The organism is Hymenobacter sp. 5516J-16 (genome assembly GCF_022919335.1).
Lineage (GTDB): Bacteria > Bacteroidota > Bacteroidia > Cytophagales > Hymenobacteraceae > Hymenobacter > Hymenobacter sublimis.
This window is the reverse complement of the sequence record NZ_CP095058.1, coordinates 1,978,503-2,034,764: the sequence shown is the minus strand read 5'-3', so window position 1 is coordinate 2,034,764 and position 56,262 is coordinate 1,978,503. Positions and strand designations below refer to the sequence as shown.

At 58.3% G+C, this 56,262-nt stretch carries 51 protein-coding genes, 1 tRNA gene and 8 pseudogenes (2 of these 60 running past the window's edge); 38 read left to right on the top strand and 22 right to left on the bottom strand.

Going from position 1 to position 56,262, the window contains the following annotated elements; genetic code table 11:
• The 7 genes and pseudogenes from MUN84_RS10080 to MUN84_RS10050 all read left to right on the top strand — a co-directional run.
• Positions 1–286, top strand: a pseudogene (locus MUN84_RS10080) (DUF1599 domain-containing protein); it begins 322 nt to the left of the window's first position.
• 111 nt (positions 287–397) lie between these two features.
• The gene (locus MUN84_RS10075) at positions 398–1,504 is read left to right on the top strand and encodes a BT_3928 family protein (protein WP_244698003.1); all 1,107 of its coding nucleotides are present in this window, start codon (positions 398–400) and stop codon (positions 1,502–1,504) included.
• 86 nt (positions 1,505–1,590) lie between these two features.
• Positions 1,591–2,649 (top strand): ABC transporter permease, encoded by a 1,059-nt coding sequence (locus tag MUN84_RS10070; RefSeq protein ID WP_244698002.1) that lies wholly within the window; start codon positions 1,591–1,593, stop codon positions 2,647–2,649.
• Between the two features lie 80 nt (positions 2,650–2,729).
• A complete protein-coding gene (locus MUN84_RS10065; protein WP_244698000.1) occupies positions 2,730–3,296 on the top strand; it encodes a shikimate kinase in 567 nt (188 codons plus the stop codon).
• 70 nt (positions 3,297–3,366) lie between these two features.
• Positions 3,367–4,041: a sterol desaturase family protein gene (locus MUN84_RS10060; protein ID WP_244697998.1), complete on the top strand. Its 675-nt coding sequence runs from the start codon at positions 3,367–3,369 to the stop codon at positions 4,039–4,041.
• A gap of 305 nt (positions 4,042–4,346) precedes the next feature.
• Positions 4,347–6,461 (top strand): hypothetical protein, encoded by a 2,115-nt coding sequence (locus MUN84_RS10055; RefSeq protein WP_244697996.1) that lies wholly within the window; start codon positions 4,347–4,349, stop codon positions 6,459–6,461.
• Positions 6,413–6,787, top strand: coding sequence for a T9SS type A sorting domain-containing protein (locus tag MUN84_RS10050; protein WP_244697988.1), 375 nt, complete (start codon positions 6,413–6,415; stop codon positions 6,785–6,787). The genes MUN84_RS10055 and MUN84_RS10050 overlap by 49 nt, the downstream gene beginning before the upstream one ends.
• Positions 6,788–6,872: 85 nt before the next feature.
• Here MUN84_RS10050 and MUN84_RS10045 read toward each other — a convergent pair whose 3' ends face one another.
• From MUN84_RS10045 to pheS, 4 genes are all read right to left on the bottom strand, one after another.
• The gene (locus tag MUN84_RS10045; RefSeq protein ID WP_188556951.1) at positions 6,873–7,049 is read right to left on the bottom strand and encodes a hypothetical protein; all 177 of its coding nucleotides are present in this window, start codon (positions 7,047–7,049) and stop codon (positions 6,873–6,875) included.
• 475 nt (positions 7,050–7,524) lie between these two features.
• Positions 7,525–7,598, bottom strand: a tRNA-Asn gene (locus MUN84_RS10040).
• A gap of 97 nt (positions 7,599–7,695) precedes the next feature.
• A complete protein-coding gene (locus MUN84_RS10035; protein ID WP_244697986.1) occupies positions 7,696–8,142 on the bottom strand; it encodes a hypothetical protein in 447 nt (148 codons plus the stop codon).
• A 182-nt stretch (positions 8,143–8,324) separates the two neighbouring features.
• On the bottom strand, positions 8,325–9,362 hold the full coding sequence (gene pheS, locus MUN84_RS10030; protein WP_244698815.1) for a phenylalanine--tRNA ligase subunit alpha: 1,038 nt from the start codon (positions 9,360–9,362) through the stop codon (positions 8,325–8,327).
• A gap of 276 nt (positions 9,363–9,638) precedes the next feature.
• On the opposite strand from pheS, the gene MUN84_RS10025 reads away from it, so the two are divergent.
• The 4 genes from MUN84_RS10025 (at position 9,639) to MUN84_RS10010 (ending at position 11,499) form a co-directional block, all read left to right on the top strand.
• Positions 9,639–9,893, top strand: a complete 255-nt coding sequence (locus tag MUN84_RS10025) for a hypothetical protein (RefSeq protein WP_244697985.1) — start codon at positions 9,639–9,641, stop codon at positions 9,891–9,893.
• Between the two features lie 14 nt (positions 9,894–9,907).
• Complete coding sequence (locus tag MUN84_RS10020; RefSeq protein WP_244697983.1) at positions 9,908–10,186, top strand: hypothetical protein; 279 nt, start codon at positions 9,908–9,910, stop codon at positions 10,184–10,186.
• A gap of 118 nt (positions 10,187–10,304) precedes the next feature.
• Positions 10,305–10,568 (top strand): hypothetical protein, encoded by a 264-nt coding sequence (locus MUN84_RS10015; RefSeq protein WP_244697981.1) that lies wholly within the window; start codon positions 10,305–10,307, stop codon positions 10,566–10,568.
• 274 nt (positions 10,569–10,842) lie between these two features.
• Entirely contained in the window at positions 10,843–11,499 is a 657-nt protein-coding gene (locus MUN84_RS10010) for a hypothetical protein (protein ID WP_244697979.1), read from the top strand.
• A 93-nt stretch (positions 11,500–11,592) separates the two neighbouring features.
• On the opposite strand, the pseudogene MUN84_RS10005 reads toward MUN84_RS10010, so the two are convergent.
• The 3 genes and pseudogenes from MUN84_RS10005 to MUN84_RS09995 form a co-directional block, all read right to left on the bottom strand.
• A pseudogene (locus MUN84_RS10005) lies at positions 11,593–12,878 on the bottom strand (M16 family metallopeptidase).
• Between the two features lie 125 nt (positions 12,879–13,003).
• The gene (locus tag MUN84_RS10000) at positions 13,004–15,316 is read right to left on the bottom strand and encodes a hypothetical protein (protein ID WP_410780086.1); all 2,313 of its coding nucleotides are present in this window, start codon (positions 15,314–15,316) and stop codon (positions 13,004–13,006) included.
• Positions 15,317–15,324: 8 nt separating this feature from the next.
• Positions 15,325–15,669 carry a hypothetical protein gene (locus MUN84_RS09995; protein ID WP_244697977.1) on the bottom strand — a complete coding sequence of 115 codons (345 nt, stop codon included), beginning with the start codon at positions 15,667–15,669 and terminating at the stop codon, positions 15,325–15,327.
• Positions 15,670–15,806: 137 nt separating this feature from the next.
• Here MUN84_RS09995 and MUN84_RS09990 point away from each other — a divergent pair.
• From MUN84_RS09990 to ytxJ, 4 genes and pseudogenes are all read left to right on the top strand, one after another.
• A pseudogene (locus MUN84_RS09990) lies at positions 15,807–17,785 on the top strand (thiamine pyrophosphate-dependent enzyme).
• 67 nt (positions 17,786–17,852) lie between these two features.
• Positions 17,853–18,173, top strand: coding sequence for a hypothetical protein (locus tag MUN84_RS09985; protein ID WP_244697975.1), 321 nt, complete (start codon positions 17,853–17,855; stop codon positions 18,171–18,173).
• 103 nt (positions 18,174–18,276) lie between these two features.
• Positions 18,277–18,609, top strand: a complete 333-nt coding sequence (locus tag MUN84_RS09980; RefSeq protein WP_244697973.1) for a hypothetical protein — start codon at positions 18,277–18,279, stop codon at positions 18,607–18,609.
• Between the two features lie 11 nt (positions 18,610–18,620).
• A complete protein-coding gene (ytxJ, locus tag MUN84_RS09975) occupies positions 18,621–18,962 on the top strand; it encodes a bacillithiol system redox-active protein YtxJ (RefSeq protein WP_244697971.1) in 342 nt (113 codons plus the stop codon).
• A 218-nt stretch (positions 18,963–19,180) separates the two neighbouring features.
• Here the strand turns inward: ytxJ and MUN84_RS09970 are convergent, their stop codons facing one another.
• Positions 19,181–19,585, bottom strand: a complete 405-nt coding sequence (locus MUN84_RS09970; protein ID WP_244697959.1) for an OsmC family protein — start codon at positions 19,583–19,585, stop codon at positions 19,181–19,183.
• A gap of 118 nt (positions 19,586–19,703) precedes the next feature.
• Between MUN84_RS09970 and MUN84_RS09965 the strand changes: the two genes are divergently transcribed.
• The 3 genes from MUN84_RS09965 (at position 19,704) to lipA (ending at position 21,542) form a co-directional block, all read left to right on the top strand.
• Complete coding sequence (locus MUN84_RS09965; RefSeq protein ID WP_244697957.1) at positions 19,704–19,868, top strand: hypothetical protein; 165 nt, start codon at positions 19,704–19,706, stop codon at positions 19,866–19,868.
• A gap of 14 nt (positions 19,869–19,882) precedes the next feature.
• Positions 19,883–20,362: a hypothetical protein gene (locus MUN84_RS09960; protein ID WP_244697955.1), complete on the top strand. Its 480-nt coding sequence runs from the start codon at positions 19,883–19,885 to the stop codon at positions 20,360–20,362.
• A 277-nt stretch (positions 20,363–20,639) separates the two neighbouring features.
• Complete coding sequence (gene lipA / locus MUN84_RS09955) at positions 20,640–21,542, top strand: lipoyl synthase (protein ID WP_375374050.1); 903 nt, start codon at positions 20,640–20,642, stop codon at positions 21,540–21,542.
• A 145-nt stretch (positions 21,543–21,687) separates the two neighbouring features.
• Here lipA and MUN84_RS09950 read toward each other — a convergent pair.
• A pseudogene (locus MUN84_RS09950) lies at positions 21,688–22,176 on the bottom strand (DUF4136 domain-containing protein); the annotation flags it as partial.
• Between the two features lie 424 nt (positions 22,177–22,600).
• On the opposite strand from MUN84_RS09950, the gene MUN84_RS09945 reads away from it, so the two are divergent.
• A complete protein-coding gene (locus MUN84_RS09945) occupies positions 22,601–22,795 on the top strand; it encodes a hypothetical protein (protein ID WP_244697938.1) in 195 nt (64 codons plus the stop codon).
• 109 nt (positions 22,796–22,904) lie between these two features.
• Here MUN84_RS09945 and gcvP read toward each other — a convergent pair.
• A pseudogene (gcvP, locus tag MUN84_RS09940) lies at positions 22,905–25,826 on the bottom strand (aminomethyl-transferring glycine dehydrogenase).
• Between the two features lie 198 nt (positions 25,827–26,024).
• Here gcvP and MUN84_RS09935 point away from each other — a divergent pair.
• Positions 26,025–27,245 (top strand): NAD(P)-dependent oxidoreductase, encoded by a 1,221-nt coding sequence (locus MUN84_RS09935; RefSeq protein WP_244697936.1) that lies wholly within the window; start codon positions 26,025–26,027, stop codon positions 27,243–27,245.
• A 235-nt stretch (positions 27,246–27,480) separates the two neighbouring features.
• Here MUN84_RS09935 and MUN84_RS09930 read toward each other — a convergent pair whose 3' ends face one another.
• The 4 genes from MUN84_RS09930 to MUN84_RS09915 all read right to left on the bottom strand — a co-directional run bounded on the left by MUN84_RS09930 (position 27,481) and on the right by MUN84_RS09915 (position 30,822).
• Positions 27,481–28,308: a DUF1206 domain-containing protein gene (locus MUN84_RS09930; protein ID WP_244697934.1), complete on the bottom strand. Its 828-nt coding sequence runs from the start codon at positions 28,306–28,308 to the stop codon at positions 27,481–27,483.
• Between the two features lie 12 nt (positions 28,309–28,320).
• Positions 28,321–28,815 (bottom strand): hypothetical protein, encoded by a 495-nt coding sequence (locus MUN84_RS09925; RefSeq protein WP_244697932.1) that lies wholly within the window; start codon positions 28,813–28,815, stop codon positions 28,321–28,323.
• 607 nt (positions 28,816–29,422) lie between these two features.
• Positions 29,423–30,028, bottom strand: a complete 606-nt coding sequence (locus MUN84_RS09920) for a hypothetical protein (protein WP_244697930.1) — start codon at positions 30,026–30,028, stop codon at positions 29,423–29,425.
• A gap of 32 nt (positions 30,029–30,060) precedes the next feature.
• Positions 30,061–30,822, bottom strand: coding sequence for a hypothetical protein (locus tag MUN84_RS09915; RefSeq protein WP_244697928.1), 762 nt, complete (start codon positions 30,820–30,822; stop codon positions 30,061–30,063).
• Positions 30,823–31,031: 209 nt separating this feature from the next.
• Here MUN84_RS09915 and MUN84_RS09910 point away from each other — a divergent pair, with 209 nt between their 5' ends.
• Positions 31,032–32,573 carry a hypothetical protein gene (locus MUN84_RS09910; RefSeq protein ID WP_244697926.1) on the top strand — a complete coding sequence of 514 codons (1,542 nt, stop codon included), beginning with the start codon at positions 31,032–31,034 and terminating at the stop codon, positions 32,571–32,573.
• 85 nt (positions 32,574–32,658) lie between these two features.
• Here MUN84_RS09910 and MUN84_RS09905 read toward each other — a convergent pair whose 3' ends face one another.
• A complete protein-coding gene (locus tag MUN84_RS09905; protein ID WP_244697917.1) occupies positions 32,659–33,021 on the bottom strand; it encodes a hypothetical protein in 363 nt (120 codons plus the stop codon).
• A 193-nt stretch (positions 33,022–33,214) separates the two neighbouring features.
• On the opposite strand from MUN84_RS09905, the gene MUN84_RS09900 reads away from it, so the two are divergent.
• Positions 33,215–33,559 (top strand): DUF6799 domain-containing protein, encoded by a 345-nt coding sequence (locus MUN84_RS09900; protein ID WP_244697915.1) that lies wholly within the window; start codon positions 33,215–33,217, stop codon positions 33,557–33,559.
• A gap of 109 nt (positions 33,560–33,668) precedes the next feature.
• Here MUN84_RS09900 and MUN84_RS09895 read toward each other — a convergent pair whose 3' ends face one another.
• Positions 33,669–35,777, bottom strand: coding sequence for a WG repeat-containing protein (locus tag MUN84_RS09895; RefSeq protein ID WP_244697914.1), 2,109 nt, complete (start codon positions 35,775–35,777; stop codon positions 33,669–33,671).
• A gap of 133 nt (positions 35,778–35,910) precedes the next feature.
• On the opposite strand from MUN84_RS09895, the gene MUN84_RS09890 reads away from it, so the two are divergent.
• Both MUN84_RS09890 and MUN84_RS09885 read left to right on the top strand, forming a co-directional pair.
• The gene (locus MUN84_RS09890) at positions 35,911–36,330 is read left to right on the top strand and encodes a hypothetical protein (protein ID WP_244697912.1); all 420 of its coding nucleotides are present in this window, start codon (positions 35,911–35,913) and stop codon (positions 36,328–36,330) included.
• 201 nt (positions 36,331–36,531) lie between these two features.
• On the top strand, positions 36,532–37,560 hold the full coding sequence (locus tag MUN84_RS09885) for a hypothetical protein (RefSeq protein ID WP_244697910.1): 1,029 nt from the start codon (positions 36,532–36,534) through the stop codon (positions 37,558–37,560).
• A 10-nt stretch (positions 37,561–37,570) separates the two neighbouring features.
• Here MUN84_RS09885 and MUN84_RS09880 read toward each other — a convergent pair whose 3' ends face one another.
• Positions 37,571–37,933, bottom strand: a complete 363-nt coding sequence (locus MUN84_RS09880) for a hypothetical protein (protein ID WP_244697908.1) — start codon at positions 37,931–37,933, stop codon at positions 37,571–37,573.
• A 609-nt stretch (positions 37,934–38,542) separates the two neighbouring features.
• Here MUN84_RS09880 and MUN84_RS09875 point away from each other — a divergent pair.
• The 3 genes and pseudogenes from MUN84_RS09875 to odhB all read left to right on the top strand — a co-directional run bounded on the left by MUN84_RS09875 (position 38,543) and on the right by odhB (position 44,608).
• A complete protein-coding gene (locus tag MUN84_RS09875) occupies positions 38,543–39,736 on the top strand; it encodes a major royal jelly family protein (protein WP_244697907.1) in 1,194 nt (397 codons plus the stop codon).
• Between the two features lie 205 nt (positions 39,737–39,941).
• Positions 39,942–42,787: pseudogene (locus MUN84_RS09870) on the top strand (2-oxoglutarate dehydrogenase E1 component).
• Positions 42,788–42,905: 118 nt separating this feature from the next.
• Positions 42,906–44,608 (top strand): annotated as a pseudogene (gene odhB / locus MUN84_RS09865) (2-oxoglutarate dehydrogenase complex dihydrolipoyllysine-residue succinyltransferase).
• Between the two features lie 203 nt (positions 44,609–44,811).
• On the opposite strand, the gene MUN84_RS09860 reads toward odhB, so the two are convergent.
• The 4 genes from MUN84_RS09860 to MUN84_RS09845 all read right to left on the bottom strand — a co-directional run bounded on the left by MUN84_RS09860 (position 44,812) and on the right by MUN84_RS09845 (position 46,697).
• Positions 44,812–45,177: a group III truncated hemoglobin gene (locus MUN84_RS09860; protein ID WP_244697905.1), complete on the bottom strand. Its 366-nt coding sequence runs from the start codon at positions 45,175–45,177 to the stop codon at positions 44,812–44,814.
• A 151-nt stretch (positions 45,178–45,328) separates the two neighbouring features.
• Positions 45,329–45,718, bottom strand: coding sequence for a group III truncated hemoglobin (locus MUN84_RS09855; protein ID WP_244697904.1), 390 nt, complete (start codon positions 45,716–45,718; stop codon positions 45,329–45,331).
• 114 nt (positions 45,719–45,832) lie between these two features.
• Entirely contained in the window at positions 45,833–46,084 is a 252-nt protein-coding gene (locus MUN84_RS09850) for an EamA family transporter (RefSeq protein ID WP_244697902.1), read from the bottom strand.
• Complete coding sequence (locus MUN84_RS09845) at positions 46,050–46,697, bottom strand: EamA family transporter (protein WP_244697900.1); 648 nt, start codon at positions 46,695–46,697, stop codon at positions 46,050–46,052. The genes MUN84_RS09850 and MUN84_RS09845 overlap by 35 nt, the downstream gene beginning before the upstream one ends.
• A 204-nt stretch (positions 46,698–46,901) precedes the next feature.
• Between MUN84_RS09845 and MUN84_RS09840 the strand changes: the two genes are divergently transcribed.
• The 10 genes and pseudogenes from MUN84_RS09840 (at position 46,902) to MUN84_RS09805 (ending at position 54,833) form a co-directional block, all read left to right on the top strand.
• Positions 46,902–48,566 (top strand): M1 family metallopeptidase, encoded by a 1,665-nt coding sequence (locus MUN84_RS09840; RefSeq protein ID WP_244697898.1) that lies wholly within the window; start codon positions 46,902–46,904, stop codon positions 48,564–48,566.
• A 444-nt stretch (positions 48,567–49,010) separates the two neighbouring features.
• Positions 49,011–49,646 (top strand): Crp/Fnr family transcriptional regulator, encoded by a 636-nt coding sequence (locus MUN84_RS09835; RefSeq protein WP_244697896.1) that lies wholly within the window; start codon positions 49,011–49,013, stop codon positions 49,644–49,646.
• The gene (locus MUN84_RS24535; protein WP_410780085.1) at positions 49,583–49,717 is read left to right on the top strand and encodes a helix-turn-helix domain-containing protein; all 135 of its coding nucleotides are present in this window, start codon (positions 49,583–49,585) and stop codon (positions 49,715–49,717) included. Before MUN84_RS09835 ends, MUN84_RS24535 begins: the two co-directional genes overlap by 64 nt.
• Before the next feature lie 502 nt (positions 49,718–50,219).
• Complete coding sequence (locus tag MUN84_RS09830; RefSeq protein WP_244697894.1) at positions 50,220–50,603, top strand: hypothetical protein; 384 nt, start codon at positions 50,220–50,222, stop codon at positions 50,601–50,603.
• 200 nt (positions 50,604–50,803) lie between these two features.
• On the top strand, positions 50,804–51,223 hold the full coding sequence (locus tag MUN84_RS09825) for a hypothetical protein (protein WP_244697892.1): 420 nt from the start codon (positions 50,804–50,806) through the stop codon (positions 51,221–51,223).
• A gap of 83 nt (positions 51,224–51,306) precedes the next feature.
• Entirely contained in the window at positions 51,307–51,993 is a 687-nt protein-coding gene (locus MUN84_RS09820) for a carboxypeptidase-like regulatory domain-containing protein (protein WP_244697887.1), read from the top strand.
• Positions 51,994–52,030: 37 nt separating this feature from the next.
• Entirely contained in the window at positions 52,031–52,468 is a 438-nt protein-coding gene (locus tag MUN84_RS09815) for a hypothetical protein (protein ID WP_244697879.1), read from the top strand.
• A gap of 200 nt (positions 52,469–52,668) precedes the next feature.
• Positions 52,669–54,073 (top strand): annotated as a pseudogene (gene lpdA / locus MUN84_RS09810) (dihydrolipoyl dehydrogenase).
• A 75-nt stretch (positions 54,074–54,148) separates the two neighbouring features.
• The gene (locus MUN84_RS24530; protein ID WP_410780084.1) at positions 54,149–54,394 is read left to right on the top strand and encodes a HEPN domain-containing protein; all 246 of its coding nucleotides are present in this window, start codon (positions 54,149–54,151) and stop codon (positions 54,392–54,394) included.
• Between the two features lie 121 nt (positions 54,395–54,515).
• On the top strand, positions 54,516–54,833 hold the full coding sequence (locus MUN84_RS09805; RefSeq protein WP_262920684.1) for a nucleotidyltransferase domain-containing protein: 318 nt from the start codon (positions 54,516–54,518) through the stop codon (positions 54,831–54,833).
• A gap of 200 nt (positions 54,834–55,033) precedes the next feature.
• Here MUN84_RS09805 and MUN84_RS09800 read toward each other — a convergent pair whose 3' ends face one another.
• Entirely contained in the window at positions 55,034–55,879 is an 846-nt protein-coding gene (locus MUN84_RS09800) for a DUF5694 domain-containing protein (protein WP_244697876.1), read from the bottom strand.
• A 300-nt stretch (positions 55,880–56,179) separates the two neighbouring features.
• Between MUN84_RS09800 and MUN84_RS09795 the strand changes: the two genes are divergently transcribed.
• Positions 56,180–56,262, top strand: the beginning of a protein-coding gene (locus MUN84_RS09795) for a hypothetical protein (protein WP_244697874.1). It continues 346 nt past the right edge of the window; 83 of the gene's 429 nt are visible here — the first part of the coding sequence; its start codon is at positions 56,180–56,182; the stop codon falls past the right edge of the window.

Genomic DNA, 56,262 nt, shown 5'->3' with positions numbered 1-56,262 from the left:
AAACCGCCGGCTGCTGTTCGCCAAAAACCACGATTACGGCGAGGCCTGGCGGCAGATGCGCATTGAAAGCATCACGGACATCATTCTGATGAAGCTGCACCGCACCAAGCAAATCGAGGATTTGGGCGGCCTCACCCGCGTTTCGGAAGGCGTAGAAGCCAACTACCGCGACATGCTGAACTACGCCGTGTTTGTGTTGATTAAAATGGGACTTGGGGACTCGGGTCTTAGGGTCTTGGTTCTCGTTCTGTTACTTTGTTCAGAGAAGCGTACCCTACTGTCATAACTCTGCGAGGAAAAACGGAACAGCGCAGGCTTGCCAGCAGTATGTGCCCTTGGCTGGTTGCTAACCTGGCTACATCTAAGACCCCAAGACCCTAAGTTTCCAAGACCCCACATGAAACAAGTTACCCGTATTTGCTGGCTGCTGCTGGGCGTTGTGTTTATCTTCTCGGGCCTCGTAAAGCTGAACGACCCCGTGGGCACTGCCCTCAAGCTGGAGGAGTACTTTGAGGTATTCTCCAAGGACTTCGGCTCTTTCTTCGAAATCTTTATTCCGCATTCCCGCACCCTGAGCATTGTGCTCAGCTCCCTGGAAGTGGTGCTGGGCGTGGCCGTGCTGCTGCGCTGGATGCTGCGCCAAACCCTGTGGGTGCTGCTGGCCCTGCTGGTGTTCTTCGGGTTCCTGACGTTCTACTCGGCGGCCTTTAATAAGGTAACCGACTGCGGCTGCTTCGGCGACTTCATCAAGCTCACGCCCTGGACTTCCTTCTTCAAGGACCTGTTCCTGCTCGTGCTCTGGGCCGTGGTGTTCTTCAACCAGCGCTACCTGCGCCGGGTATTTGCCAAAGGCACGCTGGGCGTGATGTACATCACCCTGGCCTCGGCCGTGGCCATTGGCATTGGGGTGCGGGCCCTGGGCCACTTGCCCTACTTCGACTTCCTACCCTACAAGGTGGGTAACGACATAGGCAAGCTCATGAAGCCCCAGGAGCAGGCCAAGTACCAGTACGTGATGGAGCGCAACGGCGAAACCAAAACCTTCACGGAATACCCCACCGACTCAACCTGGAAATACAAGAGCATGGAAGTGCTCAACCCGCTCACGTCAAAACCCGTCATCACCGACTTCTCCATCTTCGATGCCGAGGGCAAGGACCACACCCAGGACGTGCTGACCGGCAACAAGCTGCTGCTGATTGTGCAAAGCGCCAACACGGCCGACCGGGACCGGTTCAAGGATATCAGTAAGCTGATGGAGGACGCGGCCAAGTCGCGCAAGCAGATTCGGCCCCTCATCATTACCAGCAGCAGCCCGCAGGAGTTTGACGCCTTCCGCCACGACGTGAACCTGGCCGGCACCTACTACTTCGCCGACGCCACCGTGCTCAAGTCCATGATTCGCTCCAACCCCGGCTTTATTCTGCTGCAGGATGGGGTAGTGAAGGGCAAGTTTCATTACCACGATATTCCCGAAGCCAGCAAGCTAGAGGAACTGCTGTAAATCAGTTGCCAGTTGCCGGTTGTCAGTCACCAGATTATTCTGTTGCTCACTGACAACTGGCAATTGGCAACTAGCAACTGAAGAAGATGCTAGGTTTCATTTTAAGCCGATTGTGGCAGGGCGTGCTGGTGCTAGTGGGGGTAGCGCTGACGGTGTTTTTCCTGTTTCAGGTGCTGCCCGGCGACCCGGTAGCCCTGCTGGCCGGGCAGCGTAGCGACGCCGCGACCCGCGCCGCCATTGCCGCCGACTTGGGCCTGGACCAACCCCTACCCGCCCAATTGGCTGGCTACCTGAATGACGTGTCGCCGCTGGGCGTGCACCCGCGCGACTCGGCGGGAGTGGCCAAGTACGGCGGCCTACAGTTGCTGCCCCTCGGAAGTGAAAAGGCCTTGGTGCTGAAAACGCCTTACCTGCGCCGCTCCTTTCAAAGCAACAAGGAGGTGCTCAGCATTCTGCTTGACCACTTTACCGGCACGCTCTGGCTGGCCGTGGCGGCCACGTTGCTGGCGGCGGTGCTGGGCATTGGGCTGGGCATTGTAGCGGCCCTAAAACCGCACTCCTGGCTCGACCGGACCCTGCTTTCCACCTCGGTGCTGGGCATTTCGGTGCCATCCTTCGTGGCGGCCATCCTTATTGCCATGACGTTCGGGTTTTACTGGAGCAACTGGACAGGGCTGAACCTCACGGGCCAGCTCTACGAAACCGACGCCTTTTCTGGCCGCCACCTGACTCTGAAGAACTTGCTGCTCCCGGCTTTTGCCCTGGGCATCCGCCCCTTAGCCGTTATCGTGCAGCTAACCCGCTCCTCCATGCTGGAGGTCATGAGCCAGGACTACATCCGCACGGCGCGGGCCAAGGGTCTCTCCAGTTACCGCACCGTCATGGGCCACGCCGTAAAAAACGCCCTGAACCCGGTGATTACGGCCGTGTCGGGGTGGCTGGCTTCGCTCATGGCGGGTGCCTTTTTCATTGAGTACATCTTCAACTGGAAGGGCCTGGGCACCGTCACATTGCGGGCCGTAGAAAACCTGGATTTCCCCATTGTCATGGGCGCTACCATCTTTATTGCCGCGCTTTTCGTGGTGGTTAACATTGTAGTTGATGTGCTCTACGCCCTGCTAGACCCCCGCGTGAAGCTAGGATAGGTGCTGAGCCTTCTTCTATTACAGTCCGAGCAAGCATGCAACCCTACATGGCTTTGCTGATCAAGTAGTTTCTTTTCCTCATGACTCGCCCCAGCCCAGTTCGTTACGCCCTACCTGCCACTGCTAAGCGGCTGCATTTGATAGGGATGCCGGGGGCGGGCAAAACCACCCTGGGCCGGGCTTTGGCCGTAGCCTATGGCCTCCCTTTCCTGGATTTGGATGAGGAAATAGTGCAGCGGGAGCAGCGCAGCGTCTCTGAAATCTTCGCCCAGGAAGGCGAGGAGTATTTTCGCCAGCGGGAAGCCGACGTCCTGCGCGACGTGGTAGCTATTTACCCACGGCTGGTGCTGGCTACCGGTGGGGGCACGCCCTGCTTTCATCATAACCTGGAGGTACTACTGACCACCGGCCTAACGCTTTACCTGGCCGTGCCGGTAGAGGAACTGGTGCGGCGCCTGCAAGCTGTGGCGGCTAGCCGCCCCCTGCTGGCCGCTTTGCCCGACGCAGCCGGGCTGGAAACGCGCCTGCGCGAAACCTTAGCTGCCCGCCAGCGGTTTTACGACCGCGCCCCGATTTGCTGCGCGGCTCCTACCTGCTCCTTGGAGGCCGTGCAGCAGCTAATAGCGCGTTATTTCACTACTGCCTAAGGGGGTAGTAGTTGGCCTGGCATTTGCGCGGCCCTGTGTACTTTTGCGCCTTCATCATTCCTGTATTGGCATGAACACCTCTTCTGAAACCCTGGAAACCAGCACTACAGTAACGCCGGTTAAAACTCCCGAGGCCATCAAGCCGAAACACAAGGGCTCGGCCCGTCTGTTTGAAAATCCGGTTCTGGAGCGTCTCACGCACACGCACATTGCCGGTCCGCTCTCTATTTTCTTTGCCGTGGCGGGCGTGAGCCTCTACTACAGCCTCAGCGAGGGCCTGCTTACCGGGTTGTCGGCCTTTGGTCTTTTCCTGGGCGGATGGCTGCTCTTTACCTTGGCGGAGTATCTAATGCACCGCTTTGTGTACCACATGAGCACCAATACGCCCCGTAAGGCTAAGTTTCAGTATACCATGCACGGCGTCCACCACGAGTTTCCCAAGGACAAAACGCGCCTGGCCATGCCGCCCATCCTGACGGTGTTCGTGGCTTCGCTTCTGTTCTTTATTTTCCGCTTCACTTTCGGTAACGCGGGCTACGGCGTGCTGGCTGGCTTCGTATTTGGCTACGCCCTGTACCTGTTTGTGCACTACGCCATCCACGTGTATTCGCCCCCGAAAAACTTCCTCAAGTTCTGGTGGCACCACCACGCCCAGCACCACTACCGCCAGGATGAAATTGCCTTCGGAGTGAGCACTACCCTATGGGACCATATCGTCGGGACCATGCCCAAGAAGAGCACATAGGCAAGCATACTCCTGTTTTCCCGCTTTGAAAGAGCCTGGCCAAAACGTCAGGCTCTTTTTTTATGTCCAACCCTCTACTCAGCGTGAGTTATCCGTAGGCAAGCTCTACAATAAAAAATTGAATTAATGAAAGAAGTATCAAGAAATGGTGAGTAGATTATATAATTTAACTTCTAAATATGCTTATTCAGCTACTGATATAATTTATAATAGGAATGATTATATACATTTGAAAAATCATTGTGGGAAAATCCAGAAGGATTTTGTCAGAATGAGCCTTTCAGCCATATCCTTTACTGCTCTGTATGAAAGCACCCTCTACCCGAGTATTGCCTTTGCTTACCCTGTTGGCCTGCTGCGCGGGCGTAGCGCAGGCGCAGTACGTGTTCAAGGACAAGCCTACCGCCGACGGCACCTCCAACGGGCTGGCTCCTTACGTGCAGAACTTCAATGCGCTCGGCAACACAAACAGCGTGTTTGTCAACAACCAAACGCTACTGGGCGTGTACGCCGGCTTTACCCTGAACAAGCACGGGGCTCAGGAATTTCCGACCAGCATTCGGGCAACCCCCACCGCCATATTCTACGACCGGACCATTCCGCCCGACAATGGTTCCCAGGGCAAGACGGTAAACCCAGATGGCACGGCAGCTGGCGCGGGTTGGTACCACTTCGGCGCTGCAACCAACTCCCCCGACCGGGCCCTGGGTGGTATTGCCGCCACCAGCACCGACACCGGAGTGGGCTACATCGGCATTCGGCTGCAAAACTCGTCTGGTACGCTAATCAAGAACCTGGAAGTGGCCTACGCCATGGAGCAGTGGTACAACTCCGGCAAAATGGATGACGCCCGCGTACGGGTGTGGTACCGCAAGCTGCCGGCTACGGCCAGCGCTGCGGAAAAGGCAGCTTTGGTAAGCGGCACCTGGACGGAAATCGGTGACTTGATGGTGAATGCGCCCTCTACGGCGGCCGTTATTGCCAGCAGCGACGGCAACTCCGCCACCAACCGGCGGGTAGCGCGGGCCAAGCTTGTTGGGGGCGGTAGCTCGCCCTTCGGAGCCGGCCTAGCCAACGGCGAAGAGATTATGATTCGTTGGTCGTACGTGTTCAACTCGACTTCCAACGGCAACGGGCTAAGCCTGGACGACGTGACCATCACGCCCGAAACCAATATTTTCTATTCGGCCACTACTGGCAACCTGAACGACAAAAGCAGCTGGGGTGTGAATGCTGATGGCACCGGCACCCAGCCCGCTAACTTCAACCTGGATAACACAACCTTTTATGTGCGGGGCAATACGGCCGGAGTTAGCCGCCTGAGCAGCGGGGCGGCGCTGAGCCTGAAAGGCGCTAACACCAAGCTGGTAGTGGGGCGGCCCGGCGAACCGGCCGCGCTTTACCTGGGTGGCCACGACAACCTGAACGCTACGGTGGATGTTACGGCCGGCTCAGTACTGCAAATCGATAAACTGACCAGCGGCGGCATTACCCTGGGCGCGTTGGCTACCACCAGCACCGTGGAGTACAGCAACACGACTACCACGGGTCCGCAAACCGTGGATGGAGGCAGCTATGGTATTCTGAAGCTAACCGGCACCGGAGCCAAGCAACTAGGAAGCAACGTGTTGGTTAGCAACAAGGTAAGCTTCAGCAGCACCGGTCTGTCGGCCCTGGCTCTGCGCGACTTCGACCTGACCATTTTGAAAGAAGGCTCGGTGGAAATGCTGGCCGGCTCGGGGCTTTTTGTAACCAACGGCAAAGGCGGGCTGCGGCAAACCGTCACTAGCTCCGGCGCCGAAGTTAACTTCCCGGTGGCCGTTACCCCCGACCTGAACGATTACTCGCCGGTAGTACTCTCGCAAACGGCTGCTAACTCCGAGGATACTTATAAGGTGCGGGTTGCCAACAACGTGTACCGCTCCTACGATGCCAATGAAAACGGAGCTGAGCCGCTAACTATAGGCGTGGTCAAGAAAACCTGGTTTGTAAGCGAAGAAGTCCCTGGCAACTCCGACATAACCCTGCAGGCCTTCTGGACTACCAAGGACGAGGGCACCGACTTCCAGGCCAACAACGCCTTTATTGACCACTACACAACCGGTGCCAGCTGGGATGGAGTGCGCGATACGCCTTCCTTGATTGTGAGAGGCAACACGAAGGGTAGCAAAAAAGGCGGCATTAAAAAGTTTTCGCCCTTTGGCGTTACCTCCCAGAGCCGGGCGTACTACCCGTGCAGCTGGTGGCCTTCGGGGCCACTCGGGTTGGCGCTGCCGTGTCGTGCAACTGGCGAACGGCTGCGGAGCTACACAACAACGGATTTACTGTGGAGCGCAGTGCGAACGGGCAAGCCTTCAGCGCCATTGGAACGGTGGCTGGGCATGGCACTACCAGCCAGGGGCAGCAGTACCGCTTCCTAGATACGGCTCCGCTACCGGGCATCAGCTACTACCGCTTGCGCCAGCGTGATACGGACGGTACCGAGGCCCTGTCGCAGGTAGTGGTGGTAGCGGCAGCGGAAGTAGCGGCCCAGGTGGTGCCTAACCCCGGTACTACCCGCTTTCAGGTACTGCTACCCAGCGGCACGGCGGCTGGGGGCGCTGAAGTGCTGAACGTGCTGGGCGCCCGGGTAGCCGCTATTGCTCCCGACGGTAGCTTCGACCTAACCCACCAACCAGCCGGCATGTACGTAGTGCGCATTCGCACGGCTGAAGGCAGTCAGAGCATCCGCGTGGTGAAAGAATAACGAACTTCAAGCACCTAGAAAAACACGCAACGGCCGCCCCTAAGCAGGGGCGGCCGTTGCGTGTTTGTGGCAGGAAAAGGAACGGTTAACGCCGGCGGAAGCGGTTAACTACCAGCCAGAGCAGCAGCACAATTAGGAACACGCCAATCAGGCCCGTCCAGGCGCCGGCCTTGAAGATGGTGCCAATAGCATCGCAGCTGCTCAGTGAAAACGTGAACAGCACAAGAAAAGCCAGGGTGAGGGGAAAGCGGAAAGTAGTCATGGTGCAGGAGAGATAGTGGAACGCAAGCCACGATGAGAGGGCTCTTTCTGCATGTACTCTTTCGCCCCGGAAAAGGTTAGTATCCAGGGCGGTGAACAGCCTAGCTCTAGTTATTCTACGATGATTCGGCGTGAGAGGTAGCGAAACCCCCGGTCTGGACGTGCAGCAGGTGCGTGTATCAGGAAGTGTGCGGGCCAAGTCAAAGCTCTCCAACAAACCCGAGGCTGGTACGGTGGCCGCTCGTTGCCTGTAAGGCCAGCACCTGAAGATGTACTGGGCGTGGGCAGTCATCACGGTCTGAGATTTCGTCAACTCATCAACCGCCACCACCCTGGCAATTATGGCAGTCGTCAGGAAGCGGGCGTTTGTTAATCAAATGGGCGGAACAGTCTTTTAGCGTTGTCCCACGAGCTGTACTGCCAGCAAAGAAAAAACCCGGTAGCAGACTAAGTGTAAGTCTACTACCGGGTTTGTGCGCTCCCTCCTGGGCTCGAACCAGGGACCCTCTGATTAACAGTCAGATGCTCTAACCGGCTGAGCTAAGGAAGCGGTTATGGCGGCGTGTTTTTCGCCGTTGCTGGTGCAATATTAGAGCAAAGTTCTGGAACGTCCAAACATGTATTTCGAAAAAAATACAGAAAAACAATTAGTTCGTGATTGTCAGAGTATTGCCAGACAGCGCCGTGTTGTACTGACGCAGGGGGCGGGTAGCTGGGCCGCCCTGTACTTGCCCCTGAAAGCTAAACTGTGACTTGCAGCACGGATCGTAAAGCCGCAGAAATGGGTCGATTTTTACCCGTGCGCAGGTGTCCAGAGGTTGGTAGGGGCAATTACGGTCGAAGGCTAGGTAGCTGTTAGCATTCTGCCGAACAATGATGAGGCCGCGCACGCCTCCCTTGTGGTACACTGCTCCGTTATCAAAGCGCAGGTTGCTGTTTTCCTGATTGGTCAGAAACACAACCTCGTTTACGGCCGCTAGCGGAATTTGAGGTTGGGCGTCGTTGGTGGCGGAATTGCAGGCCGCCGACATCAGCCCGGTGGCCAGAATACTACAGGCAACAGCGCACGTGCGTCGGAAAGGAGCAAAGAACATAAGTGGAAGCGTAAAACAGCGGAGCGGGTAGAACGCACAACTTGCCCGCACTGATACACACAAGGCTTACGGTTGGTTGTATATCCAAGAGAAAGCTCTTGTTCAGCGTGGCTAAGGTAGGGATGCAAAAAGCTCCCACCTACAGCCGTAAATGGGAGCTTGCCTACTAGTGATTAGGCGCTTTACTGGGCGCTTTCAAACTGACGCAGAAAGCGAGTGTCGTTCTCCGTGAACAAGCGCAGATCCTTAATCTGGTACTTAAGCATGGTGATGCGCTCAATGCCCATACCCCAGGCGTAGCCAGAATAGCGTTCCGGATCAATGCCGGATTGCTCTAGCACGGCCGGGTCCACCATGCCGCACCCCCCAATTTCTACCCAGCCCGTACCCTTGCAGATGTTGCAGCCCTTGCCTTTGCAGATCAGGCAGGTAATGTCAATTTCCGCGCTGGGCTCCGTGAAGGGGAAGAAAGAGGGCCGAAACCGCACCTGCATGTCTTGGCCGAATAGCTCCTGCACAAAGTAATACACCGTCTGCTTGAGGTCGGCGAAGCTCACGTTTTCATCCACAAACAGGGCTTCCACTTGGTGGAACATCATGTGAGCCCGCGCCGAAATGGCCTCGTTGCGGTACACGCGGCCGGGCATAATGCTCCGAATTGGAGGCTTCTGGGTCTGCATCACACGCACCTGCACCGGGCTGGTGTGCGTGCGCAATACCCACTCCTGCTCGCCGGGCGTGCGGCGCACGAAGAACGTGTCCTGCATGTCGCGGGCGGGGTGGTTTTCCGGGAAGTTCAGGGCCGTGAAGTTGTGCCAGTCGTCCTCGATTTCTGGGCCTTCCTCCACGTTAAAGCCGATTCGGGCCAGAATACGCACGATTTCCTCGCGCACCAAGCTCAAGGGGTGGCGGGTACCGAGAGCATTGGGGGTGGTAGGCAGCGTGTAATCGAAGGTAGGATCGGCGGGGGCGTTGGCCGTAGCGGCCTCCAACTCCTGCTGGCGCTGCTCAAAGCGGGCCAGAGCCTGCTGCTTGAGCTGGTTAAGCTCCTGGCCCACGGCCCGGCGGTCTTCTTGTGGTACCGTTTTCAACTGGTCGAACAGGTCGGCTAGCTGGCCCTTGCGGCCGGTATAGGCAATGCGAAACTGGTCGAGCTGTTCCGCTGTAGAAAGGTCGTAGGCTTCAATTTCGGCCCGCAGCCGCGCGATGTTATCCTGCATCATGGGGCAAAGGTAACTTGATTGCAGCGAGATGCCTGCTGTTCGCTAGTTGATGAAAATTACTGACTGGTTATCAATAATATATGATTTATGCAACGCAAATTTCATGTAAGTTAACCACCTGCTCGGACCGGAGTAAAAAACTGGTATGGTTGCTGCAAATAGCCTGAACACAAGCGGCAACTGAGGCTGAACGTGGGGCGCCACCCGTTAGCCAGCTGGCTGCAAGCCCGGTTCGGCCGGGTGTGGTATTCACCTCCTGATCTGCCTTTCCCGATGAAACGTTACCTTCTCTCCGCTGCTGTGGCAGTGGCCTTCTTCAGTGCGTCCCAGGCGCAGGCACAAACCCAATCGAAAGTGAAAGCTGGCAAACTGGCCAACACCAGCGTGGCGCCTTCCGCCGCAGCTCCGGAGCCCGAGTGGCCGGCGCTGGAAACCTGGAGCGAGCCGGCCGCCCCAGCCAGCCCCAGCAATAGCTGGGAAGCTGCCGCTACCACCGATACGGACCCCATGATGCAGTCGTCGGGGTGATGGTAGCGCCCGGCATGAGCTCCTCACCCTACCGCGGCACCAGCACCGACTACCACGGCCGTCCTGTAGCCAAGCCCAAATCCAAGCGCCCCCGCTCCGTAGAAGTAGCTCAGGACGACCCGATGATGCGTTCCTCGGGCGTTATGATAGCCCCCGGAATGAACACGGCCCCCTACCGCGGCACCAGCACTGATTATAACGGCCGCCCCGTGCGCAAACCCGTAGCGAATACTACCGTGTCGGCCTCCGCGCAAGCTGATGTAAGTCAGGAGCCCATGGCAGCGGGTTGGTAAGCCCATGTTCTGTTGGTTCAGTACCGCGTACAGCCCGGACGGCATAGCCGTTGCCGGGCTGTTGCCGTATGAGGGAAAACACGCGGTAACTACTTGAACTTCTTACGGCTTCCTTCCTATGAGAACCTCACTGCTACCCTTTTTGCTGGTTGGCCTAGCTTGCCTATTTACGGAGGCACCTACCCAGGCGCAAACCAAACCAGCGACGCGCACCAAAGCCGCCTACCAGCGAACCTCTAGCTCCCGCCCAAGAGCCCGCGCCGGAGCTTACGCACGCTACGACCGCTCCGGCCGGCGTGATGAGGAAAACTTGAAGCTGGCTCCTGGCTTACGCCTGAACATGCCCAGCCCCCAACCACAGACTACATGGGCCGGCCACTAAAGAAAAAGCCTGCCAAACAGCCCGTCGGTGGTCCGACCACCATTTCAGCCGAGGGCGGCAAGAAAGCCGCCGGTCGGCCGTAAAAGTCACCGCCGACTGTAGCCCTACCACTATGGAGGTGCGGTAAGCTAGGGGCCCGTTGAATTTCTGAATTTCGGCTTTGGGATGGAACTTCTCGGGCAAGGCCGCGTTAGGCCAAAATGTGAGGCGGGGGTTTCGGGCCCGCGCGGGGTGCCGTACCTTTGCGGTAAGAATCTGCTTTATACCTTCTTTTATGACTCGTCAATTCCTCCCACTGTTGCTGATTGGTGGCGTACTGCTGGCAGCGCCAGCCGTAGCCCAGAAAAAATCATCGGGCGGCTGGGATACTGCCTCCGACGGTTGGGGTGCTCCGGCCAAAAAATCGGCCGCTCCTGCCAAGAAAACCACTGCTACTAAAGCGGCAGTAGCCCCTGCTGCTGAGCCTGCAGCCGCCACGCCCGCGCCTACCGCTACTGCGGCTCCTGCTTCGGGTAGCGGAGAATGGGGTGGTGCAGCCGGCGGCGCTGCTTCGGCCGCTCCCGCTGCTGAAAGCCAGCCGATTGGCGCCAGCCTGGCCCCCGGCTTTTCGGCCGCTCCCTCACGCCGCGTAACCACGGATTATCGGGGCCGCCCCATGAAGCCGTACGTGCGTCGGAGTGTGCGCTCTGCTGACCCAATGCCCACTGCGCCGGCCCCAGCTCCTATCATTCCAGTAGCAGAGCCCGAGCCCGCTCCTGTAGCAGCTACGCCGGCTCCGGCGGCGCCTAAAGCCAGCGGTGCAGGCGCCTCGGGTACTGCCAAAAGCGGTGGTGCTACTAGTACCACCAAGAAAACGGCTGCTCCAGTAAAGAAAGCCGCTCCCAAGAAGAAGGCCGATGACGGCTGGGGTAGTGGCGGTAGCGGCTGGTAAGTCTCTCCGTGAAGTACTTAGGTAACAGAACAGCCCGCTCGGTAATCCGAGCGGGCTGTTCTGTTATAAACTTAGTGCACTTACACTTACCGTCTAGTTTGCCAATTCTACCAATTCTGGCTCCGCCGGAAGAGTAGTAGCGGCAGATGCCGCCCGATAATACAAGGTGCTGCAGTTGTCGGGCCGCAGGACTTCCTGGGCTGCGGCCAGCACGTGCGTCGGCGTGACGGCCTGTACCTTGGCGCTTTCCTGGTTAACGAGGTCGGCGTTGCCGAGCAGCTTGCTAAACGCCAGATTCATGGCGCGGTTAAGCAACTCTATTTCGCTGAATACAATGCTGGCTTCGGCCTGATTTTTTACTTTCTCTAGCTCCGCGGTGGGTACTTCCGTGGCCCGAAGTTCTGCCAGCACAGCTTCTACCGCTGCATCGGCCTCCTCTAAAGTTACGCCGTTATTGAGCTTGCCACTCACTACCAGCAGGCCCGGCTCAAAGGAACCCATAACGGAGGCCGAAATAGAGTTGAACAGGGGAGTTTCTTTCACCAACTGCTGGTACAAGCGCGAGGACTTGCCCCGGCCTAGCAAGTCGCTGAGCAAGTCGGCGGCGTAGTAGCCCTCCTCGGCCCGGCCCGGAATGTGGTACACCTTATAGAGCGCCGACAAGGGTACTTCGGCAGTTACTTCTAGGTGGCGGGCCTCCGTTTGGCGCGGTTCCCGAGGAAGCTGCCGCTCATAGCGGGTACCGCCGGGGATGGGTCCAAACCACTTTTCAGCCAGGCGCTGAGCTTCAGCCACCGTCACGTCGCCGGCCACCACCAGAATGGCGTTGCTGGGCGAGTAGTGCTTGGCAAAAAAGTCGCGCACCTGCTGCATGGTCGCGTCTTCGATGTGGCTGACTTCCTTGCCGATGGTAGCCCACTGGTAGGGGTGGTGCTGGTAAGCCAGGGGCGCAGCTTTAGCCACACGTCGCCGTAGGGCTGGTTGAGGTAGTTCTGCTTAAACTCTTCCACCACCACTTTGCGCTGCACTTCCAAGCCATTTTCCGAGAAAGCCAGGTTGAGCATACGGTCCGACTCCAGCCAGAAACCGGTTTCCAGATTGGCGGCGGGCAGGGTGAGGTAGTAATTGGTAATGTCGGGAGAGGTGAAGGCGTTGTTTTCGCCGCCCACCAACTGCAGGGGCTCGTCGTAGCTGGGAATGTTCACGGAGCCCGAAAACATCAGGTGCTCAAACAAGTGCGCGAAGCCAGTGTGCGCGGGGTCCTCGTCGCGGGAGCCGACGTTGTAGAGCACGTTGAGCACAGCCATGGGCGTACTGTGGTCTTCGTGCACAATGCAGCGCAGGCCGTTTTCAAGGGTGAATTCTTCGAAGTGAATCATAGAAAGTCAGCGGGGAGGTAGTGCCCAGCGGGGCAATAAGATAAACAACCAGCCGCCCGAAATAGAAGTTTCGGGCGGCTGGCTGGGCAAGGTCGGAAGATGTACGCAGGCCGCCAAGCCGGGGGTTACAGCGTGGCCCGCAGGCCTAGCAGCAGGGTGCGAGCCGTGGGGTAGGCCCCGGCATCTAGGCCAGCCTGCTGGTTGTCGGCGCCAGCGGAGCTGACGTTGGGGTCGTAGCCCCGGTACTTGGTGAGCACCAGCAGGTTGTGGCTACCCAGCCACACGGATGCACTGCGTGCTTCTTTCTCCCAAAGCTTATAGCTGACCGTAACGGCCGACAGCCGCGCATGATTACCGGATTGCAAGGTGTAGGTGCTAGCAAGGGTCTGAAAGTAGGTGCCCGCCGCCGGAACCTCGGCGGCGGGAGTGGTAGGCGTCCAGCGTTGCCGCACCCGGCCCGAAGAATTCCGGTAGAGTCCTTCTGGCACGTCCAAACTCAATAGCGTAGTATTCAGCATTTGCTGCCCAAACATGCCATCGGCCTGCAGCTGCACGCCAAAGCGGCCCAGGGCAAAGTGCTGATTCAGGCTGAGTAGCTGCCGGGGCAGGCCGCTACCTAGGGGCGCCTGGTCGGCGAAGTTGCCCCGTCCGTCCCCGTTTATATCCTGGAAAGCAGGCTGGCCGGTGGCATCGGGCCCCAGGTAGCGCAGGCCGTTGAAGGTGCTGAGCGGTTGGCCGGAATAGGTGCGGTGATAAGCGAAGAAGTAGTCGAATACACTGGCATCAGTCTCTAACCGGTTACGGTTAAAAGCCGCCGCCAATTGGCTAGTGGCCTGAAGCCTACCGGCCTGCCAGCTGCTGCGTACCGTCAGCTCCAGGCCCGTGTTGCGCAGGCGGGCCAGATCAGTGGTGTTGGTAGGGGTAATGCCCTGGTGCCGGGTGCGGCGGGTGTATCCTTCCACGGTCACCGTCAGCCGGTTGTTGGGCAGGCCAGCCTCCAGGCCCGCGTCCAGGTGGGTGGTGTAGTCGGGGGTAAGCACGGTGATGCGCTGCGAGATAGTACCGTTTATAGGAATGAACTGATACGTGAAGTTGCGCCCTGTGAGGCCCCGGGCCGACGTGCGCCCCCCGCCCGTCCACAGCTTTAGGTGGAACCCCGTACCGGCCAGAAATTTTTCCTGCGAGGCGTGCCAGATAACTTGCCCGCCGGGGAGCCACTGCCACCGGTCCTGGACGACAAAGCTGCTGCTGGCGTCGCGGCGCAGGGTGCCCCGCACCTGGTAGCGCCCGGCAAAGGTATAGTCGGTTGTAAGCTGATAGAAGTTCAGCTGGTCCTCGGTGCTGCTGCTGCTACCGCCCAGCGTAACGCCGGGGGCCGTACCGGGTAGGTAGGATTGTTGCTCGGTAGTGGTCAGGCGGTCTTGGCGCTGGGCTTCCGCACTGGCTGCCACCACGTGCTGCTGCAACTGTCCGAAGCTGTGGGCGTAGCGCAGGGCCGGGCTGAGCACCAGTTGGCGGTAAGTGAAGGCGAGGTTGCCATTTTCGCCGGCCGGAATACCAGAAACAGCCATCTGGTAGGAGTGGCTGCGCAACGTGTTGCGCTCCAGCCCGGCGCGCACATCCAAGGTAAAACCAATGGGTAGCCGGTACTCGGCCCGGAGCTGAGCCAGCAGGCGGCGGTGCGTGGGCGTTTGGTAATTGCCCTCGGCCAACTGTGCCGGATTAAGCTCGAAAATGGAAGTAGTAGGCATATTGGGCGCAGTGGTGGGCAGGGCCAGCAGGGTAGCACTCGTGACTCCGTTGTTGGGTAGGCGCTGCTCCAGGTGCGCTAGGCTGCCGCTGGCTTCCAAGCGTAGGCGCTGCCCAAGTTGCTGGGTAACGGCTGCCCGGGTGGCGTAGCGGCGCAGGCGCGAGTTCAGCACTACGCCTTGTTGGTTCAGGTAATCGGTGGCCACGTAGTAACGGGTGGCACTGCTGCCGCCCGCCAGGCCCAGGTGGTGCTCCTGCACGGCGGCCGTGCGCAGTACTTCCCGCTGCCAGTCGGTACCGGTGCCCAGGGCGGCTATATCGGCGGCAGAATAGGGCGCGGGGTCACCGTAGCGCTGGGCAGTTTCGTTGCGGAGAACGGCATACTCCCGCGCATCCAGCAAATCGTAGCGGTAGCGGGTGCGTTGCACGCCGCCGTAGCCGGCGTACGTGAGGCGGGGCTTGCCTAGCTGGCCCCGGCGGGTAGTAATCAGGATAACGCCATTCACGGCCTGGGAGCCGTAGCGAGCGGTTTCGTAGGCCCCTTTCAGCACCTGTACGCTCTCTATATCCTCGGTAGGAATGCTCAGCAGCGGATTCGCGTCCAACTCCTGCGTTTCTGTCGCTACAAAGCCTATTGTGCCATTAGAAGTACTGGTGCCCGGCCGAAACGTATGTTGAAACACGGGCATGCCATCCACTACGTATAGGGGCTGGGCATTAGATGACAGGCTGGCCGCCCCCGAATGCGCACCGCCACTTGGGCCCCCGGCGCCCCGGAGTAGGGTGTGGCCTGTACTCCAGCTACTTGGCGCAGCTGTTCTTGCACAGGGAGGTAGGGGAGTAAGTTAGTTGATGGGGTAAGTTGAACGCCTGGTACTTTATCAATAAACCCATTTGGTTCGGTGGTAGCCGTAGGCAGCGCCGCTAAACTATCGATTTGTAATGCCACGCCCGCGCGGCGCGACGCCAGGGTATCGGGCTGCTGGGCCTGGGCAGCAATAGAAAGTGGGAGTAATAAACCGAGGGGTAATAGTCGGGGCATAGAGAATAGGTAGGGTGGAAAAAGGTCCCGAAGATAGATGCTCCACAACAGCCGATTTCACAAAGACCAGCCGATAATTTCCCTTCCCCGCCAAACCCGTACTTTTGGCCCTACCCACCACTACCTGCTACCTCCCGATGAACTTCGACCGCAAGGATTACTCCAACGATACGCTGCTGCATCTGTACCAGGGCCTGCTTAAGCCCCGGATGATTGAGGAAAAAATGCTCATTCTGCTGCGCCAGGGCAAAGTCAGCAAGTGGTTTTCGGGCATCGGGCAGGAGGCTATATCGGTAGGTAGCACCCTGGCCCTGGAGCCCGACGAGTACATCTTGCCCCTGCACCGCAACCTGGGCGTGTTCACGGGCCGCAACGTGCCCCTGGACCGGCTCTTTGCCCAGTGGCAGGGCAAAACCACGGGCTTCACCAAGGGCCGCGACCGGTCCTTTCATTTCGGTACCAACGAGCACCACATCGTGGGCATGATTTCGCACCTGGGGCCCCAGCTGGCCGTAGCGGGCGGCATTGCCTTGGCCGATAAGCTCGATGACAAGCCCAAAGTAACCATCACGTACAGCGGCGACGGTGGCGCTTCTGAGGGTGACTTCCACGAGGCCCTGAATGTGGCCGCCGTGTGGGAGCTGCCTGTCATCTTCATCATTGAAAACAACGGCTACGGCCTGAGCACCCCCAGTCGGGAGCAGTTCCGCTTCCGCTACTTCGTCGATAAGGGTCCCGCTTACGGTATGGAAGCCGTGCAAGTGGACGGCAACAACGTGCTAGAAGTGTACGATATGGTGCGCCGCCTAGCCGAGGACCTGCGCCAGAACCCGCGCCCCGTGTTGCTGGAGGCCCTTACCTTCCGCATGCGCGGCCACGAGGAAGCCAGCGGCACCAAGTACGTACCCCAGGAGCTCTTTGAGGAATGGGCCCAGAAAGACCCGGTAGAGAATTACGAGAAGTGGTTGCTGCAGGAGGGCATCCTGGATGAGGAAGCCCGCATGCGCTTCCGCGAGACCATCAAGCGCGAAATTGAGGAAGGCCTGCGTATCGCCGACGCTACCCCCATGCCTACTGCCGATCCTCAGCAGGAGTTGGCCGACATGTACCAGCCCTTCCAGGCCCCTGACCAAGCCCCGGCCGCCGATGCCGCTACCACCGACAAGCGCTATGTAGATGCTATTTCCGACGGGCTGCGCCAAAGCATGGAGCGCTACCCCGAGCTGGTGCTCATGGGCCAGGACATTGCCGACTACGGCGGCGTGTTTAAAGTCACGGAAGGCTTCGTGCAGCAGTTTGGCAAGGGCCGGGTGCGCAATACGCCCCTCTGCGAGTCGGCCATTGTGGGGGCCAGCCTGGGCCTGAGCATTAAGGGCAAAAAGGCCATGGTGGAAATGCAGTTTGCGGATTTCGTGACCTGCGGCTTCAACCAGATTGTGAATAACCTGGCCAAAAGCCACTACCGCTGGGACCAGAACGCCGACGTAGTGGTGCGCATGCCCACCGGCGCCGGCACCGCCGCCGGCCCCTTCCATTCCCAGAGCAACGAGGCTTGGTTTACCCACACGCCCGGCCTGAAAGTGGTATTCCCCAGTAACCCTGTCGATGCGAAAGGGCTGCTCTGTGCCGCCATCGAGGACCCCAACCCGGTCATGTTTTTCGAGCACAAGCTGCTCTACCGCAGCGTGTCGGCGCCCGTACCGGATGCCTATTACACTACACCCATCGGGAAAGCGGCCCTGGTGCGCGAGGGCGACGAGATGAGCATTATCACCTACGGGGCCGGCGTACACTGGGCTTCGGCCCTGGCCGATGAGGTAGGGCTTTCGGCCGACATCCTCGACCTACGCACCTTGCTGCCCTGGGACACAGAAGCCGTGCGCCAGACCGTGGAGAAAACTGGTCGGGTTATTATTCTACACGAGGATACGCTGGTAGGCGGCCTGGGCGGCGAAATAGCGGCCTGGATTGCCGAGCACTGCTTTACCCACCTCGACGCGCCCGTACACCGCGTGGCTTCCCTGGATACGGCCGTGCCCTTCGCCCGCCCCTGGAAAAGGTGTTCCTACCCCAGCAGCGCCTGCGCGAAACCGTGGCTAAGCTGCGCAGCTACTAGCCCGCTAAACCCGTAATTTGCGTCCTCTGTCCCGCTGACGAGAAGCTGATTTATACTAGAAATGAACATGTTTACTGCTTCTGGGCCGCGCGTACGGCTGGTGGTACTGGCGGCGTTGCTACTACTCACGGCCCCGGCCTGCCACCGCTACCGCCTGCCTAGCCCCACGGGGCCGCCCCAGCCCAAAGTCAAGAAGGCCAGCAACCCCGACAACCAGTCGGCCGACGGGCGGGCCTTGGATGTGGAAAAAGAAGCCGTGAAAACCAAAAAGAACAGCTACGACAAGCAGGGACTGCTCAAAAAGCCCAAGTATGAGCGCCGCCGCCTGAAGCATAAAGTAGGGCAGCGTAAAATCCTGGGCATCACCCTGCCCGATTTTATGCAGTAAAGGAAGCTTCCCTGGTTGCTGTGCCGTATGTGGGCTATCTTGGGGCACGTGCGCTGTCTGGCTGCCGGCTATTTTCCTACTCCTCACATTATCTTTCTACCCTATGCGCTACTTGTTCCTCACTACTTTCGCATTGGTCAGCCTGGTAAGTAACCGGGCGCTGGCGCAGCTGAAATCTACGAATCCGGCCCAGCAGCGCGTCGCCAACCGCCGCGCCCTGCGCGAAGCCGCCCAGTTCAAGGGCGAATACAAGGAGTCGCATCTGACGGTGACGAAGGCTGAGCTCAAGCACGCTGGCAGCGGACGGCAGGCGGCTACCAAACCCACCGATGGCCGGGCTAGTTATCAGTTTGACCGCACGGGTACGCCACGCGTGTCCGAACCATCCCGCGTGAGTTTTCGTCTTCGGAAGAAGAAAGAATCCAGTTCCCAATAACCACCCCGCATATGACCCCCTGGCAACCCCTCACGCAAGCCGAGCAGCTCACTGATATCGTCCGCGAATCATTTGAGCACCCCGTTCTGATCTTCAAACACAGCACCTCCTGCTCTATCAGCGCCGCGGCCAAAGGCAAGGTAGAGCGCCAGTGGGACGAGGCTGGCCTATCCGCCACTAAGCTGTACTACCTTGATTTGTTACGCTTCCGGCCCATTTCCAGCGAAATAGCCGAGAAATTCGGTGTCCGTCATGAGTCGCCCCAGCTGCTGCTGATCCAGAACGGCGAGTGCAGCTACGACGCCTCCCACATGGGTATCCGTCTGAGCGAGGTAGCGCAACTGGTGAAATAGTGAGAGAGTGAAACGGTGAGTGAAGTACTGTCATGGCGCGGAGCGCGGCCATCCGTCCTTTACAAGAAGCACTACCTCTAGAAAGATAACAAGCCCTTACCTCCGGGCTGGAAGTAAGGGCTTGTCTGGTTAGTGGGCAGGTCACAGAAGAGAGGACAGATGACCTCATCCCGCGTCATCGCCATGACAGCTCACTCGTTCACTATTTTACCGCCTCACTACTCATAAATAAACCGAACCTCCTGGCGGATTTCTGGGTTTAAACTCAGGGCTACCGGGCAGGTACGGGCGGCGTTTTCCAGAATGGTTTGCTCCTTCTCGGTGAGAGTGGCAGGCATGCGGAACGTAACGTCAATTTGCCCGATGCGGCGGGGCTCGGCCAGCATGTGCTTGGTTACGTCCCAGCTGGCGCCGGTCAGGTTTAGGCCGTGGCGCTCGGCCACGATGCCCATGATGGTCATCATGCAGGAGCCCAGGGCTGCGCTTACTAAGTCGGTGGGAGAAAAGGCCTCGCCCCGGCCGTGGTTATCCACGGGAGCGTCGGTCAGGATGATGTTGCCGGAGGCTACGTGGGTAGCTTCGGTGCGCAAATGGCCGGCGTAGCGGGCGGTGGCAGTGCTCATAGGAAATCGAAAATCAGGTACTTGTATGCGGGTAAATTTACGTACTTTCGATAGGGTTGCTGGTGGTTTGCAGCTGCTGGGCCCACAATTTTCCCACCGTTCTTTCCTTCCCCGAACCGTGCGCACTCCGTTCGTTTTTGGCTGCGGCCTACTGCTGGCAGCCATTGGGGCTGCCCCGGCGGCGCAGGCCCAGCAAACTCAGGTTACTTCTTCCAGCAACGACGAGCCGTCGTACCGTAAGGAGTTTACCTACGGTATCAATTTTAATACCCGGGTGGCCTGATTGGCGGCGCTTCCGTGCGCTCTACCCGCCTGCTCAACCAGGACTGGTCGCGCTTTTGGAGCCTAGAGGCCGTAGAGATAAAGCACCCCAAGGAGCAGAAAGTAGCAACCCGCTACGGCGGCTCGTTCGTGTATGGCAAAAGCAACTACCTGTTTGCCATTCGGCCTTCGGTGGGCCTGCAGCGGGTCATCTTCCGCAAGGCGCCGGAGTCAGGGGTGCAGGTGAATGCGCTGGTAGGAGCCGGCCCTAGCATTGGCCTGCTCATGCCCTACTACATCAGCTACGACTACGGTAATGGCCAAGGCAACCCCAACGCCTCCGATATCCGCAACGAGCAGTACAACCCCGATATTCACCGCAGCCCCCAGGAACTGGTCGTGGACCGAGCGCCGCTGTTTTCGGGGGCGGGTGAAACCAAACCGGCTCTGGGTGCTCATTTGCGCGGCGCCCTCAGTTTTGAGTATGGCCGTTACCGGGATGCCGTGGCGGGGTAGAGGTAGGGTTTCTGGTGGAGGCATATACCAAGGACCCGGCCATCATCCGGGTGGCGCAGGTGCCCGACAACGACCTGAACGACCAGTTTTTGCCTTCCGTTTATCTGACGCTGTATTTGGGCACCAGAAATTAAAAAGTGAAAAACAGCCCCGGAGCCATCCTTCGGGGGCTGTTGTGTTTTCCGGAGATGCCGCGAAACCACAAGGGGGCGGAATTGTCTTAGAAGCTGACTCTGTAGCAACCCATTCCCCTTACCTTTGCAGCATGGATGAACTGTTGCTGACCCTGCCCATCATTCAGCCCGTGGCGGCTGCTCCCGTAGCGCCCGCCAAACCGCGCAAACCCGATTGGTTGCGCGTAAAGCTGCCCGTGGGTCCCGCCTACGCCAATGTCCGCCGCTTGGTGGATGAACATAAGCTGCATACCATTTGCGAGAGTGGCAATTGCCCGAATATGGGCGAGTGCTGGGGCGCTGGTACGGCTACCTTCATGATTCTGGGTAACGTGTGCACGCGCTCCTGCTCGTTTTGCGCCGTGGCCACTGGCCGCCCCACCGAATACGACCTCGACGAGCCGCGCCGGGTAGCCGAAGCCATTCAGCTCATGGGCGTGAAGCACGCCGTAATTACCTCCGTCAACCGCGATGAGCTAAAGGACCGGGGTGCCAGCGTGTGGTACGAAACGGTGGTGCAAACCAAGCTGCTTTCGCCTACCACGACCATCGAGACCCTAATTCCGGACGTGAAAGCGAACTGGGCTGCTTTGGATACCATGATAGCCGGCGGCCAGGAAGTAGTGTCGCACAACATGGAAACCGTGGGTAGCCTTTACCGTCTCGTGCGTCCCCAAGCCAAGTACGACCGGAGCCTGGAGCAGATTCGCCGTACCAAGCAGGCCGGCAAGCGCACCAAATCCGGCATCATGCTGGGCCTGGGCGAAACCAAGGACGAGATGTACCAGGCCATGGACGACCTGGCCGCCAATGGCCTCGACATCCTGACGCTGGGCCAGTACTTGCAGCCGACTAAGCGCCACATTGAGGTAGCCGAGTTTATTCACCCTGACCTCTTTGCCCATTACCGGGAAGAAGGCTTGAAGCGCGGCCTGAAGTATGTGGAAAGCGGCCCGCTGGTGCGCTCCAGCTACCACGCCGAGCGCCACGTGAACGTGCCGATCTAGCAACTCGCCTAACTAGCATCAACAGAAAGGTCCCGCTCTACATCTGAGCGGGACCTTTCTGTTGATGAAAACCGAGTAAGAGCTCAATAAAAAACCTGCTCCGCATAGCGCGGAGCAGGTCTTTAGATATGATACTGCTAATAGATTAGCGGCTGGCTTGCTCAGCACCGGGAGGGTAAGTGCCCAGGATGCTGGTTACAATGCGCTGCACTTCGGTTTCAGAAATGGTCTGGTTGTCGACTTGGGCTTGGCCCTGACCGCGCCACGCCAACTCCTTGCGGCGGGCATCTACGAAGTCGAGAATTACGGTGCCAGCCTTGTAATCGATTACTCCCTGGTTGAAGCCACGGCCGTACCAGCCGCCCCAACCATAACCGTACGGGTAACCATAGGGGCCATAGCCGCCAGTGGTGCGCTGCTTGTCCTCTACGCGGGCACTGTAGGCAACGTACACATCAGGGTTCTTTTCAACCTGGGAGAGGCCTTTTTGGGCGAGTTGCTGCTCCACGGCGCTCCGGATGCGCTTGTCCAGAAACGACTCATAGCCTTTGGCTGGGCCGCCTTCCGTATCGGTGGGCTGCTGCGGATACCAGGCCCAGGTTTTGTAGGCGCGGAAGTTTACGGAATGATCAAAATCGTTGCTTACCCCAACACGAGCCGAGGTAGCACAGCCACTTACCCCAGAAGTAGGGTTAACCCTAGCACCGACAACGTCAGGGGCGGGCCAAGAATTTCGGAATACGGTTCATAGGAAGAAATCAGTAGGGATGATGGCCACCAGACGCGGATAAATCCGAAGTTCCTGGCTAGCTCTGCCAAATAAACAGCAGCACGCTTCAGGTCGTTCCCAGGAAATAGGATGCTTGCAGAATAATTCTGCGAAGAATCCGACTAGGAAAATTCCTTTCCGCCTTAAAATGTGCCTATCTTTTGCAGAGCTATTTCTCCACGTACTGACCTATGAAAAAACATCTACTTTGCTTGAGCAGCCTAGCCCTGCTCGCCTCTTGCAGCGCCACCAGCAATGAATCCCGCTCCAACCAAGCATCCACGGGCCCGTGGCCCACAACACAGTGGTAGAGTGCATCTTGTACGACGGCATGACGAAAGAATCCCAACAGCTCACTACCATCAGCTCCGGCAACGAAGTGCAGGTCATGGACACTGTGGATGCTCACTTTGTGAAAGTGCGGGTAACGGCGGCTGGCAAAACTCAGAACGGCTACATGTATCGCACCTGTTTCTCCAAGTAGGATTCTAACCTTAATCCCGCTAAACCCTCCGCTGCACACGTAACCACACATAAAAAGCCCCGGCTATGTGCTAGCCGGGCTTTTTATGTGTGGTTACGTGTGCAGGCGCTTAGTACGAAGGACCTTTATCGGTATCCACGAGCTGCTCCTCAGCATCCACGTACTGCTCTAGCGGGGTGCAGGAGCAGATCAGGTTCCGGTCGCCGTAGGCCGAGTCGATGCGCGACACGGCAGGCCAGAACTTGTAGGCGCGGGCGTGCTCGGTGGGGTAAACGGCCTCCTCACGGGTGTAAGGGCGAGTCCACTCGTGGGTCAGAACCGTGGCGGCGGTGTGGGGAGCGTGCTTGAGCACGTTGTCCTTGGCATCGGCGCGGCCTTCTTCCACGGCCGCAATTTCCTTACGGATGGAAATCATGGCCTCAATGAAGCGGTCCAACTCCTCCTTGCTTTCCGACTCCGTAGGCTCCACCATCAGGGTGCCCGCTACCGGGAACGACACGGTGGGAGCGTGGAAACCGTAGTCCATCAGGCGCTTGGCAATGTCTTCGACCTCAATGCCAGCCTTCTTGAACTGGCGGCAGTCGAGGATCATTTCGTGGGCGCAACGGCCGTTGGCGCCGGTGTAGAGCACGGGGTAGTGCGCTTCCAGCTTGGCCTTGATGTAGTTGGCGTTCAGAATGGCCGTGCGCGTAGCCTGGGTCAACCCTTCACCGCCCATCATGTTGATGTAGGCGTAAGAAATTGGCAGGATGCTGGCCGAACCCCAGGGTGCCGAGGTAACGGCCCCGGCCGTACGGTCATCGGCGTCAATCAACACGTGACCCGACAGGTAGGGGCCAGGTCGGCGACTACCCCGATGGGGCCTACGCCGGGTCCGCCGCCGCCGTGCGGAATGCAGAAAGTTTTGTGCAGGTTCAGGTGGCACACGTCGGCCCCGATGGTGGCGGGCGAGGTCAGGCCTACCTGGGCATTCATGTTGGCGCCGTCCATGTACACGCGGCCGCCATGGTTATGGATGGTCTGGCAAATGTCGATGATGGTTTCCTCGTACACGCCGTGGGTGCTGGGTAGGTTACCATCAGGCAGCTCAGCTTGTCGGCGTACTGGGCCGCTTTGGCTTTGAGGTCCTCCACATCGATGTTGCCTTCCTCGGTGCTTTTCACCACTACCACCTGCATGCCGGCCATAACGGCCGAGGCGGGGTTGGTGCCGTGGGCCGAAGCCGGAATCAGGGCTACGTTGCGATGTTGGTCGCCGCGGGCATCGTGGTAGCCTTTGATGGCCAGCAGGCCGGCGTACTCGCCCTGAGCACCCGAGTTGGGCTGCAGTGAAACAGCAGCAAAGCCAGTTACCTCGCACAGCCAAGCCTCCAGGTCGCGGAAGATTTCGGCGTAGCCCTGGGCTTGCTCCCGCGGGGCGAAGGGGTGCAGACCACCAATTTCCGGCCAGGTCACCGGAATCATTTCGGCGGTGGCGTTGAGCTTCATGGTGCACGAACCCAACGGAATCATGGAGTGAGCCAGGCTCAGGTCCTTGTTTTCCAGCTGCTTCATGTAGCGCAGCATCTCCGTTTCGGAGTGATGGGTATTGAAGACGGGGTGGGTCAGGTACTCGCTGGTCCGAATCAGGCCCGAAGCCCAGTTCACCTGCACCTCCGTGGGTAGCTCCACCGTAGCGGCTTCCTTGCCGAGCACCTTGGCAAACACGGCCACGATGTCCTGCACGTCGCTGATTTCGGTGTTCTGGTGCAGGCTAATGCCTACGCGGGGCGTGCCGTGCTCCTCGAAGTAGCGGAAGTTGATGCCGGCCGCCTCGGCTTCCTGCCGGATGGCCTGCTGCAGCTCCTGGCTTTCTAGCTTGATATCGAGCGTATCAAAGTAGAACTCATTGCGCTGGTTCAGGTCCAGGCTGGTAAGGGCGCCGGCCAGAGTTTGTGCCAACGTGTGCACGTTGGCGGCAAACTGGCGGATGCGCTGGGGCCGTGATACACGGCGTACATACCTGCCAGCACCGACAGCAGCACCTGCGCCGTGCAGATGTTAGAAGTAGCCTTTTCGCGGCGGATGTGTTGCTCGCGGGTTTGCAGGGCCATGCGGTAAGCCTTGTTACCGGCGGCGTCGATGCTCTGGCCAATGATGCGGCCTGGAATTACGCGCTTGAAGGCGTCCTTGGTGGCCAGGAAACCGGCGTGCGGGCCGCCATAGCCCATGGGCACCCCAAAGCGCTGGGAGTTACCCACCACGGCGTCGGCGCCCATTTCGCCGGGAGGCGTGAGCAGGGTCAGGGCCAGCAAGTCGGCAGCCACGGTTACAAACAGGTTGTTGTCGTGGGCCTGGGCAATAAAGTCGGTGTAATCGTACACAGCGCCGTCGGCGGCGGGGTACTGCAGAATGGCCCCGAACAGCGTTTCGTCGGTGAGGTCAATGGTGCGGTGGTCACCTACTACCAGCTCAATACCTAGGGGCGTGGCGCGGGTGCGCAACACGTCAATGGTTTGGGGCAGTACCTGTTCCGAGACGAAGTAGCGGCTAGCGTTCTTCTTCTTGGTCAGGGAGTGGAACATGTGCAGGGTCTCGGCGGCGGCAGTGCCTTCATCGAGTAGGCTGGCGTTGGCAATTTCCAGGCCCGTGAGGTCAATTATCATCGTCTGATAATTGATGAGGGCTTCCAGGCGGCCCTGAGCAATTTCGGCCTGGTAGGGCGTGTAGGCCGTGTACCAACCCGGGTTTTCCAGAATGTTGCGCTGAATAACGGGGGGCAGCTGGGTGTCGTGGTAGCCCAGGCCGATGTAGTTCTTGAAGAGCTTATTCTTACCGGCAATCTTTTTGAACTTCGCCAAAAAGGCCCGCTCCGTGAGGGCTGCGGGCAGGTTCAGCGGCTTTTTCAAGCGGATGGCGGCCGGCACGGTTTCGTCGATGAGCTGGTCAATCGACTCCACACCGATGGTGCGCAGCATCTGGGCTACGGCAGCGTCGTCGGGACCATTGTGGCGGTCCACGAACACATCAGCGGGCTTGGGTTGAAGCAACATAAAAGAAGGGGTGAGGGTGGCAACAGAACGGGCCCCGGGTGGGGCCTTGACAAAGGTAGCGCGAAACGGCTTCACAGGTAAGTGCTAAAACCCGCAAATGTTTAGGCTTGTTCCGCCATAATCACTGGCAGGAGCAGGACTACGGCACAGGTTAATTTTTTTGCCCAGATTGAGGCCCCATCCTACCCATTCTACCCCATGCGCCCCATTACCATTGGCCTGATTTGCGAAGGAAAAGTCCCACCCGACAAGCGCGTACCGCTCACGCCCAAAAAATGCGTCGAAGCTGAAGCACGGTTTCCGGGCCTGAAGCTGGTAGTGCAGGAAAGTCCCGGCCGCTGCTTTTCCGACCAGGAATACCGCAGCCTAGGCATTGACGTGCGCCCCGAGGTAGCGGACTGTGATATTCTCATGGGCGTGAAGGAAGTGCCAGTTTCCCAGCTTATTCCCAACAAAACTTACCTGTTTTTTTCGCACACGGTGAAAAAGCAGCCTGCCAATCGGGAGCTGCTCCGGCAAGTACTGGCCAAGAACATTACCCTCATTGACTACGAGCTACTGACCAACGAGCAGGGCGAAAGAATTGTGGCGTTCGGGCGCTGGGCCGGCATTGTGGGCGCCTACAACGCCCTGCTGACCTACGGCCGCAAGCACCAACTGTATGAGCTAAAGCCCGCCTACCAGTGCGTGGATATGGAGGACATGCAGGAGGAGTTCTTTAAGGTGAAGAAGCTGCCGCCCATTAAAATTGCCGTTACCGGCTCGGGCCGCGTGGCCCAGGGCGCCGTGGAAGTGCTCAATCTAATGCGCATCCGCAAAGTGAGCGTGTACGACTACCTCTACCAGGACTTCAACGAGCCGGTGTACACCCAGCTGCGCTCTGCCGACTACAACCGCCGCCGCGACGGCCGCGTCTGGGATACGCCCGATTTCCACCGCAACCCCCAGGAATACGAGTCCACGTTTCAGAATTTTCTGCCCGTTACCAACCTGCTGATAGCCTGCGCCTACTGGCACCCAGCCGCCCCCAAGTTGTTTACCCTGGAGGATACCTGTCGCGCCCACTTCCGCATTGACACCATTGCCGACGTAACCTGCGACGTGAACGGCTCCATCCCAACCACGTTGCGCAGCAGCAGCATTCAGGAACCCGCCTTCGACTACAACTGCCAAACCCGCCAGCTAGAGCCCGCTTACTCCCGTCCCAACAACATCACCGTGATGGCCGTGGACAACCTACCCTGCGAGCTACCCCGCAACGCCAGCCGCGACTTCAGCCGCCAACTCATTGACAACGTCTTACCCCACTTGGTGCAGGAACACGGCCCCGATGCAGTAGTAGAGCGCGCCACCATTGCTCGCAACGGCCAGCTCACGGAACGGTATCAATACCTAGCTGATTATGTGGCAGCTGATTAGTTGCTAGCTGTCAGTTGATAGTTGCTGGTTGGTAGCGGCCGATTGACAGGTGCTAGTTGGTAGCTATCCGCAAAAAAACTGTCATCCTGAGCGGAGCGAAGGACCTTATTACGTCAGCACGACCTCGTTGTAACGACTCGGCTAAATGTAATAAGGTCCTTCGCTCCGTTCAGGATGACAGCCCTTTACTGGAAACTACTAACTACCAGCTGACAACCAGCAACTACCAACCAAATCAGATGCGCAGCACGGGGTAGCGGGCCTGAACTAGCATGTAAAAGCCGTAGGCCATCAGGCCCAGGGCTACAATGCCCAGCACTGCCGGGCCCATAGATGCCAGCAAATCAAAGGCTTCGCCGGTGGTGCCCACGGCTGCGGCGCGTGACTGCTGGCCTGCTTGCACGAAAAAGTAGCCAATAAGACTCATGACAATACCCCGGGCGGTGTAGCCTACCTGGCCAGCCCGATACACTACTTGTTGCTGGTTGGCGGGTAGCCCGCTGGCGTTAACGTGCTTATGAAAAGAGCCGGAGTAGGCCTTGTAAATCTGGTAGATGCCGCTGCCAATGATGACCAAGCCCAAGGCCATGATGATCCATTCGCCCGCGGGCCAGCTCAGGATTTTTGCGGTCAACGTCTGCTGTCTGTTACCGCCATCATCAGCCGAGCCATTCAGGGCTAGCCGGGCAGCATACCAGGCCACACTGGCGTATAGCAGTCCGCTGCCCGCGTACGCCAAGCGCCGCCCGAGGCCTTTGGCATCGGAGCCTTTCTGCTCAGTATCAACCAGGGCTTGGGTAAACCGCCAAACGATGTATCCTAGTAGTCCAAAGGCTACCAGGCCTAACAGTACCGAGCCGCCCGGCAAATCCTGGAGCGTTTGCACGGCCTGCTTCTTGTCGGCAGTTTGACCACCCTGTTGGCCGGTGGCAGCTAGCAGGGCCAGAATTCCCATCAGCAAGTACACTACGCCCTTGGCCGCAAAGCCGAAGCGGGCCAGCGCCCGAATGCCCGAGGAGGGCGAGTGGGGAACGGCAGAAAGAACAGTATCGGCAGCAGACATGGGGTAGGGGAGCTAGGTGAAGAATATCCCCACTACGCGAGAAGGCTTAGCTAAGGTTGGGCTGGGGTGCCCCCACGGAGTGCGCCAACAGGCCCGGGGCTGATAAATGCGGGCACCCGAGCGTAACAAGGCCTCGTTTTGGGGCAGGTCTAGGGTGATGATGGGCTTGCGGCGGGCGGCTTCACTTTGCAACAGCCGCTCCAGGTTGCCGCCGGGCGTAGCGTAGGGAATGAAAAAGCGCTCGGCCAGCTCCACCAGCAGCAGGTCACGGATATCGGACGTTTCCGGGGTGACGGTTGAAACCGAGGCCTCGAAGGGCGACACAAACAGCAGGCGGCCCAACTGAATATCCCGCTCGTAGTCAAAGGGCAACGTAGGCTGAATGCCCCGCCCCAGCACGTATACAATGGGCTGCTGCACATCCTGCCGCAAAAACCGAAACACGGATTGCTCCAGTCGGGAGTTAAACCCTGAAACTACGCAGTAGCCAAGCTGGCGCTGTTCCATAGCCCAGAGGTAGGTAGTCCGCTCAACGCTCACCGGGTATTCGCGGGAGCACAAAAAGGCAGTTTTCGGTAGGCGTAGCAGCGCCGTGTTTCCTAACGTTCGTAGTTCTTCAGCCCTCATCTTCCATTCTCCTTATGAATGTTAAGTTATAAAAAATATATAATACATTATATGTATGAGTTAGACGCCATATAAAAAACAACGCCTGACACTGGGGTAGTGTCAGGCGCTGAGGTAGTATAAGAGCCGCTTAAAAATACGGTGGATCCAGTTTTCTAAATCGGTAATGGCTTCACCGGGTTTGGCCTGTTTGCTTTCTTCACAGTGCAAAGTCGTTGTCAGTGGGATTGACCTGCTTGTGCTTGGCCTTACCTTTTACCTCTTCCCAATTGCTCCTGGCGCGCAACTCAGTAAAATCGTTGGTACCGTTGTTGGCGTTTATGCTAGGGGAAAAATGTGAGTAGAAACCAAAGATACTTTGCGGTGCTGCTTGGCGCGGAGTTGTGCGGGTACCGCACTCCGTGAGTTACCGGCCAGGGTAGCGTGGCTTCATAACCTAGGCCCCGTGAACTTAGGGAAAGCAGAAGAGGACAGCCTTGGCCAGCAACTATATGTGCTTGATTGTGGAAAATGCAATCAGCAGCCACAGGGCGGCTCCGGTTACTAGGCCCGTACCGAAGCCGGCCGCCGCTTTGCCTACCTTTTTGCGCTGGGCCTGCTTCTCGTAGCCCCGCATATAGTTGGCGTCGGACTGGCGCTGGCGGTCAGGCACGTTCAGGTTATGCTCCTTGGGCGGCGTCACGGCAATGGCCGTGCCGGTTGCTAGGCCTCCCAAACCTCCCAGCACGGGTATGCTGACTGCCGTGGCTCCGAATGTACCCCAAAACGCTCCCGGCGCCTTGAAATGCACGCGGGCATCGTGGCGGCCTTGGGCGTAGGCTTCGGTGGGGCTAATGGCAGGAGTAGGGGCCGGGGCTGGCGTGGCTAGGTTGCGGAGCACTTCCTTCGTGCCGTTGGCATAGCGAATCAGAAATACCTGCGCGGCAGGCAGTTGCAGGGTGTCGGCGGCGGCACTTACGTAGGTAACGCGCTCCGGCGTAATGGCAAGCACTTTACCCGGAACCTCGGCTCCATCGGTTTGCAGGATAACATCCTGGGCAGTGGTAGGTAGCGCCAACAGTAGGCTGCTCAGGAAAAGTAGAATAAAGCGCATGCGGATGAAGATAAAGAAGCGAGAAAATCAGACTACCGGCGGCGGGAGTTAAACCCAAACAACAAACTGAAGCGGGCCCCGCCATTGCCGGGAACTACCGCAAAATTCACCGGGAAATTGATGCCCTGGCTGCGGAAGGAAGTGCCCACGGCCAAGGCAATGCTGGCTCCGGTCGGCGACACGTTGGGCCCCAGGCCAAACTCCAAGCCCTTGGGCCCGCGAATTCCAATCAGCGCGTTCAGGCTGGGCAGAAACTTGCCCTGCTCCAGGCCGCCAATCAGGGGCACCAGCTCCAGCAGACCCGCAGTACCGTTATCAAGGCGAAAAATCCGGGTTTCGAACTGCCAGCCAAACTGGGTTAGAAACGGATTGACATTATAGTCTTTATCAGCCTTGGTGGCTACCCCGCCGCTCAGAACGGTAAAGCCCAGGCGGGGGCCATTCAGCTGCACCTCCTCGTACATAGACTCCTCGTCGCCGGGAACGGTTCCGGTTCGGGAAGTGGTAGTAGTGCTGCCCGCGGGATGGGGAGCAGGGGTGGTAGCAGGTAGCGCGCTGGCCCCGCTAAGCAGCTCCTTCGTGCCATTAGCGTAGCGAATCATGAACACATCCGTGCGGCGCGCCGTGATAAGGGGGCCGTCGGGGTTGTCGGTGCGCTTGTAGCGGACTTCGGTGGGCGTAATTTCCAGCACCTTCACCTGCAGCTCCTCCCCGTTGGACTTGGTGAGCACATCCTGGGCGTGGGCTACTACCCCGGCCAGCACAAACAAGAAAGTAAACAGTACGCGGATCATAATAGGAGGACAGAAAGTGGGGGATAGAAGTGATGAATCGAAGGTGGGCGTTAGGAACGGATAACCCCAACCAGCTTTTCCTTTATTCAGACTATTGGATGTTTATATAAATGCCTATAAGATATTGTAAAACAATACCTTGCGTAAAATACTTCTGACTTATCGGCTGGGAAATTGGGGGATGTCGAACGGAGCTTTATCTTCCCGACATGGATGACTTGCGCACCACGCTCCTGACTTTTTCCGCCGACGACCGCAAGGACTTTCGGCAGTTTATCCAGCGCCAGCGCCGCAAGCAGAAAGGCCGGATGGACGTCCGCCTCTGCGACTTGCTCTTGCACCAGAAAGAGTATGCTACCGAGGAGCTGCTGGCCCGGCTTTACCCCGAGGAGCCCAACGCCGTAGCCTACTACGCCCTGCGCAAGCGCCTCATGCGCCACCTCACTGACTACCTGCTGCTGCGCCAGCGCCAGCAAGACGCTACCGCCGCTTCCTCCGTGCGCAGCCTGCTTACGTTGGCCCAGTATCTGTTTGAGGTGAGTGTGCCCCGGCTGGCCTGGAACACGGTGCGCAAAGCCGAAAAGTTGGCCCGCCAGAATGAGCAATACCAGCTGCTCAATACCGTGTACAACCTCCAGATTGCCCAGGCCGGTAGCAAGTACGCCGATGACCTGACGGACATCATTCAGCGGCGCAACCTCAACAAAAAAGCCGCCGACGAGGAGGAGCGTGCCAACATTGCCGACAGCCTGATTCGGCAGCGGCTGCGGGAGGCGCGCGTAAAAGGCCGGGCCGGCGAGTCGTTCGATACCATTTTGCAGGACGTGCTACGCGAGTATGATCTGCAGGAAGCTTTTGCCCGGCGGCCGGCCCTGCTCTACCGGCTGATGTCGCTGGCCCGGGCAGCCATGCTCGTGCGCCGCGATTACCTTTCCTTCGCGCCCTTCGTGATGCGCTGCTACCACCTCATGGAAAAGCGCCACGGCTTTCAGCCCGCCCACCGCGAAGCCCAACTGGGTTTGCTGTACATGATTGCGCACTCCCTGTACCGCACCCGGCGGTTCCGCGAATCAGTGGAATACCTGGAGCGGCTGCGGGCGGTGCTGGAGGCGGGCCCGAAGTTGCAGGCTACCGAGCTGCTGGCTCGCTACACCTTTTTGCTGGCCGCTAACTACGCCTTCCTGCGCCGTAACGCCGACAGCATTCGGCTGCTGGAAGACATTTTGCGCACCCCACTTACTTCTCGCGACCAGCTCACGGCCCGTTTGGGCCTGGGCTTCCATTATTTTGCCGAAGGACAGTTTCAGAAAACCAACCAAATTCTGCTGGCCATTGGCCGTACTGACCACTGGTGCGAGCAGGAAATGGGCGTGGAGTGGGTGCTCAACCGCAACATGGGCGAAATGCTGACGCAGCTAGAGCTCGGCAACCCTGACCTGGCCCTGAACCGGCTGCGAGCCATTGAACGCCTAATCAAGGAACGGTTCGGGCCCGATGGGGGCGGCTACGCGGCCGTGCTGTACTACCTGCAGCTGGTGCGCGATATTATTGATGAGCCTACCCTAGCCCGGGCGCCAGCATTTGCCGCCCGCGCGGCTAGCATTCCTTCTTTCGTGCCCCTGGAGCAGGAAGACTTGCAGGCCCTGAGCTTTTACAGCTGGCTGCAGGCCCGCATTGAAGGCCGGCCCTACTACGAGGTGCTGCTGGAGCTGGCTGGCGCTTCCGATACTGCCTTGGTTAGCCAGGGGTAGGCCGGCGGAAGCTGCGGCACTGAAAAAAGAGCCCGTGCTAGCTGTTAGCACGGGCTCTTCAGAAGGCGAATGACCTTGGCTGCGACTAGTTATTCTTAGTAGCAGCGTTGATTTCGGCTTTGGCGTCAGCAGCAGCTTTGTCGGCGGCGGCTTCGGTCTGGTTGGCAGCTTCTTTGGTTTCAGCAGCGGCCTCGTTGGCAGCAGCTTCCGTCTTGTTAGCGGCTTTGTCGGCGGCGTTTTCTACGGCCTGACCAGCGTTTTCAGCGGCGGCTTCGGTTGCGTTAGCGGCGTTGGTTGCTTCGGCAGCGGCAGCGTCGCCGGCGTTTTCAGCGGCAGCTTCCGTGTTGGCAGCAGCGGCGTCGGCGTTTTCTTTGCCTTCCTGAGTGCAAGAGGTAGCGGCAAAGGCAACGGCAGCAGCCAGCAGCATCGATTTGAAGGTAGCTTTCATGATGTTAACAAGTAAGGTGAGGGTAGTAACAAGCGCAACAGTGGTTGCTAAGCCTTTATAATTCTGTGCATAGAAGGTAACCCAGGCCCAACCAAGATTTTGGCCCCTGCTTTGCGCTCCTAACTTCCGGCCTGCTTCCGCGTACTGCGGGCTACCCCTACCCGCCCAGCTTCCCTTGGAATTTCGCTTCTCTATGCTTTCCCGATTTAGCCTGCTGACTTGCTGCCTCGCCCTACTTGCCCACTGTGCTACCGCTCAGGCCAATGATGGTTTCCAGCGGCGCGACGGCGGCATGTACCTTATCCGGAATGGGGAAACCCGCCCCATGACGCGCGACATACGCCTACCCAACGGCCGCTTGGTTACCCGCGACGGATTTGTGGTAGGGCGCGATGGAAGCCGGACGGAGTTAAAAGACGGACAAGGCTGCTCCCTGCTGGGGAGGCCGTGGCCAGTAAGCCCCAACCCGATGGCCGGGTACTCTTGGCCACGGCTACCAGCCCAGGGAGGCGCTCCGCCCCAGCGTCCTCATCAGTAAGCAGCTACCAGGCCGCCGTGTGGCAGTGGTTAGAGGGACGGGGCAAGGGCAAAGGACACGGCAAATTCAAGCGCAAACACAAGCGCGACGACGACTAGCGCCGCCCAGGCTACTCTTTCACTTCGTCCCCGTCCCGATCAATAAAGAAGGTGCGGCCCTGCTGACTAACCCGGGCGCGGCCTTGGGCATCAAAGTCGGTGGCACTCGTGTAGCGCCCGAACGGTGCCGTTCCCGCGGTGGTATCGGCCAAGTACTCAGGCCCGATAAACGTGAACTTGTTTTGCGTCTTGACTCGGGCCAGCTCTTGCTCAAAGGAATAGGCTTCCTGGAAGATGACGGGAGCCGAAGCTGGCTCATCAGGGCCAGTCAGGTAATGCCAGCCGCGGTAGTCGAGCACGGCGGCATAGCCCCCGGCAAAGTCACGGGCGGCGTAATAATAAGCCCCGAATTCCTGGCCCGTAGCATCCAGGAAAGTGTAGAGCTGCCCCACACGGGCTCGGGCGTACCCATCGGAGTACGGATACAGCGCATCGTAGGCGGGCTTTACCACTTCCGTACCATCGTCACGGATAAACCCGAAAACACCGTTTTGCTCGACTACCGCCACGTGGTTCTTGAACTCGCTAATTGTAGTGTAACGGGCCGGTAAAAGCGTGTCGCCATTTGAAGCTAGCAGGCCATAGCGCCCCTGCTCCTGAAAAGGAACCGGGGCTCCGGCGCTGCTGCAGCGGACAATACCCACGGCCACCAGCAAGGCTATTCCCGCGCTAGCTGCATACAAAGTCTGTCGGGGCTGCTGGCGCACCTTGGCCGCCCACGGCCCGAAGCGGCCCGTCAGTTGGCGCAGCGCGGGCCGCCAGCGGTCCAACCCAGCCAGTAGCCGCTGCCGCGCTTCCGCTGGCCGGCCAAACTGCTCCCGTCGCGGAGGCGCGGTAATAGGCGGCTTCGGCGCGGTGGGCGGGACCGTTGTCGTAGGACTCGGTGCCGCTGGGGCAGCCGTTACCGGTGGAGTTGGCGGCGCTGGGGCTGCTAATGGAACCACTGGGGGCTCGGGGGCCGGAGTGGGCTCGGCTGTTGGTTTGGGCAAAGCAGGTGGTTCCGGGAGGATGGCCGTACTACCTGGGGGCACAACGGTAGGGGCCGCAGACAGGCGCTGAATAAGGTTTTCCAGCTGCTGAATTTTGCTGCCCAACTCCTGGTTGCGGTTTTCTAGCTCCGTGCGGTACGCCTGAATGGAAGACTCCAGCGCGTCCTTTTCGCGTTTTTCGGTGGCTAGCTGAGCTTGCAGGTCTGGGGCTTCGGCCGCTACGGGGGCAGCGGCTAGCTGCTGCTGCAGTTGCTGAATGCGCTGCTCACGTTCCGTTTCCCGGGTTTCCATGGCGCGCAGCTGTTGGCTTAGATCCGTCTGCAAGCTGGTGCGCAGCTGCTCCAGCTCCTGTTTTTCTTGGCTGCGCGCCTCTAAGTCAACCTCGTAGCCAGTGGAGCGGCGGTCCAGTTCATCGACATCCTCCGCGCCCAGCCACCGCCACAACTGGCCAGCTTTCTGCCGCAGCAAGTCACCGGCCCGAGCCGGCTCAGCCGCTACCGGCTGGTCCGACTCGGGTGCTGCCGCTGCTGGCGGCGAAGCGGCTACTATGCCGAGGCTGTGGACGAGCTGCTCTAGGTCGGCGGGGGTAAGGTCAATTTCTGGGGTAGCCAGCTGGGCCAAGCGGCGCGTGAACCGAGCGGGGTCGGCCAATAGATGGAAGGTAGAAGCCGCAGGTACGGCCGCCATGCGCGCTTCCACTTCGGGCCCAAACCGCACTGGCGCCCCGAACAGTACCAGGCCGGTGGTGAACTGCAGGTTAGCGGCTTCGGGCGGTAAATGCGGAGCCAGCCACGTTGCCAGCACGGTGCGCTGCTGCTCAAACAAGGCAAATGGGTTGGCTGCTTCGCTGGGCAGTTCCAGGGGCATGCCGTCCAGCAGCCAGGTGCTGGCGCGCAAATCCGGGATGTGCAACAGTCCGCCGGCCGCTATCAACTGCAGAATAGTCAGGCTGCGCGGCCGAATAACCACCGCATCTAACTGTAAATCAGGTTGGGAAGGGTCTGGTGTGATGTTGGCCAGGACCAGGGTGTAGGGAGCCCCCGCCTCCGCGCGCAAGGCCGCCACCACGGCTTCAAACTGTTGCTGCCGGGAGGGAGAAGAAAAAGGAGCCGATTGGTAGATGTGCAGCATAGGTGGGCGGCGCGGGCCGCAACTTTCCGGCCAGAATGGGCCGCGCGGCATTGTACGGTCATTTAGCGGTTGAGGTATGCCAACTTTTCCGGGCCCGGGCAAGTATAGGTTGGTAGCCTTCTTACTCATCCGTTTGAATTTCTTTCCCGCTTATGGATTCCACCGCCTCCACCCCCAAACCCCGGCTACCCCTACCGTGCCCCTCGATGTTACGGATCAACAGAACTCTGCCCTGCTCGATGATACCCTGAGCCTGTTGAGCGCCGGGGCTCCCGACAAAGCCGGTGAAAAAGGCCTAACTGAAATTGACCGGTGGGCTGAAGTGCTGCGCGCCTCCGAGCGCCCCGGCCTGGCCAAAATTATCCAGGAGCTGACTACCCTGCGTGAGCAGCTCAGCACCCCGGAAACCGAAGCCCACGACATTGCCGAAACCATGGCTACGCTCGGGGCCGAAACTTCCAAAGTAGCCGACGAAACTTCCGATGGCTACAGCACCCCCCTGGCTCAGCTAGGAAAGCTGCTAATCAAACTAGGTTCCAGCCTGTCGCGCTAAGGCCTGACATTTGAGCAACATAGCAAAGCCCCTGACTACCAAGTAGCCAGGGGCTTTGCTATTCTTGAGTTTTGGTAGCAAACAATTAGCAGGTAAGGAAGTATTCAGGCTTCACTTGCCGCAACGGGAAGAAGTTGTCTGGCCCTGTTTGCGCGGCCGGACGGCCGTTTGCCGTACTTTTGCGGTTTCATTCCAGTTGCCATGTCTGAATTTCCGCCCCGCGCTGCGCTGTCCTTGTATGATCCTTTCGATGGTATGCGCTTCGGAATGCGTCACTGCTTTCTGTGCGGCACACCTACCACGCCTCCTCAGGACACCATACCCGTGTTTGCCGAGTGGCTGATGCAACGTTATAACCTGCACGAACGACAGATTAAGTTGCTGGATATGAGTATTGTGCAGTACCAGCAGCTACGCATTGCGTGCTGCGCCCACTGCCGCACCCAGCACGTAGCGCCCCTGGAGGCCCGGGTAGAAGCAGCGGCTACGGAAGGCATAGCCGGCTTCCGCCGCCTCGATGAACAGACGCTGTTTCTGTGGCTAGGCAAAATGTTCTACGGCATTCTGGTAACGGAACTCCTAAACGAGCTGGACCCGTTGGCCCGCCCCCAGTATCCGCTGGCCGAAAACGCTTTGCTGCTGCGCCGATTTCAGGCGTTTTTTCAGCCTCTGCAAGCGTTGCGAGTACCTATGGAATATGATGATTTCACGCCTGGTTCCGTATTTATTCTCGAAACCGATCGGCGCGAAGACACCATGCCCTTTGAGTACGATGACGACTTAAGCACCATTGCCTTTAGCATCAAGCTCGATAGCACCGTGCTGGTGGCTTGTCTGGTAGATAATGGCATTATTCAGCAGGCCATGCGCCGTGTGTACCAAGATGCCTACCGGCCCTTGCATCCGGTGCAAATAGCTGAGTTTAAGGCCCGAGTGTACTACGCAGCGTACTTACTGAACATCATTCCTGATTACTACCCCCGCGCCGTAAAGCCCGGCGACACCGAGGTAATCCTGGATACGCTGATTGACGACATCAACACCGCTATTTTCAACCCCTGGGAAAATAGTGGGTACGCGCAGTCCTTGCTGGAAATGTGGAAAAAATGGCAGATTCCGTTGGATGAAATCATGCGAAACCCGGCCGAGCCGCTCACCTTCCTGTATGATGCGGACGGGCAGCCCCAGTTGCTGGAGCAGTTTCCTAAAAAGGCCGGGGGAATTAGGTAAGTAGCCTGTCCTAGCTGGCTTGCCAGGGGGTAGGCTCCGTGTACCGTGTAAGCTTAATGTTAGTCCAGCGTCCTTCAAAGCCGCTTTTCTTCTTGCATTCACGCTTGCTAACCAGCACATCCACGCAGTGGCGGTGGCGTCGGTTCATCGTGTCATGAATGATATAGACGCCATCTAGGTCGTCGGAAATACCGCGTACGCGCACTTTGTCGCCGTAGCGGAAGGGGCCTCCCCATTTGTTGAGCAGGTCGCGGGAAACGGCTAGCCAGCGGGTTTTGCTGGAGTGCCGGGTAGGAATGATGGATCCATCGGCGGTTTCCATCGGGTTATCATCGGTCTGGCCCACTTCGGGCCAGTAGGTAGTTGCCGTCACACGGTACGACAAGGTTTGGGGAGCCTTTTTTACGGGCTCTACCGGTATGGCTACGGATACCGGACGGGGGCTCAGGCTAGCAACCGTGGAAGGTAGGGCCAGAGCGGAGACAGAAAGAGTACGGGGGGGAATAGGAAGGTCAGTAAGAATAACGCAATGGACATGACATTTGGGTTCGTGAACTCTCACTTGGGCCCGGAGAGGATGGACAGCCGGCCCGACTCGGCTAGTGGGAAGCGCGCCATCTGCATTAGCAGAATAAAAACGCCTTTTAAACTATAGTGAGCGGCTTTAGAAGCCGAAAACATGCTCTAGATGGAGGTGATATAAGGTTGAATATAGATAATTATTATAATTGGTTGTACTTATAATATGTTGTCGTTTTGCAGGGCTCAAAGGTAAGAACTTTTTTTTAAGTGAGCTTTTTGTGCATTGCTAAATAATTTAGCAAAAAATGCCCCTTCAAAACGGCAATAGTCCCGCCCCTTACGAGCGTTGCACAAGTAAGGTTATGGGCGAGGTAGGAACCCACTCTGGGCCAGGCCGTATGGATATAGTTAGGATTAATAGCCTTTTGCCCTGCTTCTTTTCAACCAACTCTTGCTGATTATGCTCTACCCTACTTTGCCTAAACCGGCGGCCACTGCCTTAGCAGGTGCGCTTGCAGGTTTGCTGTTCACGGCCTGTTCCTCACCCTCTACCACGCCTGATAACACTTCTGGTTCTACGGCCTCCACTGATTCCGCTACCACTGAAGCTCCCACCGCGCCAGCTAACTCGCCCCTGCAGGTAGTAGCCCAGTTTCGGGAACCACAGATTGTGGGCGTAGCCGTTACGCCCGATGGTCGCGTGTTTGGCGACTTTCCGCGCTGGGACAACAACCCGGTGAACCCCGTGGCCGAAATCATGCCCGATGGGTCCGTGAAAGGCTACCCCGATGCCAACTGGAACCTCTGGAACGAGAGCGTGCGCAACGAGCCGCAGAAGCACTGGATCTGCCCGCAGAGTGTGTACACGGATAAAACGGGCATGTTGTGGGTGCTCGATCCGGCCTCGCCCGGCATTAAAGGCACCGTGCCCGGCGGCCCCAAACTGGTCAAAATTGACCCTAAAACCAACAAGGTGGTGCAGAACATCAGCATCCCGGAAAGCGTGGCCTCGCGCAAATCCTACCTCAACGATGTGCGAGTGGATACCCAGAATCAGTACGCTTACATCACCGAGTCGGGGGTAGGAAGCTTGGTAGTAGTTGACCTGAAATCAGGCAAGTCGCGGAAGCTGCTGGCCCAGCATCCTACCATGATGGCCGACACTACCCTCAACATCAAGGCCGATGGACACGAACTAATTGACCCCAGCGGCAACAAGGCCCGCTTTAATGCCGATGGCATTGCCCTGAGTCAGGACCTGCAATACCTCTACTGGAAGCCCCTGACCAGCTACAAGCTCTACCGCATCAAAACCGAAGCCCTGCGCAATCCAACTTTGTCGGATGCTCAACTGGCTCAGCAAATTGAGGATTTAGGCAAGGTGCCCGCCTGCGACGGAATGGAACTGGATGCGCAGAACAACCTATACATGACCACGTTCGAGGATCATTCCATTAAACGCCGCACGCCCGCCGGCAAGATTGAGCTAGTGATGCAGGACCCGCGCCTAGAATGGCCCGACAGCTTCTCGTTAACGGCTGATGGCACCCTGTACGTGACTAACTCAGCCATCCACAAAACGCCTACCTGGAACAAAGGCATTGGTAAGCAGGACCAGCCGTACCACATCTTTAAGATGAGCTTACCGAAATAAGGGTAATCGAATCAGTGAAAAAGCCGTTCCTGGTTATGGGAACGGCTTTTGTATTTATTTGATAGATTGGGCACTCTAACTAACTATTTACCATTGAGGAAATGCATAAGCCTGATAAACAAGTTTATTTGCATATGCGCATATCGGTTTTAGCTTTCTAATCAAGCTAGTTACCTTTACTCCTGACACTACCAGTTCCCACCGCATGGATGCTTACTCTTACATCGCCAATGCACACGGCGAATACATTGATCAGCTCTACCAATCGTACAAGGCCGATCCGCAATCGGTTGACGTAAGCTGGCAGAAGTTTTTTGAAGGTTTCGACTTTGCTCAGCAGTATTCCGAAGATGGTGCTGCGCAGGCCGATGGTGAAGGTGTACTCGGCACTACGGCCAGCACCAACCAAGCCGGTACTATCCGCGCCGTAGACACCGTATCGGCCGATAAGGAAACCCAAGTCCGCAACCTGATTCACGCTTACCGCAGCCGCGGCCACTTGGTGGCCCGCACTAACCCGGTACGGGAGCGGAAAGACCGCAAAGCCCGTCTAAGCTTGTCGGACTTTGGTCTAAGCGAAACTGACCTTGACACAACGTTCAAAAACGGCGAAGTACTAGGCCTCGGGCCGAATGCCAAGCTTCGCGACATTGTGGCCGCTCTGGATAAGGTGTACACCCGTACCATCGGGTTCGAGTACATGTACATCCGCGACCCGCAGGTGCTCGACTGGTTCCGGGAGAAAGTAGAAAAAGACTCGCTGAGCTTTAACCCCGGGGTGGAGTACAAAAAGCGTATCCTGAGCAAGCTCAACGAGGCGGTTGTATTCGAAAATTTCCTGCATACCAAGTTCTTGGGCCAGAAGCGCTTCTCGCTGGAAGGTGGCGAAACCACGATTCCCGCCCTCGACGCCATCATTCGGAAGGGTGCGGAGCTGGGCGTGGAGGAAGTGATGATTGGCATGGCCCACCGCGGCCGCCTGAACGTGCTGGCCAACATCATGGGCAAAACCTATGAGCAGATCTTCTCAGAATTCGAGGGCACTGCCGTACCGGACCTGACCATGGGCGACGGCGACGTGAAGTACCACATGGGCTACAGCAGCCAAGTAGATGCCGGTGGCCGCACCGTAAACCTGAAGCTGGCGCCCAACCCCAGCCACCTGGAGGCGGTGAACCCGGTAGTAGAAGGCTTCGTGCGCGCCAAGCTCGACCACGGCTACCAGAACGACTATAATAAGGTGTTGCCCATCCTGATTCACGGCGATGCGGCCGTGGCCGGCCAGGGCATTGGCTACGAGGTAACGCAGATGTCGCAGCTGGAAGGCTACAAGACCGGCGGCACCGTGCATTTCGTCATCAACAACCAGGTAGGCTTTACCACCGACTTCGAAGACGCCCGCTCGTCCATCTACAGCACGGACTTGGCGAAGATTATCGACGCGCCCGTGATGCACGTGAACGGCGACGACCCCGAGGCCGTGGTGTTTGCTGTGCAGCTCGCCACTGAGTACCGTCAGCAGTTTCACGCCGATATCTTCATTGATATGGTGTGCTACCGCCGCCACGGCCACAATGAGTCAGACGAGCCCAAGTTCACCCAGCCTACCCTCTACAACCTCATCAGCAAGCACCAGAACCCCCGCGAGGTGTACAACGCCATGCTCGTAGAGCGCGGCGACGTGGATAAGGAGCTGGCGAACCAGATGGATAAGGAGTTCCGCGACACCCTGCAGGCCCGCCTGGACCTGGTGAAGCAGAAGCCGCTACCCTACAACTACCAAGCCCTCGAAAATGAGTGGCGTAGCCTGCGCCGCAGCAAGCCCGAGGACTTCGACCAGTCGCCGGTAACGGGCATTAGCGAAGAGCTGGTGCAGAAAGTCGGCAAGGCCCTGACGACCCTGCCTGAGGGCTTCCGCCCCTGAAGCAAATTGAAAAGCTGATGGAGGAGCGCCGGAAGATGTTCTTTGAGTCGCGCAACCTGAACTGGGCGGCGGGTGAGCTGCTGGCCTACGGTTCGTTGCTGGCCGAAAAGCACATTGTGCGCCTGAGCGGACAGGACGTGCAGCGCGGCACGTTCTCGCACCGCCACGCGGTGCTGCACGACGCCGAAACCTCGGCGCCTTACAATTCCCTAAACTATATTGAAGAAGGGCAGGAGCAGCTCCGCATCTACAACTCCCTGCTGAGTGAGTATGGCGTGCTAGGCTTCGAGTTTGGCTACGCCATGGCTAACCCTACGGCCCTGGTTATCTGGGAAGCCCAGTTCGGCGACTTCGCCAACGGCGCCCAGACCATGATTGACCAGTTCATCGTATCGTCGGAAAGCAAGTGGCAGCGCATGAACGGCTTGGTCATGTTGCTACCTCACGGCTACGAAGGCCAGGGCCCGGAGCACTCCAACGCCCGCCCCGAGCGGTTCCTGCAGTTGGCTGCCGAGCACAACATCGTGGTAGCCAACATGACCACGCCGGCCAACTTCTTCCACGCCCTGCGCCGCCAGCTAACCTGGGAGTTCCGCAAGCCGCTGGTGGTAATGTCGCCCAAGTCCATGCTGCGCCACCCGCTGTGCGTGTCGCCGGTAGAGGAGTTCACCTCCGGCACCTTCCGCGAAGTGCTGGGCGACGTGTACGCCGAAGACAAAAAGGTGAAGCGCGTGCTGCTGTGCACGGGTAAAGTGTACTTCGATTTGCTGGAAGAGCAGCAGAAGTCGGAGCGCCGCGACGTGGCCATTGTGCGCCTGGAGCAGCTGCATCCTTTCCCGCAGAAGCAGCTCGCCGTTGAGCTGGCTAAGTACCCAAAGGCCAAGGTGTACTGGGTACAAGAGGAGCCCGAAAATATGGGCTACTGGAACTACCTGCTGCGTTTCATGCGCCGGGAGCTGGAAGATGTGATTTCGCGCAAGCCTTCCGCCTCGCCCGCTACCGGTTACAACAAGGTGCACGTAAAGGAGCAAAAGGACCTCGTGGCCCGCGCCTTCGACAAGCCTCGCGAAGCCGTAGCGGACACCACAATTAAGGAAACCGCAGCCAACGCGCAAAAGGCAGACTAGTTTTTCGAGCTGTTAGCTCCTGGCTGCTGGCTGTAGCTTCATCACTCGAAAGCTGACAGCTATCAGCCAGGAGCTAATAGCTAAAGATACCTACCGAAACCCTTCAATTCTCCCACCTATGGGTCTGGAAATTAAAATCCCCGCCGTTGGCGAGTCTATTACCGAAGTTACCATCGCCAAATGGCTGAAGGCTGACGGAGACGCCGTGAAGCGCGACGAAGTAATTGCCGAGCTGGAATCAGACAAAGCTACATTTGAGCTGCCCGCTGAAACCGACGGAATCCTGAAAATCCGCGTAGCCGAGGGCGAAACCATTGGCATCGGCACCACCATTGCCGACATCGACGGAGCTGCTGGTGCTTCAGCGGCGCCAGCTGCTGCTACTCCCGCCGCTCCGGCTGCCAGTGCTCCGGCCGCTACGTCTAGCACTGACCCGGTAACTCAAGGTGAGCAGAACCCCGCCGCCAGCAACCAAAGTGGCTACGGCGGCTCCCAGGCCGGCTCGGCTGATACGCCTACGGCTGCCGCCCCGGCAGCTGCTAGCGCACCCGCCAGCAACGGCGGCGGTAGTGCAGCTACTGTAGAAATGAAAATTCCAGCCGTGGGCGAATCCATTACGGAAGTAACGGTAGCCAAATGGCTTAAGGAAGACGGTGCCCAAGTGCAGCGCGACGAAATCATTGCCGAACTGGAGTCGGACAAGGCCACGTTTGAATTGCCCGCCGAGGGTAGCGGCACGCTGCGTCACGCCGCCAAAGAAGGCGAAACCATCGGCATTGGGGCCACCATCGCCCGCATTGAAGGCGGCAGCGGCGCCCCGGCTGCTACTTCCGCTCCGGCCGCTCCGGCTTCGGCCGCCAGCCAGGCTAGTGCAACGGCTCCGGCTACCTCCAGTGCTACCAGCTACGCTACCGGCACCCCTTCGCCAGCGGCTGGTAAGATTCTGGGTGAAAAAGGCATCAGCCCCGCCGACGTACAAGGTTCCGGCCGCGATGGTCGCATCACGAAGGAAGACGCCCAGAACGCTCAGGCCCGCCCAGCGGCCCCAGCCCCGGCACCTACCCCGCTGCTCCGGCCAAAGCTGCCGCGCCAGTAGCAGCGGCTCCGGCTGCCAGCGGCAACCGCAACGTGCGTCGGGAGCGGATGAGCAACTTGCGCAAGACGGTAGCTCGCCGCCTGGTATCCGTGAAGAACGAAACGGCCATGCTCACCACTTTCAACGAGGTGAACATGCAGCCTATCATGGACCTGCGCAACAAGTTCAAGGACAAGTTCAAGGAGAAGCACTCGGTAGGTCTCGGCTTCATGTCGTTCTTTACCAAGGCCGTGTGCGTGGCCCTGAAAGAATGGCCCGCCGTGAATGCCCAGATTGACGGCACCGACATCGTGTACAACGACTTCTGCGACATCAGCATCGCCGTATCGGCGCCGAAAGGGCTGGTGGTACCGGTAATTCGCAACGCCGAAGAACTGTCGTTTGATGGTATCGAGAAGGAAATCGTGCGCCTGGCTACCCTGGCCCGCGACAACAAGCTCACCATCGAGCAAATGACCGGCGGCACGTTCACCATCACCAACGGCGGCGTGTTCGGCTCCATGATGAGCACCCCGATTATCAACGCCCCGCAGTCGGCTATCCTAGGTATGCACAACATCGTGCAGCGCCCCATTGCTGAAAACGGCCAAGTGGTAATCCGCCCCATGATGTATCTGGCCCTGAGTTACGACCACCGCATCATCGACGGCCGCGAATCGGTATCGTTCCTGGTGCGCGTGAAAGAGCTGCTCGAAGACCCGACCCGTCTGCTGCTGGGCGTGTAAGCGGACTATTTGAAGCGTTAATAGAAAAGGCTACCCGCCATAATGGGTAGCCTTTTTCATGCCTGTCTTGTCTTGGCAGCATGATTGCGCAAAAAAGCCCTCTGGAATAAACCAGAGGGCTTTTCAGCGGGTGGGTGGGTGGATGGGTGAGTGAGAAAGGAGCGGGAATTGGGGGTGGGATAAAAAGAGCGGGGTAATATCGGTTAGGCGGCGCGGGAGTTAGAGGCCAGCGTCGCTACTTTGCTTTTGGCTTCTTCGGCTTTTGAGCCGGCAAACTTCTCGTCAACGGTGCGTTTCAGCAAAGAAACCCAGCGCTGAAACAAGGGACCTTGCGCCGGCAGCGCCGAGTGCAGGGGAACCATCTGGCCTTCCTGGTAGCGGGTGGTGCCTAGCAGCGCCGTGCTCCAGTAGTCATACATGGAGGTGAGGTGGCGGGGCCAGTGCACGCGCGCAACAGCGCTGCATAGAGGAGCCAAGAGCTCATCTTCATTGGCTTTGCTGAACGCGGTATCCACCAGCGTCTTGATGTCACCTTCGGTGCACAAATCGGGAAGAGTAGAAGTAGCCATACGAGCAGAGGTAGGACCAGTGGATACGGAGCGAATTTACGCAGGTTGCACAACTTTCGCTAAAGGGCGAAAAATATTTTTATGATTCCTTGAAATTATGTTCTTTCTAATTGATTAACAGCCCCTAAAGCTAGATCCGGCTTGGAAAAGTTTAAAGTAGGTTGAGCGGGTTGTTGGCTTGCTGGATACGATACTCAAAAATGGAAGCAAGGTTACCCGCCTTGTACAGCGCTTCGTCGGCGGTAGGGCCGGCGAAATGGGCTTCTACCGTTTCCACGAATAAGGCAAGCCAGCGCCGGAAATGCTGACTGTTGATGGGTAGGGCCAGGTGCTTGGCAAAAGGCCGGCCCCGGTAGCGCCCTGTACCCAGTAGCAGGCTGCTCCAGAAGTCATACATAGTAGCCAAATGGCGGGGCCACTGCCCCTGAACCACTGCCTCGAAGATGGGCCCAATCAGGTCGTCGGTTTGCACCCGGTTATAGAAGGAATCTACCAGCAGGCGAACGTCCTCTTCGGATTGAATATCAGGTAGGTGTTCCATAACAGAAGTAGACAGGAGAAGGGCGGAACAAAGCAACTTACGGCCGACGCTAACATGGGCGCCGTTAGGCGGCGCGCCTACCGCCTAACACCACCAGTACCACGGCTAACACAATCAGGGCCGCGCCCCAAGCATGCCGGCGTTCAGTTGCTCGCTGGCAAAGGCCCAGCCCAGCAGCACAGCCACCACGGGGTTCACAAAGGCATAGGTACCAGCCAGCGCCGGCTCCACGGCCCGTAGCAGCCAGATGTACGCCGTAAAGGCGACAATCGAGCCGAACGTAACCAGATAGATATACGCTAGCCATGATTTCGACGTCACCTGCGCCAGCTCAAAGCCCTGGGCCTCGCCCCGAACTAGGCCCACGACCAGCATCACCAGTCCCCGCAAAGCATCTGCATGCCCCCGACAAGAAGGGCGACGGACTCGGCTGGTGCCGCTTGGAGTACAACGAGCCAATGGCCCACACCAGCGCCGCCGTTAGCACCAGAACCATCCCAATGCCCTCGTGCCCGGGCAGGGCTACGTGGCTGGCGCCGGGCGTACGAGCCAGCAAATACACGCCGCCCAGGCCGCACACCAACCCCAGCGTTACGGCCGGGGTAGGCCGCTGCGCTACCCCGCTCCACCACCCCAGCACCGCCAGAAACATAGGTACCGTGGCCACCAGCAATGCCGCTAGGCCCGAGGGGATGTACTGCTCGCCGAGCGTGACGCCCCCGTTGCCGAAAGCCAGCAGGCAGATACCAATAAGCAGGGCCACACCCCAGCCGCGCCAGGTGGGGGCCGGCTCCCCGCGCAGGCGCATGAAGCCGTAGAGCAAGGCTCCCGCCAGGGCATAGCGGCTGCCGGCCATGAGCAGGGGCGGCATGGAGTCGATGGCGAAGCGGATGCCCAGGTAGGTGGAACCCCAGATGAGGTAGACGGCTGCAAAGGCCAGGAGCAGGGCCGTGCGGGAAGGAGGTAGCTGATTCGCCATAAAAACCGGAAGCATGTAGACTGCAAACCTACGCCGGTTTTGGCAGGATGGCCGCGCGCTACCGGCCGCTTGTCAGGCCACTTGGCCGGGCAACTAGCAGTGGGGCAAGCCTGGCCCTGCAGCGTACCGGCTTGGGTAGGGCAGGAGATGCAGCGCTTGCGCTCGAATCCCGTTCTTTACCGCGTACTCCTACCTTGCTTGCCTGTGCGCTCTTTTCTTCTACTTCTTTGGCTGGGCCTGCTGGTGGGCCTGAGCAATCCGGCCGCCGCCCAATTGCTTCAGGCCAAGCCCGCCTTCACCCGCGCCGATTCCCTGCGCGGGGCCCTCACGCCCCTGCGCACCTGCTACGACCTCAACTACTACCACCTGGATGTGCGGCTGGATATCGGCAAAAAGGCGCTCAGCGGCTCCAACCTGTTCGGTTTCACGGCCACCCAGGATTTCAGCCGGCTGCAGTTTGACCTGTTTGCGAACCTGAAGGTGGAAAAGGTGGGGTACCAGGGCAAGTCGGTGCCGTTTACCCGCGAAGCCAACGCCGTGTTTGTCACGTTTCCGGAGCCCATCCGCAAGGGCAGCCGCGCCGCCTTCACCGTGTTCTACTCCGGGCAGCCCACCGAGGCCAAGCACGCGCCCTGGGACGGCGGACTGGTGTTTACTCAGGATAGCAAGGGCAAACCCTGGGTTGCCTCGGCCTGCCAGGGGGTAGGGGCTAGCATTTGGTGGCCCACCAAAGACCACCAGGCCGACGAGGTTGACAGCATGCTCATCAGCGTAACGGTGCCCAAGGGTTTAAAGGACATTTCCAACGGCCGTCTGCGCAAAACCACTGCCCTCAAAGGCGGCGCCACCCGCTTCGACTGGTTTGTGAGCAACCCCATCAACAACTACGACGTGGCCCTGAATGTGGGCGACTACACGCACTTTGCCGACGAGTATGCCGGCGAGAAAGGTAAGCTCACGCTGGACTATTGGGTGCTACCCGAGAACCTGTCCAAGGCCAAAACCCAGTTTGCGGCCAACGTAAAGCCCATGCTGAAGTCACTGGAGTCGTGGTTTGGGCCTTACCCGTTTTATGAGGATGGCTACAAGCTGGTGGAGGCCCCACACCTGGGCATGGAGCACCAGAGCGCCGTGGCTTACGGCAACAAGTACCAGAACGGCTACCTGGGCAAGGACCGCTCCGCCACCGGCTGGGGCCTGAAGTGGGACTTCATCATCATCCACGAAAGTGGGCACGAGTGGTTCGGCAACAACATTACCAGCAAGGACATAGCCGACATGTGGATTCACGAGAGCTTTACTACTTACTCCGAGGCTCTGTTCGTGGAAAGCCAGTTTGGCAAGCAGGCCGCTCAGCAGTATATCCGGGGGCAGCGCCGCAACATCCAGAACGACGCGCCCATTATTGGCCCCTACGAGGTAAACCGGGAGGGTTCCTCTGATATGTACGACAAGGGTAGCAATGTGCTCAACCTGATCCGGACGGCCTACGTGCCCGATGATGCCCGGTGGCGGGAACTGCTGCGGGGCCTGTCCCGCACCTTCTACCACCAAACCGTAACTACGCCCCAGGTAGTAGGCTACCTCAGCCAGCAAACCGGCTACAACCTCACGCCCATTTTCGACCAGTACCTGCGCTACGCCAGCCTGCCAACCCTAGAAATTCGTTTCGAAGAGGGTAAACCGGTGGGCCGGTGGATTGCCAACGTGCCAGAGTTTAACCTACCCATCAGGCTGCGCACCAAGGGCGCTGAGTACCGCACCCTGCCACTTACTACCTCCTTCCAACCCCTAAACCTGCCCGGCCTTACCCGCGAAAACCTGGAGGTTGATACGGAAAACTACTATATCGGGGTGCTAGTAGAATAACCCGCGCTGGTCCGCACAGGTAGGAGCCACACATATTGATTGCAAGCCAGATAATAAGCGTCGCTTCTAACAGGTAAAGTTGCTGTAATAGTAGGAGGCCAAACGCTATGCAGCAGTAGTTGCCTTATTTCAAGAAGTGCATTCCCTTAATGAAAACGATTTGTGTCATTATGGGATGATATGATAGGCGTATAAATCTGCTGGTAGATTAAAAATATGTTAATTTTGTGTTGTTAATGGCACAAATACGTGCCGACTATAGTTTACGTACCCGGTTAAGGTATTCTTAGCTGGGTGACTGGGGTAGAGTTTGCAGAGCAGATGATTTGAATTTTGCTAAGGTAGCCGTACTATGCATCGGCTCTCTTGTCAGCTCATAGAGCTCATAGGAGAGCAAGCAGAGCGAAACGGCACTAGTGCAAATAGTCTATATCGTATCACCGTATGATCGTTCCTTCTGTTCCCGTCAATTGTCAGAACTGCCCGCACGTGCAGCAGTCGTTGCTGGGAGCCTGCCAGCACGGCGAGTTGACCTTTATTTCGGGCGGAAAAGTGCACCAGTCTTACCACAAGGGGCAGGTAATTTTCCAGCAGGGTAGCCGGGCCAACGGGCTGTATTGCGTGCACCAGGGTAAGATTAAAGTCTCCAAGATCAGTGCCGATGGCAAGGAGCACATCATCCGGCTGGTGAAGGAAGGCGACGTTATTGGCTACCGCTCCCTGATGATGGGCGGCAACTACTCCACCGCCGCTACCGCCCTCACCGACTGCGTGGTGTGCCTGGTGCCGCGCACCGACTTCTTCAGCCTTATTGAGCAAAACGCCCAGTTTGCCCATTCCCTGATGCGCCTGCTGGCCAAAGCCCTGGGCGAGGCCGAGGAACGGATGCTGCACGGCTCCTACAAGCCCGTGCGCGAGCGGCTGGCCGAAGCCCTGTTGCTGCTCTACAACGTGTTTCGGCCGCCACCGATGAGCCCTTCAGCATCCCCATTTCCCGCGACGACTTGGCTGCACTCATGGGTACGGCCAAGGAAACCGCCAGCCGCCTGCTTTCCGAATTCCGTGACGAAGGGCTGGTAGCAACCCAAGGTAGCCGCATTACCATTCTGAACGTGGGCAAGCTGAGCCACCTAGCGGCCCTCTATGATTAAGGCAGGGGTTGTAACCTCAGGCCCCAACAGGCTCCTGGGCGGGTTGCAAGGCAACTTGCCGGGGTAGCCCGCAGGGTATAGTTGCCGCTTCTGGAAACCACTAAAATTCTCTTTTCGTACTTCCCCGGCCGGTACTAATCGGCGGGGAAGTGTTGTTTTATCGAGGAGTGTTTTATAAGTTAGTATTTATAGTACTTTATGAATCCCAATATGGTTTCCCAGGCTGGAAACGCCGGGAAAAGTTTAATCAATATCATTTTTTGTGTTGACGAAAGTCATTTTTTAGGGTAGAGATTCTAGGGAGATTTGTAAACCAATTCATCCTGTCAGAGGCCGTATGTGCCAGCAAGTCAGGAGTCTTGCCACAAGTTTTACTCACGACTTCTTTTCAGCCGTCAGCAGCGGGCCAACGCGTGGGCTCAAGGCCAGACAGCAGCAGAGGAATAGGCGGCTTGTGCGGATCGATTTTTTACTTCCTCTTATATTTTCTCCACTCAGTAGCATGGCTTACTCAGTTAACAACCCCGCTGGTAAAGTAGTAGAAGGCATCATCAGCGACCTGCCCGGTCTGGTGGCCGTGGCCGTAGTTGATGTTACCTCCGGCATGAGCCTGGCGTCGCACTCCAACTCGCCTGCCCTCAACCCCGATACGGCGGCCGCTTACAACACCGAAGTAGTAAAGCAGAAGCAGAAGGCCATGACAGCCCTGAAGCTGCAGGGGGAAACCATTGAGGACATCCTCATTACCCTCTCCAACCAGATTCACCTGCTGAAGCTGACGGAAGCCGGTACCAAGTTTATTTACCTGGTAGTAAACTCCCGCGACACCAACCTGGCCATTGCCCGCGAGGTGCTGCGCAGCCACGTTGCCACCCTTAACAATTAAGCTAACGACAGAAGCTGTACACGAAGCAGTGCAGAACCGGTTGGCTGCGCCGGCCGGTTCTGCACCTGTTGCCAGCCCAAGGGCACGCTGACAAAAGGGGCGGAAAGCGAGAGTAGATGTCATGTGTTGCTTGTGCTACTGGTGCCCGCGAGGCGCCAGTGCTTTATTGATAGGCTATGCCAATCTCTTTTCTTCAGCGCTTGCAGGAGCTTGCCGGACCCGCGGTTAATAAGGTTGTTTCTGCGGCCGCCGGGGCCGAGAAAGTTTCCGCCGAGCGCATCATACACCACCTACTGGCGGGACTTCCGGAGTTGTTGGGAGCGGCCGTCGTAGAGGTAGAATCGGGTCAGGCCTTGGCTTCCTATACCACCTCCCGCGAGTTCAACCTCAGCAAAGTAGTGGGCTTTAACGCCGAGGTAGTCCGGCAGCAGGGCCGGGCCCTGGCCGCCCTGCAACTGGGCCCCGAGGAGCAGCTGGAAGAAATCCTGATTACGCTGCACTCCCAATTGCATTTGCTGCGCCTGCTGCCCGATGGCCGCCGGTTCCTGTACGTAGCCGTGGACTGCCGGGACACCAACCTGGGCATTGCCCGCGAGGTAATGCGGACCTGCGAGGGATAGCTGCCGAGCGGGCTGCCGTGTTGAGAGGAGAAGAATACCGAATTCCCTTTTTCTATTGTTTCACTTCAACTTCCTACCCGCCTATGAAATTGACAGCTTCTCCCTTCGATCCGCAAACTGGTGAGCTGCTGCCCGTGTACCGGGATGCCTACCTGCGCGGCGACTTAAGCAAGGCTTCGGCGCAAGCCGTGGAAGCCTACCTGCATCGGGATGCCGATCAGGCCCACTCTACCCTTACCCGCTGGCAGGAGCTGCAAGCCGCCCAAGACGCGGCGCTAGCCCCTAGCTGGGTAAACCGGCAGATTCAGTACATCCGGGCCGAGCCCGTGCGCTTCCGCCGCCGTGCTACTACCCTGGTGGCCTCGGCCGTGCTGGTAGGTACCATGGTGTTTGCCGGCACCCCCACCGAGAACTTGCCCACCGGCAGCCTGCCTACCGATGTGGCAGCTACGGAAGTGTTGGAAGCCGGTGCCTCGGCCGAAATGGCTTCCTCGGCAGCCTCCTTGCGCATGATTACGGTGCGCGGCCAGATTAAGGGCGAAAACGGCCAGCCCCTGGTAGGTGCTACCGTGATGCAGCCCGGCAGCCTGCGCGGGGTATCTACCAACGCCCAGGGCGAGTACGTGCTAACGGTGCCCGCCGGCACCAGCTCCCTGAAGTATGGCTACGGCGGCTACCACGACGAGGAAGTGGCCGTGAAAGGCTCCCGCACCGCCGACGTAACCCTACTGCCCCGCGCCCAGCAGAAGAAGCGCTGGCTGTTTTTCTAGGCGCTACCCGCGCCTGAGTACTTAGTAACCAGCGTGAGTGAAGCCGAAATCGTACCGTAAGAAAGCCTCCCGCCGGCCCGACAGGCTGCCTAAGCCCAACCCGCTAGCCACTCTGGTCGTGCAAAACGTGCTGGCGGAGCTGCCGAAGCTGCTGGCCGTGGCCGTAGTAGATGTAGCCTCGGGCACCAGCCTGGCCGCGCACACCAACTCGCCCACCATCAACCCCAGCACGGCGGCCGCTTACAACGCGGAAGTGGTAAAGCACAAACTCAAAGCCCTGACCGCCCTGGCCCTCCAGGGTGAGGCCATCGAAGACATCCTCATCACGCTTTCCAGCCAGCTGCACTTGTTCCAGCTCACGGACAAAGGCGGGCAATTTATCTATCTGGTCGTCGACGCTGGTAGCACCAGCTTAGCTATGGCCCGTGAAGTGCTGCGCAGTCAGGTGGGGCAGTTGGAGCCCGCCGCGGGGTAGGAACGCCGTCCAACTGAGCTATGACTTGAGAAGCTCCCTTTCCAGTCCGGAAAGGGAGCTTCTCGTTTTCCGGGTAGCCTTGGCCTCGTTTAAGCAGAGCTGCCCGGCACTGTTAGAGCGTAAAAACTTGCCATTTCACCATTTCCCAACTTCACCGTCCGTACCTTCGCTCCGTTGATTTCCACCGAATTCACCTTAGCATGAACCAATACGACGTTACCGTCATCGGCTCCGGGCCCGGCGGTTATGTGGCGGCCATCCGCTGCTCCCAGCTCGGCCTCAAAACGGCCCTCATCGAGAAGTACGACACCCTGGGCGGCACTTGCCTCAACGTGGGCTGCATCCCCAGCAAGGCCCTGCTCGACTCCACGGAGCACTTCCACAATGCCGGCCACACCTTCAAGGAGCACGGCATTGAGCTGAGCGACTTGCAGATCAACATGAACCAGCTCATCGACCGTAAAAACGGGGTAGTGAAGGCCAACACCGACGGCATTCAGTTCCTGATGAAGAAGAACAAAATCGACGTCATCAAAGGCGTGGGTTCGTTCGTGGATAAGAATCACATCAAGATTACCCCACCGCGGGCGGCGAGGAGCAGCAGATCGAGACGAAAAACGTCATCATTGCTACCGGCTCCAAACCTACCGTGCTACCCTTCATTCAGCAGGATAAGCAGCGCATCATCACTAGCACCGAGGCCCTGAACATCCGGGAAGTGCCCAAGCACATGATTGTGATTGGGGCGGCGTCATCGGACTGGAAATGGCGTCGGTGTACGCCCGCCTCGGCGCGAAAGTGTCGGTGGTAGAGTTCATGGACTCCCTCATCCCGACCATGGACCGTGCCCTCGGCAAAGAGCTGAAGCGCATCCTGGGCAAAATTGGCATCGAGTTCTTCCTGAGCCACAAGGTAACCGGCGCTACCCGCGAGGGCGAGGCCGTGACCGTAACCGCTACCAACCCGAAAGGCGAGGAAGTGAAGTTTGAAGGCGACTACTGCCTGGTAGCCGTGGGCCGCGTGCCCTACACCGCCGGCCTGAACCTGGAAGCGGCCGGCGTAGAAATGGAAGAGCGCGGCCGCATTAAGGTTGATGAGCACCTGCAAACCAACGTGCCCGGCATCTACGCCATCGGCGACGTGGTGCGGGGCGCTATGCTGGCCCACAAGGCCGAGGAAGAAGGCGTGTTCGTGGCCGAAACCATTGTCGGCCAGAAGCCGCACATCAACTACCTGCTGATTCCGGGGGTAGTGTACACTTGGCCGGAAGTGGCTGGGGTGGGTTACACCGAAGAGCAGCTAAAGGAGCAGGGCAAGGCCTACAAAACTGGCAACTTCCCCTTCCGCGCCTCGGGCCGCGCCCGCGCCTCCATGGACCTCGACGGCTTCGTGAAAGTGCTGGCCGACAAGGAAACCGACGAAATCCTGGGTGTGCACATGATTGGCCCCCGCATCGCCGACCTCATTGCCGAAGCCGTAACGGCCATGGAGTTCCGCGCCTCCGCTGAGGACGTGGCCCGCATGAGCCACGCCCACCCCACTTACGCCGAAGCCATGAAGGAAGCCTGCCTCGCCGCCACCGAGAACCGCGCCATTCACATGTAATTCTGCGCTTGCGGTGTTAAAGCCAAAAGCGGCGGAAGCTACCCAGCTTCCGCCGCTTTTTTGTAGCTTCAACCCATGACCAAGCAGGATCATGTCAACTATTGGAAAGAAACAGCTGAGCAGGACTGGTCGTCGGCGCAGGCGTTGCTAGTGGCGGGGAATTACCTGAATAGTCTGTTTTTCGCTCATCTAGTTATCGAGAAATTGAGCAAAGCACTTTGGGTACAAGAGAATGTCAGTGACCATCCCCGCGAATTCATAATATCGCCCGCATTCTGGACGCTACCTCTGTGGTGCTACGTCCTGATGAGGAAGTCTTAGTCACTGAGCTAAACATTTTCCAAATGGAAGGGCGCTATCCTGACTACGCCCGAACCGTATATCAACGAGCTACCAAGGTCTTCGCGACTGAGCTATTGCTCGAAACTGAAAATTTCCGCCAATGTTTACTCAGCAAGCTGCTTTAGAACAAGTTCGTGCCTTCGCCGAGGAACTGCGAAAGATGAACATTCCACTCCGGCAGGTTATTTTGTTTGGCTCCTACGCCCGGAACGAACAGCGAGAGGAATCGGATATTGACGTGGCCCTAATAGCCGATGACTTTACCGGTGCGGCCTTCATTGATGTAAAGCCTTTTGCAAGACTCTTGGCCCGGCGGCCCTACTTCTACATTGAGCCCCATACCTTCGCGCCAGAGCAGTTTACTGACTGGAATCCCTTTGTAAAGGAAATCAAGCAAACTGGAATTCTAGCCGCCTAACGGCCATGGAGTTTCGCGCCTCGGCCGAGGACGTAGCTCGCATGAGCCACGCCCACCCCACCTACGCCGAAGCCATGAAGGAAGCGTGCCTCGCCGCCACTGAGAACCGCGCCATTCACATGTAGTCCTTGCGCTTTGAAAGCAAAAGAGGCTGCAACTCACGAGAGTTGCAGCCTCTTTTGCTTTTTGCCGCTGATGGCCTACTTCAGCACGTCCTTAAGTTCTATGAGTTGGAAGGCGCTGTCGTGCTCCGCAAACTCGCGCATCATGGCCGTGTGACCGGACCCAGCCAGCATCAGCACCTTGTCGTCAGTGGGCAGCACCGTTTTCTGCACTATGGAATACATATACAGGTTGCGCCGGTACCATTCTGATACTAGGAAGGCCCCGTTGAAATTGGTGGTTGTGCCGGCCCGATTAATTTTATCGAGGTAGAACGCTTTGTTGTAGCGGATGCTGGCGGGTGTGTTTTCTTCTAGCAGAATCTGGGGCAGCGTGAGCGTAGTCAGCTTACGGTTCATGCTGGTCTCGTAGCTTTTTACATAGGCCTGCACGTCTTGCAGTAGTGCATCTTGGTGGGCCGTTTGCATGGCCTGCATCACGCTGTCGTAGGGAAACTGCGTTTTCTTGTAATCTATAGCGTAAATTCTGGTGAGCCCGGCCTTTTTTCCGGCGCGGAAGGCAAGCTGAAAAATTTCGTTTTTGGCGTAAAAAGAGTTAGCGCCCTGAGGGTGATTTTTCTGGACGTAGGCGGTAAAATTGCCTGCCAGGTAGGCCGCATATAGCTTGTCGAGTCCCGGTTGGTCGTTAGCGGGCCACTCTACAAATATCTTTTTGGGCCCGAAGGCCGACAAGCGGCTGGTGAGGGTTTCCAGCTCCTGTTGCACCTTCGGCGACAAGATGTCGAGAGAGTTGAGTTTAGAAACGTCAAGCCCCGGATTATCAAAGTGAAAGGTGCCCAGCAAGAGCAGCTTGGCCGGCTTGGTTTGGGCCAGGCACGCAGCACTAAGCAACAGGGCACACAGAAGGAGAAAAGTTGATTTCATAGGAACGAGAGGAATAGGAAGAAAAGTACATATGGCATGTAAAGTACGGGCTAGACCGAATAACGCAACTGGCTCTTGCAGGTAAGTAGAGCCGCCGATTCTGCGGAGGCCGACACGGATGTGGGTCGGGGCATAAGCATACAGGCATGCAGCGCTTCGTAAGCAGAACTGTTGCCCTGATTATGAGGCGTATACAAAAACCTTCGGGCCAAACTCTGCGAATACCGGGGTAGGGAAAAGGCTGGTTTCTACTGGCCCGTTGGCAAGAGGCCAGCCCCGGAAACTCTATTTCGCATCCTCATGGCCAAGCACAAGAAAAAGCACTCCAAGAAAAAGGGTAAGGACAAGAGCAAGGACGCCGTAGCGGACGACGTGCTCGATGC

Excerpts from the sequence above, each read along its gene's own strand:
- MUN84_RS09845 (WP_244697900.1), bottom strand. The coding sequence starts at position 46,697 with ATGGCGAATCAGCTACCTCCTTCCCGCACGGCCCTGCTCCTGGCCTTT.
- MUN84_RS09855 (WP_244697904.1), bottom strand. The coding sequence starts at position 45,718 with ATGGAACACCTACCTGATATTCAATCCGAAGAGGACGTTCGCCTGCTG.
- MUN84_RS09805 (WP_262920684.1), top strand. The coding sequence starts at position 54,516 with ATGTTTACTCAGCAAGCTGCTTTAGAACAAGTTCGTGCCTTCGCCGAG.
- MUN84_RS09995 (WP_244697977.1), bottom strand. The coding sequence starts at position 15,669 with ATGCCCCGACTATTACCCCTCGGTTTATTACTCCCACTTTCTATTGCT.
- MUN84_RS09930 (WP_244697934.1), bottom strand. The coding sequence starts at position 28,308 with ATGTCTGCTGCCGATACTGTTCTTTCTGCCGTTCCCCACTCGCCCTCC.
- MUN84_RS09910 (WP_244697926.1), top strand. The coding sequence starts at position 31,032 with ATGGATGACTTGCGCACCACGCTCCTGACTTTTTCCGCCGACGACCGC.
- MUN84_RS24530 (WP_410780084.1), top strand. The coding sequence starts at position 54,149 with ATGACCAAGCAGGATCATGTCAACTATTGGAAAGAAACAGCTGAGCAG.
- MUN84_RS09830 (WP_244697894.1), top strand. The coding sequence starts at position 50,220 with ATGGCTTACTCAGTTAACAACCCCGCTGGTAAAGTAGTAGAAGGCATC.
- MUN84_RS10035 (WP_244697986.1), bottom strand. The coding sequence starts at position 8,142 with ATGTTCTTTGCTCCTTTCCGACGCACGTGCGCTGTTGCCTGTAGTATT.
- MUN84_RS10025 (WP_244697985.1), top strand. The coding sequence starts at position 9,639 with ATGAAACGTTACCTTCTCTCCGCTGCTGTGGCAGTGGCCTTCTTCAGT.
- MUN84_RS10075 (WP_244698003.1), top strand. The coding sequence starts at position 398 with ATGAAACAAGTTACCCGTATTTGCTGGCTGCTGCTGGGCGTTGTGTTT.
- MUN84_RS10070 (WP_244698002.1), top strand. The coding sequence starts at position 1,591 with ATGCTAGGTTTCATTTTAAGCCGATTGTGGCAGGGCGTGCTGGTGCTA.
- MUN84_RS09800 (WP_244697876.1), bottom strand. The coding sequence starts at position 55,879 with ATGAAATCAACTTTTCTCCTTCTGTGTGCCCTGTTGCTTAGTGCTGCG.
- ytxJ (WP_244697971.1), top strand. The coding sequence starts at position 18,621 with ATGACCCCCTGGCAACCCCTCACGCAAGCCGAGCAGCTCACTGATATC.
- MUN84_RS09905 (WP_244697917.1), bottom strand. The coding sequence starts at position 33,021 with ATGAAAGCTACCTTCAAATCGATGCTGCTGGCTGCTGCCGTTGCCTTT.
- MUN84_RS10045 (WP_188556951.1), bottom strand. The coding sequence starts at position 7,049 with ATGACTACTTTCCGCTTTCCCCTCACCCTGGCTTTTCTTGTGCTGTTC.
- MUN84_RS09875 (WP_244697907.1), top strand. The coding sequence starts at position 38,543 with ATGCTCTACCCTACTTTGCCTAAACCGGCGGCCACTGCCTTAGCAGGT.
- MUN84_RS09925 (WP_244697932.1), bottom strand. The coding sequence starts at position 28,815 with ATGGAACAGCGCCAGCTTGGCTACTGCGTAGTTTCAGGGTTTAACTCC.
- MUN84_RS09935 (WP_244697936.1), top strand. The coding sequence starts at position 26,025 with ATGCGCCCCATTACCATTGGCCTGATTTGCGAAGGAAAAGTCCCACCC.
- MUN84_RS09985 (WP_244697975.1), top strand. The coding sequence starts at position 17,853 with ATGTTTACTGCTTCTGGGCCGCGCGTACGGCTGGTGGTACTGGCGGCG.
- MUN84_RS09895 (WP_244697914.1), bottom strand. The coding sequence starts at position 35,777 with ATGCTGCACATCTACCAATCGGCTCCTTTTTCTTCTCCCTCCCGGCAG.
- MUN84_RS09860 (WP_244697905.1), bottom strand. The coding sequence starts at position 45,177 with ATGGCTACTTCTACTCTTCCCGATTTGTGCACCGAAGGTGACATCAAG.
- pheS (WP_244698815.1), bottom strand. The coding sequence starts at position 9,362 with ATGCAGGATAACATCGCGCGGCTGCGGGCCGAAATTGAAGCCTACGAC.
- MUN84_RS10055 (WP_244697996.1), top strand. The coding sequence starts at position 4,347 with ATGAAAGCACCCTCTACCCGAGTATTGCCTTTGCTTACCCTGTTGGCC.
- MUN84_RS09915 (WP_244697928.1), bottom strand. The coding sequence starts at position 30,822 with ATGATCCGCGTACTGTTTACTTTCTTGTTTGTGCTGGCCGGGGTAGTA.
- MUN84_RS24535 (WP_410780085.1), top strand. The coding sequence starts at position 49,583 with ATGGGTACGGCCAAGGAAACCGCCAGCCGCCTGCTTTCCGAATTCCGT.
- MUN84_RS09920 (WP_244697930.1), bottom strand. The coding sequence starts at position 30,028 with ATGCGCTTTATTCTACTTTTCCTGAGCAGCCTACTGTTGGCGCTACCT.
- MUN84_RS10015 (WP_244697981.1), top strand. The coding sequence starts at position 10,305 with ATGAGAACCTCACTGCTACCCTTTTTGCTGGTTGGCCTAGCTTGCCTA.
- MUN84_RS09835 (WP_244697896.1), top strand. The coding sequence starts at position 49,011 with ATGATCGTTCCTTCTGTTCCCGTCAATTGTCAGAACTGCCCGCACGTG.
- MUN84_RS09820 (WP_244697887.1), top strand. The coding sequence starts at position 51,307 with ATGAAATTGACAGCTTCTCCCTTCGATCCGCAAACTGGTGAGCTGCTG.
- MUN84_RS09980 (WP_244697973.1), top strand. The coding sequence starts at position 18,277 with ATGCGCTACTTGTTCCTCACTACTTTCGCATTGGTCAGCCTGGTAAGT.
- MUN84_RS10020 (WP_244697983.1), top strand. The coding sequence starts at position 9,908 with ATGAGCTCCTCACCCTACCGCGGCACCAGCACCGACTACCACGGCCGT.
- MUN84_RS09970 (WP_244697959.1), bottom strand. The coding sequence starts at position 19,585 with ATGAGCACTGCCACCGCCCGCTACGCCGGCCATTTGCGCACCGAAGCT.
- MUN84_RS10065 (WP_244698000.1), top strand. The coding sequence starts at position 2,730 with ATGACTCGCCCCAGCCCAGTTCGTTACGCCCTACCTGCCACTGCTAAG.
- MUN84_RS09885 (WP_244697910.1), top strand. The coding sequence starts at position 36,532 with ATGTCTGAATTTCCGCCCCGCGCTGCGCTGTCCTTGTATGATCCTTTC.
- MUN84_RS10000 (WP_410780086.1), bottom strand. The coding sequence starts at position 15,316 with ATGCCCGTGTTTCAACATACGTTTCGGCCGGGCACCAGTACTTCTAAT.
- MUN84_RS09900 (WP_244697915.1), top strand. The coding sequence starts at position 33,215 with ATGCTTTCCCGATTTAGCCTGCTGACTTGCTGCCTCGCCCTACTTGCC.
- MUN84_RS10060 (WP_244697998.1), top strand. The coding sequence starts at position 3,367 with ATGAACACCTCTTCTGAAACCCTGGAAACCAGCACTACAGTAACGCCG.
- MUN84_RS10010 (WP_244697979.1), top strand. The coding sequence starts at position 10,843 with ATGACTCGTCAATTCCTCCCACTGTTGCTGATTGGTGGCGTACTGCTG.